This is a genomic window from Streptomyces sp. Y2F8-2 (assembly GCF_014905555.1).
In the GTDB taxonomy this organism is placed as follows: domain Bacteria; phylum Actinomycetota; class Actinomycetes; order Streptomycetales; family Streptomycetaceae; genus Streptomyces; species Streptomyces cynarae.
Genome location: NZ_BNGS01000018.1, coordinates 1 through 53952, shown reverse-complemented (window position 1 = coordinate 53952; position 53952 = coordinate 1). Strand labels below are relative to the sequence as shown.

Below are 53952 nucleotides of genomic sequence, written 5' to 3'. Positions count from 1 at the left end.
AAGACACCTCGTACACCCTCTGTGTGATGACCGGCACCCGGTCGGTGAACGACGCCCTCGCTGCCGCCGACGCCCTCCTCGAACAGCTCCGGGCGGGCGGCTGTGAGACCGCCGAGGTGAGCCAGACCCTGGCTGCCTGAGCTGCCGTCCGGGCGGGGTGACGGCTTACGGGGTCGGTCTCCGCTGTCAGGGCCTCGAGCGCCGCCTGGACGTCGCCTCCATCGACGGGAAGGCGTCGTCGCGCGGCCGGATCGTGGTCGGGGCCGCCGGCGTATCCGTCCCCGTCGCCTCAACTCCACGTGCGTCCGGGGGATGGCCGAGCACGCCGAGGCGCCACTCGGCTCGGCGTAGGACTGCTTCCTCCCGCGAGGGCAGGCAGCAGCCGGCCGGGGAAGCGGGCGTCGACGCCGTTCGACCGCGAGCCGGAGGCGACTGCGCTCCCCCAGCCGACCCCGTCCGGCCCCACCCGGCCGAGCCGGCGAAGGTCGGCGAACGGGCTCGCGTCCGCGGCTGCCTGCCGAAGCGGCTGTACGTGCTCCTTCGGGTGACCGTACTGACCCGAGCATCCCCCCTGTGCCATGCTCGGCGCATGACGTCACGGCAGCAGCCGCGTCCCCAGGGAGCGGCGTCAGACGATTCGGCCTTGGCGAAGGTGGTCGCACGCCAGCGGGCCGAGATCGTCGACCTGCAACGGGTCGCGGCGTTGCTGCCTGTGCTGGAGCGTGCCAAGGGCGCGGTCATGGTCCAGGAAGGATGCTCGGCGCAGGACGCGTACGAGATTCTCCTCGAACGCTGTGCTGCCGCCGACCGCACGCTGGTGGAGGAGTGCTGGCTGACGCTCGGGGCCATCCGCCCGCTGACAGGCCGGAGCGGGCGCGGAGGTCGCGGTCCGGATCCGGGGTCTGCCGATGGCTCGGTGTTCGCGTCCGCCCAATATCTGGCTCCCGCCAAGGCGGCGAGCCACGCCTCCGTTCCCGGTTCGGGCGGCGACGGCGCCGTGCTGCTGGGCAGGCTGGCCCTGAGTCTTGCAACGGTGCGGGACCTGCATGACCTCGCCCGTTGTCTGCTGGAGGAGCTGAGGACCGGCACGGAGGCCGATGCGGTGCTGATCTACGGCACCTCCGGAGCCGGACTTCGGCTGGTCGGGCACGCGGGCATCGACGATCTGGACGCCTCACGGTGGCGGACCCTGCCCGTCGCCGGTACGGAAGCGGTGCGGGATCCGGTGAGCAGTCATGAGCCGGTCTGGTCGGAGGGACCCGAGGGCAGCGAGCCCTATGTCGTGCCCGACGCCACTCCGCGTCGGTGGCCTTCGCGGGCCTGGCTGCCCGTGAACGCGGGCAGCCAGGCCGAGGAGGTCGTGGCCGTACTGCGCAGCACCGATCGGGCGTTCACCCCCGACGAGCGGGGGGTGCTGGTGGGCGCGGTGCAGTTGTGTGCCGGACGGATGACGGCACTGGGCTCTCCGGCACCTCGCAAGCGGCCGCGCGTGGACACCGTGCAGCAGATCTTCGACGCGTTGCCGGGATCGATGGTCCTCCTCGCGCCGCTGCGCGGGCCGGACGGAACCGTGGAGGACTTCCGCATCGAGGCCGCGGCTCCCGGGTCGGTGGACATCGCCAACCGCAGGGGACGCGAGCTCATCGGCCAACGCGTCCTGGAGTGCTATCCGACGGTCGCCGGCACGGAGGTGTGGAAGGGGTACCAGGAAGTCCTCGCCACGGGCAGGCCCTTTGCGAGCGAGCCGTTCCTCTACGAGGAAGTCGTGGCCGGCATCCCCCGGCACTCCAGCTTCTCCCTGCACGTCAGCAGACTCGGCAAGCACCTCGTCGTCTCCTGGACCCAGCATGACGTCGCCGCCCGCCAGGAACAGCGCCTGACCGCCCTGCAACGGCTGGGGAATCTTGGCTGGGCCGACTGGAACCTGGTCACCGACACCATCACCTGGTCCCCGTACGCCTTCGCCATCTTCGACCGCGACCAAAGTCTCGGCCCCATGCGGCTCGAGGAGCTTCCCGAGCACGTCCTGCCCGAGGACCTGCCGGAGCTGACCCGGGCAGCTCAGAGACTGCTGAGCGACGGCGAGGCCATCGACCAGCCGTTCCGGATCACCACCCGGGCCGGGGTGCGCCACCTGCGCATCGTCGCCGAGGCGGTCACCGACGCCGATGGCACCCCGTTGGAGGTGCACGGCTTCTTCCAGGACCTCTCGCGCCAGCGGGATGCGGAACTCGCGCTGCTCAGCAGCGAGCGCGCCGTCTCGGCCCAGCGCGGGCTCCTCCAGGCCGAACGCAAGATGGCCGCCCGCCTGCAGCAGGCCCTGCTCCCCCTGCCCGACGGCCCGGTCATGCTGGCCGGTCTGTGGGCGAACGCGCTCTACCACCCGGCGGAACGGGGCATCAGCGTCGGCGGTGACTGGTACAGCGCCATAGAGCTGCCCGACGGCGACGCCTTGTTCGTCATCGGCGACGTGATGGGCCACGGCATCAACGCGGTCGCGTCCATGGCTCAGCTGCGCTTCACCGCAAAAGGCATGATCATCACGGGTTCCAGCCTCACGGACGCCCTCACCCGGCTCAATGCCCTTCTGATGCATCTGAAGGCGCCGAGCGGCGGACACACCACGGCCACCATGATCGTGGCACGCTACCGCCCCGCCGACCGCACTCTGACCTGGGCCCAGGCCGGCCACCTGCCACCTGTTCTCGTGCGCGCCGGCCAGGCCGTGATGGTCGACCGCCCCGCCGGGATGCTTCTCGGTGCCACACCCGCGCCGCAGTTCGAGGAGGCGAGCCTTCAACTGCAGGAGGGTGACCAACTCCTTCTCTACACCGACGGGCTGATCGAGCGGCCGGGGCAAGACCTGCAAACGGGACTGGAAGCCCTCGCCACCGCCGCCTCAACCGTGCTGCTCACCGGACGACCGCAGAGCCTGGCTGCACTGCACGCATCCCTTGCCCATGCCGAACGTCCGGACGACGTCTGCGCCCTCCACATCAGCCTTCCGTCAGGCGAGTCGGCAGAAGAAGCCGCCGACGTGTGAGCGGTCGGGCCGGCGCCGCAATCCGGCTCGGCGGGCGACGTCGAAAATCCGCTTTCGCTCCGTCGCAGCGATACGCAGCCGCGGGTCCTTGTCGAGCGTGGCGCCGACCAGCGCCGGGGAACCGAGGTCGACGGCTCGCAGGAGCGGTGTCGTGCCGTCCCGCTGCGCATAGCCGGCCGGACGCTCCTTCGGCGACCGCGACCACATCACCCACGCCACCGAAGTGGCCACAGCCCAGCTCAACGCCCGCGCCCGACCCTGGATCTGGGGCAGAGCCGCACCCCCCACCAGGCGTTTACGCCGCCGCTATGTGTACTTCCTTTGAGGAACGCAGCACTAGTAGGGCTTGGTCAGGTGCATTCGCTGGTGGCGTGTCCGTTTGATCGGGTGTGTCGTTGATCGGGTGTGCTGGGTGGGGAGTTGGCCGCGGTCCGGTGTGATCTGGAGGACTTCGCGGCGGAGATGTTCGAGCCGTTCGCGCGGGCGGATCAGCGCCGGTGGGGCGAGGTCTATCTGCGGGGGCTGTTGCTGGACGGGCGGCGCAAGTCGGTGGAGCCGATGGCCGCCCGGCTGGGTGAGGACGGCAACCGGCAGGCGCTGGCCCACTTCATCACCGCCAGCCCGTGGGAGGCGGCGCATGTGCGGGCCCGCCTGGCCTGGCGGATGCAGCAGGTGGTGAAGCCGACCGCTGTGATCATCGATGACACCGGCTTCCTCAAGGACGGGGACGCCTCCGCGTGCGTGACCCGGCAATCGCAACCGCCTCCCAGGTCACCTCCGGCGACTGTGACGGCTGGCACAACGCCTGGCTGCCCACCGCCGAGCGTCTGGAGGTCGAAGCCCATGCAAGCCGCCCCGTCAGCGCGAGGGACGGGCTGCTGCGAGCCTCCACCTACTACCGCGCGGCCGAGTTCTTCCTGCACGGCAACCCCCACGACCCGCGCATCGACCACGCCTGCCAGCGTGGTGTCGCCTGCTTCCGCGATGCCATCGCCCACCTCCGGGGCATCACTCGCGCCCGCTACCTCGCCCGCCGCCCGATAGAAGTAGCCGTGCAATACAGCGTCCTCATACGGGATCTCCACGGGCGATGCACGTGCCGTCGCCTTTCAGGGCCACGGTGGCCTGGCCGATCATCCGGTCTGAGCCGGGTCACCTTCATGGACCCAAGCGGCATCAACTCATCTTCATCGCCGCCCACACCGTCACCGAGGCCGACGGCTGGCTACGCCTGGTAGCACCGACGAGGCCGTGATGGGCATCCGGCGGATCGTCGGCGTCGACGCAATCATCGCCTGCCGCGCAATCCCTGCGCCAAGCGGTCACCACCTGACCGATCACCAGTGTCGGCCATGCGCTGCCCGGCCAGCTCAGTGCTGATGGTGATCGTGCTTGGACAGGTAGAGCGGACTGAGCTGGCGCCAGTAGCGGTGCACGAGGTCTTCGGCCTCCTGCACCACCCGCTGAGCGCATGGCGCGTCCGTCGGCGCGCGTTGCCCGGCTTGGGCCGCGGTGGAGCCCGTGCGCCGGCCCTCCCTCAGCACCGTCCAGCGCCATGAACGGTGGGACACGCGAGCAGCGCGCCTCCTGCCGCTTCGGCCCGCCAGGCACCATCGCGCGAGCAGAATCGCGGCCACCACCGACAACGCGCTGGCGGCATACACCTCATGACCGGCCACTGGCTCCTCCTGCCGGACACCCGTACGGACCCTCCCGGGTTCGTGTGCCCCGATATCGCGTCATCAGCGTCACCGATGGGCTAAAAAACCGGTGCGTGCATCTCTGGCCCTCACCGTCCGGCGTGGAAAGATCATCCACGGAAGGCAGACACCGCCCCGGTCGCCCGTTCGGTGCCCGCACGTGGGGCGATGAGGGGGAGCGCAGTGCCGCCCGGTGCCGCCGCCGGGTTTCACCGGGCAGCACTGCACGTCGACATCGGTGGTGATCCTTCGAGGTGCCACCCGGATGGCCTTCGCACACTCGTTGCGCTTAGGCTTTCCGCTGGTCCGCGTCGCGCCCGGTGGCTGCGGGAGGTCAGGGAAGGTGGAAAGCCGATGCCCGAGCAGGCTTCGGCATCCGAGGACGGCGTTCCTGGCAAGCGCCTGCATCTGGTGCCCGACGAGGTCGTCGAGGCCGGCCGGATGGAGGCGGTGCGCCGTTACGACATCCTCGACACCCCGCCCGACGGGGCGTTCGACCGGGTGGCTGCGCTGGCAGCCCGGCTGTTCGACGTCCCCGTGGCGACAGTGACGATCGTGGACGAGGACCGGATCTGGTTCAAGGCCGCGCACGGCCTGAACGCGGTCAGCGAGATCGGTCGCGACCCGGGCCTGTGCGGCTCGGCGGTGCTGCGCGACGATGCCCTGGTGATCCCCGACACCCTGCTCGACGACGTCGCCTGCGGCAACCCGCTGGTCACCGGTCCGCTGGGGGTTCGGTTCTACGCCGCCGCGCCGATCACCACCGCGGACGGGCACAAGCTGGGTACCGTCAACGTCCTGGACACCAAGCCCCGCTCCATCACCTCCGAACAGACTGCCACCCTGACCGATCTGGCGGCGATCGTGATGGACGAGATGGAGCTGCGTCTGTCCGCGCTGCGCACGGTGCGCCAGGAGCAGCGGGCTGCCGAGGCTGAGCGGGCGGCCCGGGAGCAGGCGGAGAGGGACAGGGCGGCGATCGCCTCCTTCGCCTCCACCTTGCAGCGCACTCTGTTGCCGCCGGCGCTGCCGACGGTGCCCGGCCTGGAGCTGGCCTGTCATTACCACACCGCGTCCGTGCACGATGTGGGCGGCGACTTCTACGACGTCTTCCCCCTGCCCTCCGGGAAGTGGGGATTGTTCCTGGGGGACGTGTGCGGCAAGGGCGCCGAGGCGGCCACTATCACCTCCCTGGCCCGCTACACCCTGCGGGCCTCCGCCCAACACACGGACGATCCCGTCGCGGTACTTGAGGCACTGAACAGCGCCTTGCTGGCCGATGTGTGGGCGGGCAGCCGGTTCTGCACAGCTTTCTTCGCCACCCTCACCCCTGATGCGGCCGGGGGCTTCACCGTGGAGCTGGCCACCGGTGGGCACCCCCCGGCCTACCACCTCAGCCCCGCCCCGCCCGAAGCCGGGCCCGCCACGTGCACGCGGGTGGAAGCGGTCCGCCCCAAGGGCGGCATGCTCATCGGGGCCTTCCCCGGCGCCCGCTTCGCTTCCACCACCCTTCACCTCGCCCCCGGCCAGGCCCTGCTCCTCTACACCGACGGCCTGACCGAGGCACACACCAGCACCGACACCATGCTCGGAGACGAGGGCCTGACGGCCTTCCTCACCGCTCGTCCCGCCTCGTGTGGGGCGGCGCAGTTGATCCAGGACACCGTCGGTTTGCTGGACGCCCTGCCCGAGGGCGCGAGTGACGACGTCGCCCTGCTGGCTCTGTCGGTTCCCGCTCCCGACCAGGCCGCCGCCGCGACGGGGGCCAGATCCACCGCCCACACCACCGCCGCGCCCGCCGGCGAGGAGCACTGACGGCCATGACCGACGACATCGAGCTGACCCTGACCGCCACCCCCGGTCCCGCAGCGGTCGCCACCGTCACCGGCGAGATCGACCTGCATACCGCACCCGGCTTGCGTACCCGCGCGCTGGAGCTGATCAACCAGGGCCACCACCACTTGATCCTGGACCTGTCGGGTGTGGGCTTCTGTGACTCCGCCGGCCTCAGCGCCCTGATCGGCATCTGGCACGGCGCCCAGGAAGCGGGCGGCTCCCTGGCCCTGGCCGCCGTCCCCGACCGGCTGATGCGCATGCTCACCCTCACCGGAGTGGACAGCCTCCTGCCCCATTACCCGAGCACCGCGGACGCGCTCAGCGCCCACCAGGGCGCCCCCGACGCCGCCTGAACCGCTTCTTCGCCAGCCTCTCGCGTCGCTCCCCGGGCGGCAAAGCCCCGGCCTGCGCGGTGGTACAACGAACGGCCAGGCGCCTCGGGTGCGGTTCAGTCTCCGGCGTGCTCGTCGGCGTCCGGGTCGCGCAGCGGGCGCAGGCCGCAGTCGGCCGGAACCGAAGCGCGGATGCTGTAGCGGCCCAGCACGTTCAGGTTGGCGTGCTTGAGCGGGGAGAGCCGGGCGACGTCCTCGTCCCGAACGTCGTGCTCACGCTCCTCTGGCGGCAGGGCCCGCAGCCGCCCGACGGCGGCGTCCAGGTAGCGGGTCGTCCACGGCGTATCTGGGGCAAATGGGTGAGCTGGTGCCGTATATGCATGTAGAACGGTTGCGGTCGCGTCCGTGAAAGATCGAGGGCGGGAGCGGGCGCGAGCTCCTGCCATGCCTTGAAGCCGATGTGGGTATCCGTGTCTGCCTGGCGAGCCGTGCAGGCGAGCGTCAGCTCCTCGGATTGGTGAAGCTGGAGCTGCTCGGCCTCCGACAGGTCGACGCCCCGAGCACGATCGCGACCGCCACGTGCACCAGCACCCCTGCCCGGTCCCGCCAGCCGGCCACCGCGCTGGACGGCAGCACCTTCGCCAGCGCCTCCGTCAGCCCCGTCCGGTCCGCACAACGGCGCAGCAGTACCGCCCCGGCATGACCGATCAGCCTCTTCCCGCCAGCCACCACGGACAGCCGACGCCCCCACCCTGTACTCTCAACCACCAGAAAGGTGCCTTGCTCTCAGCAACAGATACGACTTCGACACTCATATCCTTGCAGGTCAACGGGACCATTCTGCTACCGGGGCGTCAGACCACCCAATTCCGCTGAATACGCAGGGCTAAGGACTGGCTTCGGCCGGCCACCTGGAGTTGCGAGCTTGCCGACAACCGGAGTAGTTGCCCCTCAGCACGTGGCAGGGACGGCTTGGGCAAGAGGTCCCAGGTCTCCGTAGAGGGCGGCGTGAAGTGCGGCCGCGAGTTCGCGGGCTCGGTCTTCGCTCCGCACGCCGTGCATCATGAAGTAGATCGGTCCCCTGTAGGCGTCCAGATCGACCTCACGGTTTTGAACCAGGCGGGTGATCGCGGCCCGGGCTGCCTCGTTCACGGCGTCGTCGACGGTGTAGCCGGAACCGGCGGTGAGCGTGTCCGCCTTGACGGTCCACTTCCGGCGTTCTTCGAATTCGATGGCGACGAACACGGCGTGCGACGCCATGGCCTGACGATATGCGGCATGGAAAGCGTCAGTGCCGGTGGCATTCGGGATCAGGTGGGCGGGGCAGGGGAGCGGGAGAGGCTGCACGAGGGGGAATTGTGCCAAATATCCTTGATGGGGCATTGCATGCCTGACTCGCTCGGGAGTCGACGCTGAGTGTGGTGGGTGAGTGTCTGGCGTGTGTGTGGAGTGTGTCGACGTTTCGGGGGTAGGCGACCGGGAATCAGCGCCGCTAGCGCGCTTCGGATATGGGGCGGACTGTATGGACCTGGCGGCGCAGGACGAGGGTCCGCAGTCGTTGACAGAGCGCCCGAAGTCGGTGTCCGCCGCGTTCGAGGGCAGCGAGGACATCGCTGCTGCTCGTGACCTGGCCCGGGACTTCCTGGAGAGTCTGCAGGCTGTGCACGGGCTGCCGGTGTCGAAGCGGGCGATGGGCATGGTTCAGCTCGTGGTGAGCGAGCTGGTGACCAACGCCCGCAAGTATGCTCCGGGGCCCTGTCTGCTGACGCTGGAGGTCAGTGAGGGGGCCGTCGAGGTGACCGTGTGGGACAGCAGTACGACGCTGCCCCTGGTCCTGGCGCCGGACCCGACCCGTGTCGGGCAGCACGGACTGGAGATCGTGATGGCGGTCTGCCGCAGCTTCGAGGTGCACCGAGAGCCGGTCGGCAAGCGCATCAAGACGGCCATCGTCCTGGCTGACGACCCGGGCGGTGATCCGGCCGGCCGCCAGATGATGTGATCAGACAGTCAGCTCCAGGGCGGGAAGTCGGCAGGCAGGGTCTACCGTTTTGCAGCCGGTGCAGCGGGCCTTGACGGGCAGGCCCTTCATCCGGTCTGCGGCGAAACGTCGATGCGGCGTGTCACGCGCTTGCCGGTCTCCGGGCCGGGGCGGAACGCGGCCAGGGTGAGCACGGTCCGGCTGATCAGTTTCGCGGCGTCGACGAAGGCGTAGCGTTCCGGCATGACGTCAGTGCCGCCCCGGTTCCCGCCGCATCCGATCCGCAGCGTACGGGTACTGCATCAGAAGCAGAACTGCGCGCCGCATTTCGCGGAGATAGAAGTGGATTTCGAGCCCGCAGATGAGGGCTTCGCCTTCCAGGTTGCTCAAGAGCTGACGGTGGACTACGAACCCGCCGAGGCCCTTTCACGCTTCTTCGCGGCTGCCGCCGTGGGGATCGAGGAGCAGCTCAGCTTGCCCGAGCACGGAGTCGTGATCGCCACTCGGGTGGTGCTGCGGCGCGCCAGCGCCGATACGTTCGGCTCTCATGAACTGGCGTTCAAGATCGCGGGCTATCTCGCCGCCCGCAAGGCGTTGGAACGCACGGGGTACCTGCGCCTCTGAGTGCTGCCCCTCGCGACGAGGTAGCGGAACTTCACACTCAGCCGGACTCCGAGAGACACCAAGCGTGCTGCCCAGGAACGCGGCGGGCCCAGGTGTGGAGATCCGCTTGTAGTCCCGGACGTAGGCCAGGGCGCCGTGGTGGATGGACTGGCAGCAGATGCAGCGCAGGATGGTCGACTTGCCGCCGCCTGTGCCTGCGGAGATCAGGACGTGCGGGGAGTCGTGGTCCAGCAAGAGCACCAACTAGCCTGAAAGGCAAGCCACCCATGGCGCTCCTCGCCGAATACAACTGCAAGGCCACCCCCGGCCGCCGCGTCGTGGAGGTCTACGACGCAGATGCCTACCTCGGCGACGACGACGCCATGAAAGCCACCCACACACAGGTGGTAGCCGGCAACGGCTACCACCTGTACCTGCGCAGCCTCCAACCCGACATCGACGTCGACGTCACCATCCGCATCTGGGACGCGCCACCCGCCCCACCCGCCGACGCCGAAGGCCACATCGACATCGGCATCGAATCCGAGACCGACATCCTCGTCATCAACCAGCTCAGCCTCGGCCCCGCAGGCGAAATGCCCCTGCCCCGCCCCGGCGTCTACCAAGGCCACGCCTGGTGGATTAACCGCCAAGCCGCCGCCGACTACTACAACACCACCCTCACCCAACTCACCGACGACTCCCCCGACGGCTGGCTCACCCAAGCCTGGAACAACTGCCCCGTCACCGAACGCTACGTCCTCGACCTCGCCTACATCCGCGAACCCGAACCCATCGACGACGAGGACCTCTGACCCGCCGGGACTGTAAATCGTTCGGTGTAACTCCCGATCATGGAAGATGCATCGATGACCAGTGAGAACATGGCCGAGCAGGAGACTGTCGAGTCGGCAGCGGCTGTGTCGGCGAAGGCCGTGGACGACCAGTTGATTGACGAGCTGGTGAGCCGAGCCCAGGCCGAGGGCCTGCAGTCGACCGGCGAGGGCGGACTCCAGCAGCTGACCAAACGGCTGCTGGAGTCCGCCCTGGAGGGCGAGATCACCGACCACCTCGGCTATGACAAGCACGATCCGGCGGGCAAGGACGGTGGCAACTCCCGTAACGGCAAGCGCTCCAAGACCGTCGTGACCGATGTCGGGCCGATGGAGATAGCTGTGCCCCGCGCCTGGAGGCGCAGGAAGTCGGGGTGGCTGCGCTGGCCGAGACGTTCGCCGCGTTCGGCATGTACGGGCTGACGGTCGAGGACTGGGCACAGATGCTGGGTGCGGCCGAGCGCGGCGAGGGGCCGCCGGTGGACTGGGGGATGTTTGCACGGCACGCGGACGCGGTGGCTCTCCGCAGACGGTCCGCTACCGGATGCGGCAGCGGACGAGCTGTTCGGCGAGCTACTGCACGCCCCGGCGGCCCGCTTCGAGATCCAGCTGGCCTTCGGGCACGGGAGCTGCGCCGGGGGGTGGCGGGACCCGGTAGTTGCTTGGACAGGTGTCCAGCTATTCTGGACACCTGTCCAAGAAGGGGGAGGGCTCGTTGCTCATGGAAATCGTGGCGAACGTGCTGGTCGGCCTGGTTGCCGTGTTGCACATGTACATCCTGGTGCTGGAGATGTTCCTGTGGCAGCGGAAGCCGGGGCGGGGGCTGCACGGGTTCGACCCGGAGACGGCCCGGGCGACCGCTCCGCTGGCCGCCAACCAGGGCCTCTACAACGGCTTCCTCGCGGCCGGACTGGTGTGGGGGCTTCTCGCCGCCGACCCGACCGGCTTCCGGGTCCAGGCGTTCTTCCTGTCCTGTGTGGTGGTGGCGGGCGTGTTCGGCGCCACCACGGCCAACCGCCGCATCCTGTTCGCCCAGGCGCTGCCCGGCGCGCTCGCGCTGGCCGCCGTCCTCGCCGCACGATGAGCCGGGCGCCGCACGAGGACCCGAGGGCGGCGCGCACCCGCGCCAGGCTGCGCGCCGCCCTGCTCGCCGAGTGCGCCGAGCGACCGCCGGCGGAGGTCGCCGTGGCCGCGCTGGTGCGCCGGGCCGGGGTGGGCCGGGCCACGTTCTATGTGCACTACGACGGCATCGAGGCGCTGGCGGTCGACGCGTGCGCGGACGTCGTACGGCAGGCGGTGGACGCGCTGCACGCCTGGCGGGGGCGGCCCGATCCGGTCCACGCCCCGCCCGCGCTGCGGGAGTTCTTCACCGGTCTGGCCCAGCACGCGGCCCTGTACCGCTCGCTGCTCGCGCCGGGCGGCGGCGGGCCGCTCGGTCGGGTGCTGCACCGGGACCTGCGGGCCCGCAGCCTCGAGGAGCGCGAACTGGCCGGCGCGGCTGACGCCCCGCTGGTCGCGTCGGCGGTGGCGGCTACCTTCGCGGGTGTCCTCGCGGACTGGCTGCACGGGCTGCTGCGGGCCACGCCGGAGGAAGTCGCGGACCAGGTCTGGCAGTTGCTGGTCGCACTGCACCGGAGCCGGTGACCGGTCACTTGCAGGCGACCCCCCGCGCCGCCCGGGGCCAGGCCTCCACTCCGGAGGACGTGCGGACGTAGGCGGTGTCCCGGTCCTCCGTCAGCCACAGGTGCCGGTCACGGTAGTGGTACCCGGTGTCGCGGGCGCCCGCGGGCATGCGGACCTGCTCCGCCGGCCGACGGACACGCCGCATTCTCTGGGTGCTGCCCTTGAACGGCTCTTCGACGAGTAACCGATCGTCCCGACCGACCCGAGGCGGCCGTCCGTCATCTGAACCTCGCAGGCACGGTCCCGGCACCGGCGACAGGCGGGATGCCGCTGCGCGGTCGACGGCACGGAGTGGCCGTCACCGCGCACTGCGCTCCGCCGTTCACCCACGGAGCGCCGCCGCGGCGTCGCCCGCCGGCTCCTCCGAGAGGCGGAGCAAGAAGAGGACGGGATGGGGATGACCTCGTACGGGGTAGGCGAGCGAGACGACGCGGGGCGGTCCGGCGCGCTGCTTGAGGGAGGGTCAACGTATGCAATTCGACGACGATGCTGCTCTGGACACGTCCGAGGTCGAGGACGGTCGGGGAGGTGCGCTGGGCGGGATCCCGGGCGGCGGGAAGACCATCGGCGGGGGACTGGTCGGGCTCGTGGTGCTGGTCGCGTCCGTGCTCTTGGGTGTCGACCCCGGCATGTTCGGCTCGGGCAGCAGCGACACGTCCTCGTCCGGCAAGTCAGCCGCGGACCTCGCGGCGGACTGCCGGACCGGTGCCGACGCCAACCGCAAGGAGGAGTGCCGGATCGTCGCCGTGGTCGACAGCGTGCAGGCATTCTGGAAGCAGACGGAGACAACCGCCGGCAAGCCCTACCAGCAGGCCCCGACGTTCCTGTTCACCGGCAGTGTGAACACCGGTTGCGGGAACGCGACTTCCGACGTCGGCCCCTTCTACTGCTCAGCCGATGACAAGGTCTATCTCGACCTCGGCTTCTTCAACGACCTGAGCAGCAAGTTCGGCGCCAAGGGCGGCCCGTTCGCCGAGGCCTACGTCATCGCGCACGAATACGGCCACCACTTCCAGGACCTCAGCGGAACGATCTCCCGCGGCAGCGGAAAGGGCCAGAACAGCGGCTCGGTGAAACTCGAGTTGCAGGCGGACTGCTATGCCGGAGTGTGGGCCCACCACGCCACCACCACCCCCGACCCCAAGAGCGGTAAGCCACTGATCACCGACTTGACGAAGGACGACATCAACCGCGGGCTGGACGCGGCCGCCGCCGTCGGAGACGACCGCATCCAGCAGCGCTACCAGGGCAAGGTCACACCCGACACCTGGACCCACGGCTCCGCCAGCCAGCGCCGGCAATGGTTCTCCACCGGCTACCGCTCCGGCCGCGTCGCCAGCTGCAACACGTTCAGCTGACCACACTGTCCGATGAGCGTGCCCAACCCACCGGTGAAGGTGCTGTTCCAGTGCCTGGCGTGGGCGAACTTCGCAAGCGGTGTCGTGCCGGCGCAGGTTGCATCAGCCCTGGGCATCGACATGGTCGCCGTGCGGGATGTCATCGGCCGGCACGCTCCCCGTTCCCAGCCGCTGGACGGCCAGGCCGAGCGTGAACTGGGCAGGGGACTTGCCGCGGTGCGAAATCTCGCGGCCGGCTTCGGCGTGCCGTGGTCATTGATCACACCGCACTTCGGAGTCCTGCGCCCTTCCCGGTTGCCCCCTCACGCCCTCGACGGTGAGGCCCTCGAGCCCACCGCCCGTCCCGGCGACGCCGTCGAAGACAGCTTCGGCTCCCTGGTCAGTCAGACCATGATGACGCCGGTTCAGATCCGCCAGATGAGGGAGGCCCGCGGCCTGTCGCGCAGCGCAGCCGCCGAGCGGGCAACCGAACTCGCCCCTTCGCAGCCGATCTCCGAACGAGCGGTGGAGACCCTGGAGACCGCCGGCCGCATCCCTGCTGCCGCCAACGCTCTGGCCCGGCTCGATATGGTCTACGGAACCGACGGCCGCCTCGGTATCGAGCGCGTCTTCGACTCAGGCGTCCACCCTGCCCGGGCCGGCGAAAAGCACCTTCTCCACTTCCCAGACTTCTGGTCCGGGCACGTCTGGCTCCAGCCGCGGGGACCGCAGGCCAACGCGGTCGGCGTGATCGAGCTGGTGTGGGGACCGTGGCAGCGGCGGCAGCGCGTCCGCTCAGGCAATGTGATCACCACCCGCAAGGCAAGCACAGGCACCTCACCGCTACATGTGCGCCTCCCGCCCGGCTGGCATCTGACCGCGGGCACAGGAGCGGTGCCCACCGCCCTGGACGTCAACCAAGGCTGGCGTCCCGTCAACGCCATCGCCGCTCTGTCGCTGCTGCGCGACAACATCAGCGCCGTCCGCAAAGCGACACACGGCGATGCACACCACCGTGCGTGAAGCCTTTTCGTGATCAGGGCATCGCCAACTCCTTCCTCCGGACGGACTTTTCGCCCCGAGAGGGCGGTATGTGACTTGATGTCCGTCTCGCGCTTTCGGGAGGAGCGTGCGGACCGGCCGTGACGTCGCCTGGCGGTTACGCGAGCGTCCTGTCCTGGTCGATGTGGGGCCCACCGGCGAGTGCAGGCCCACCGCTTGCCACAGGGCATGGGCCGCCGCGAACTTCACATCCCCCGGGCCGGTGTCCACGGAGCGCTCGACAATCTCGGTGATGACCACCCGCACGCACGGCAGTTGGTCGGCCAGCCGGTGCAGGGCATACGTACTGCCCTCGACCGCCTCGTTGCGAAGAGCGTCGTCGTAGGGGCACTGCCATGCCTGCGGACCATACAAGGTGCGGCGCCAGCCGAACGGCTCAGCGCCGACCTCCACAAGCGTCTCCGGCGTCGGCGTCACGTGAACGGTCTCGCGGGCGAAGCGAGCACACCTGCTCGTCTGTAGCCGAAGCCCGAACGTCCCCTGCACAACACAACACAAGTATCGTGCGGGACTTCACCTCGCTCGATAGCTGGTCCACCAAAGGTGGCGACCTGTTAGCGCCCCGATGCTCGCGGACTGGCACCGCAAAGACATGAAATCTTCCGCAGCTGTGTTTGCGCTGCGGAGGACTTCCTTGTTTCATCCGGGTCGCTTTGGGATGGACTCCGCGGAGACCCGCCTACAACTGCCAGGGACAGGTGCGTCTGCGCTGCCTGGCCGGGCTACTGACTCCCCGGCCAGGCAGCTCTCGCAGCCAGCCCTACTTGCGGGCTGCGGCCTCGTACCGGTCCACCTGTTCACGCAAGAGCTTGGTGGCCGTGTCGGCTTCCGCGTCCGCGATGCCGCCGGTGCCAACGTTGATCAGGGTGGGTCCGTCGAGGGTGAACTGCTGGAGTGCCGTGGCGCCGTCGCTGTCGATGCGTACACCCAGGGATCGGTCGCCAAGCTTGTCCACGCTCATCGGCGAGTACTTCAGCACCGACCCCTGGTAGGTCTCCTGGTGACAGGACTCCAGTGCCTTCTCCATCGCAGTGAACGACTCGGCGGCATCTATCGCGCTCGCGTACTGCCGAATGCCCACAGACGCTACCGTGGCGGTCAGCCCTCCGCCCTTTTGGAAGGTGCGAGAGACCTGAACCTGCGCCTTGTGCGGCTGGCGGTAGTTGCAGAACGTCTTGTCGCCTGTGCTGGAGTTGCTATCAGTTGACCAGCCCGCAGGCATCTGCGACAGCGACAGCAGAGCTGATGTGAGCTGCGCCTTTGTGAGGAGCGCGGCCTGCGGAGTCGGAGAGGAGGATGCCGGGCTGGACGCGGCGACGCTGGGCGACGCGGCAGGCTTTGCAGCTGTGGGCGCGGCGGTGTTGCTGCAGGCAGCGAGCGCCACGGACATGGCCGCCGCGCCAAGCGCGCCGAAGTATTGCCGGTGAAACACGGAGATCGTTCTCCTGAGAGGTGTGAAGAAGCAGCGGAGAGCTCGGATGCTATGTGAAGCTTATGCGCTCATGAAAGCCGCATTACTTCCCGGTGGGCCCTGGCAGGCAGGGTGACCGGGCCTTGGCAAGATGCACACACTGCCGTGTCGGTTACGGGAGTAGTGGGCGGAGACCTCAGCGCACCGTCTGCCCGTATGTCTCCGCGCCCGCTTCCTGAGGGAGGAGGTACAGCCCCAAGTGTTGGTGGAGAAAGCCCTCCAACCGTGGAAGCTCGACCGCGTCGGCCGGAAGGTCACCGCGACGGGGACGGTAGAGCTCGACCAGCCGGGCCATGAACTTTTCGCTGAGCAACGGCACCTGATAACGATCAATCGTCCCCAAGTAGAACAACCGGCTGAACAGCCGGTTGGCCGGGCAGCGCCTTGACCCGCGTGCAGGTTCTCCGGCTCGTGCTCGTCGCCCCCTCCCCCCAGGAACCGACGTACAGGTAGGAGGCGCGACGCAAGCCCTCATCCAGAGTCGACGTCGGATCGTCCTTACAGTTCCAATGGATCCGAGCCTCGTCTCCGAGTTTTTTGCGGATTATGCGAGTTCGGCTACCAACTTGCGAGGTTGTGCGGGATGCCGGAAGTTGCTGCCGCCGTCTGGCACTGGCTCAAGAGGTAGAAGAGATCCAGTCGTCATTGTTTCGATGGCGGTCTAGTCCCACGGCCTCGAACTCATCCTTGCCAAGGCCGCTTCTCGCGCCGGGTTGGCGCAGGGCCTGCGAGATCGGGCTGACTGCTCGCGAGAGCCACTTCTTCGCCGGCACATCCAGGGGTCCCACTGCCAGCACCCCGTCAGCCCAGACGGCGGCCCGTTGTTCGCCGACGCCACCGAAGTACTCGGCCTCGACATAGGCGACGGGCCCTGCAGCGGACCACTGGGCGAGCACCTTCTCAAAGCCTCCTGGCAGCCGCCAAAACCCCATAGCCTCTGAGCTTGTTCTTTAACCCTTCAACCGCTGCAGGGCGATAAGCGTCTTCTCGCGGCGGACGGTTTTGCCGACGTCGTAGCGGGGTGCCCGGCGCCTGTTCCTGGTGCCGGGTGGTCGTCCAGGTCCCGGCTGGTGGGGTTTCGGTGCCTTGGCAGGACAGGGCATGTGCTGGCGGAGGTTCCGAAACGTCCGCCGGACCCAGGCAGGGGTGAGTCGGCTCTGTGCGACCGGCTTCTCCCACGGGTGCCGCAGGTCCCGGGCCAGCGGGCGAGCCGGAGCTGGGTGTATGCAGCGATGATCAGCCAGGTCCATCGGTCGGCCGCTTCCGGCTCCCGCAGCCGCGGGCGGGCCCACCCCAGGGTCTGCTTGAACAGCCGGAATGTGTGCTCCAGGTCGAAGCGTCGCAGGAACGCCTGCCAGGCCCGGTCCACGTCCGTGTCGCTGGAGCCCGTCCTCGAGGACCACAGCCTTCGCGGTGGCCGTGCGGGTGGTAACCGCCGGGTCGGGCCAGGTCTCCGGTTTGGCGAAGCGGAACTCCGGACCGTGCTTGGGCGGTCGGCCGCCCTTGGGGTCGTAGACCCGCGGCGGCTTCGGTAACCGCATCACGTGGTCGCCGCGGATCCGCCCGATCAGCTCGACGGGCAGATCCCGCAGCATCCAGGCCAGCCGGGTCACGTCGTATCCGGCGTCCGTGACGATGACGATGTCCGGCTCGCCGGGCTGCCACTGCCCCGCGGCGATGAGCCGTTCGACGACGTCGCGGAGCTGAGCGGCGGTGACTGCCGTGGCGTCGTCGGCCGGGCCGAGCCGGACGGCGTCCAGGATCTGCGTCCAGGACATGGCACCCATCTCCAGCACCGCGACGAACGAGTACGGCCAGCCCGGGATGAACTGCGAGGCCGTCTGACCTTTGCTCGCACGGGCCCGAACCCGGCCTGGGCGCCACTCTCCCACCGCCGTCCGTGGCCTGTCAGCGGAACACCACCGCGGAGTGGGCCCTTCCTGCGCACCTTCGACCTGGACGACGCCCCATTCCTGGCGCTGCCGATCTTCCCCTCATGGCGCCGGCGGATGTGGGGGCGACGCATCCGCATGTGCAGCGGATTTGCCGAACAAGCTCAGACACCTGGGTCATGCACGCCCGTCGGCACGCGCGCGACTCCCGCGAAGCCCAACGGGACTGATCATTCTCAAGGTCATGGTGCTAACGGCAACGGTTCGGGCTCCCACAGCGGCGAGGCCATCGGAATGATCGGTATGACGTGCCGATGCAGGAACCTCCGGCTCAGAAGTGGCCGCCGAAATGGCCGCCGGCGTCGAAGCTGCTCAGCCAAGTGCTGACGTGCACGGTCGACGTCCGGTCACCCGACGGCGACGGCTCCTCGGGCGGCCAGGGATCTGGGCGGCCAGCCCGCTCCGCGACGGTTCGGAAATGCTCGTGCTCGTACAGGTAACGATTCTCGGCGAGGACGGCGCGTAGCCTTGTGCCATTCGGGTCTTCGCGGTCGTACCGCTCGAACTGCTCGGTGAGGAAGAGCAGCGGGAGCAGCTCCCGGTCCCCGTCTTCGGGCAGGTAGCCCGCGTCGACCACGGCCGCGACCGCCTCCGGCTGGAGCTTGATCGCGCGGGCCAGGAGGGCCCTCCGCATATCCGAGCGTTCGAGGTCCTCGACCGGGGAGTCGCTCAAGGGACCGAGGTCGCGCAGGGACCTCCGTACGGCTGCGGCCACGTCGTCGGGCAGGTCCGTGTCCAGGAGCGCCAGGATCCGGTCGATGATGACGCGTTCGCTGATCCTCACCCCGTCTCTCGACCCGTCGATGGAACACGTCAGCTGCAGGACCCGCCCATTCGGATCGGCCTCGCGATAGGCCGAGAACTGCCGGGTGAGCAGTAGGAAGATGGGTGTCCAGTCTGGGCTGGCCGGCCGGTACCCGGCATCGCGGGCTGCGGCAATCGCCTCGGCGTCACCAAGCATGGCCTGTTGGCACACCGCCGTGACGCCTTTTTGGGCCGACAGGTCACGCAACGCGCGGCGGCACCGGTCGTGGACCGGTTCCGGCAGCCAGGTGTCGAGATACTCCTGCAGCCGCACGGCCAGGGCGCCCTGCTCAAATGCCGGCAGCAGATCGGTCCGGTCCTTCAGAAGCGCGAGCAAAGACAGATCGATGTCGCCGGGCTGGGCGGGCGGACGAGGCAGGTTTGGGTTGGCGCAGACGATCTTCAAGAACGAATCCGGCTCACCTCCACGCCACAGACAGCACCCGGTCTCATGGCCGGGCGGTGCCGCGCCGATGAAGGTCGTGCGCAGCTGCACACGCGTCCGGAATTCGGTTTCCAAAGCATCCAGCAGGCCGGGCTGGTCGGTGACGGACAACAGGTCGGCCAACCGTTGGCGTAATGCGAGATCAGGGAACCACAGCGCGGCTTTGACGAGCCGCTGTACATGTGGATCGCCCATGTACAGGCCGTTCGGCGGGTCGGCGGCGGTCAGCGGGAGACAGGCGGTTAGCCGGACCTGCGGCCGGTACGGGGACGTGGGGTCGGCCTCGAGCAGGAACTCCAGCACAGGAACGACCCGCTCCGGCCGCTCATGGTTGCCGAACCTAAAGCTCGCCTCTGTCAGCAGGAACCACGCGCCGCGCCAGACCTCGTCGCGGTGGGCTCCGCCAGCCGCCCACCACCGGTCGATGCGCTTACGAGCCCGGCTGTCGCGCTCGTAGAGGGCAGCCGCCAACACGTCCTGGCCGCGTTCCCGGGCGCGCCACCGACGGAACTTCATCGCTCCATGATGCATCGCCTGCACGCCGATGGCCATGCCGATGACTCGTGCCCGCAGCTCCATAAATGGGGTGCAAGGCCGTGTCGGGCTGGCCCCGGCCCGGTTCCGGCCGGGCCTGCAACGCGAGGTGCAACACATCGGCTGTGTGGGGGTGTCGCCGCAGGTCACCTGCAACGCGGCCTCCGTTGCATCTGAGCGTTGCAGTGCCGTGTTGCAGGGCGCGCCGTCGGCCGTGAGCTCCGGGGCGGTCCGCGGCGCGATGATGAGTGCAAGGGTGCATGGCCGCTGCGGCGCGCCGGCTGGTCGGGCTAGGAGGTGTCCGACGGATCGCGTGACGGATTCTTCAACGGATCGTTCGGTTCGCTGTGGGACGGGGCGACATATCTGACAGCGAGTGGGCTCGATTGGAGCCGCACCTGCCAAAGAGCCTGGGACGCGGGGGCCGGTGGAAGGATCACCGCACTGTCATCAACGGCACCTTCTTCCGGCTGCGGACCGGCGTTCCGTGGCGGGACCTGCCCACGCGGTTCGGGAAGTGGAAGACGGTCCATGACCGTCACCGCCGGTGGTCTGCGGACGGCACGTGGGAGCGAATCCTGCGGGCTGTCCAAGCCGACGCGGACACGGAAGGTCGGATCGACTGGAGCGTGGTGAGCGTGGATTCCACGGTGTGCCGCGTGCACCAGCATGCCGCCGGAGCCCGTCACCGGCCGGCTCGGATTCCGGGACAACGCCGTCGCCCGGCACGACATGTCCCCGATGAGGCGATCGGTCGCTCGCGCGGCGGGCTCACGACAAAGATCCATCTTGCCAGTGAGGGCGGGTGCCGTCCGCTGGCTGTCCTGGTCACGCCTGGGCAGTGGGGTGATGCACCGCAGTTGATTCCGATCCTGGACCGAATCCGTGTCCCTCGCCCGTTTGGGGGACACCCGCGGACACGACCGGACCACGTGTGCGGCGATAAGGCGTACAGCTCGCGTCGAAACCGCCGCTACCTGCGCCGACGGCAGATCCGGCACACCATCCCCGAGCGCCGGGATCAGCGTGCCAACCGTCAGCGGCGTGGCAGCCGGGGCGGTCGCCCCACCAGCTTCGACCGGGACCGGTACGCCCGCAGGAACGAAGTCGAGCGCACCGTAAACGCACTCAAGGGGTTCCGCGCCGTGGCGACCCGGTAGGACAAAAGAGCGTACGTATTCCACGGCACGGTCACCCTCACCGCTATCCGGCTATGGCTGCGCCGGTAACCCCCCGGACAGTGCCTAGTGCGCATCCACCCGCACCGATGGTGCGGTCACCGGTGCAGAGCCACCACGGTGTCCACCACCGCGCGGGACTCCACCTGCTCATCGCGCAGCGCCTGCAGAGCCGGCACGACGTCCTTCGGCGCGTCGACGAGGACCTGGCCGACGAAGTGCGCTCCCGCTGGAGATCCGACAGCGACACGAGCAAGAACACGCCCTCGCAGCGAAGATCACCTTGGTACTAGCTGCCCGCGTGCGTCGAGCGCAACGGCTCGCGTCGTTTCGGTCATGCTCTCCTCCTGGTTGGCTCGTCGCCGTGAGACATGTGGCCGGCGGAAGTTCTCATGACGGGGATCAGCCGGGCAGAAGATCGCGTGCCGGTTGTTTCAGCGCGGTTCGGACGAACTGGCCCGCGCGGTCGAGTGCCAATGCGCCCTCGTCCAGGATCGGCGCGAAGCCCTGGAAGACGTGTGGCACTTCCGCGGTGATGTCGAGGATGACCGAGACGTCGGCGGCTGCCAGGCGGGAGGCGAGCCGGATGGAGTCGTCGAGCAGTGTTTCGTGCGTTCCGACCTGCACGAGAGTGGGCGGCAACCCGTGCAGGCTGTCGAACAGCGGGCTGTGCTCCCGCGCCGCGGTAGCACCTTCGCCGGCGTAGTCGAGCACGCGCCGGGCGAGCGCTTCCCGATTCACCGCGACGTCTACGGACGCCCGCGTTGTCATCGAGTCGCCGGCCAATGTCAAGTCGATCCAGGGCGACAGCAACACCGCGCCCGCCGGTACGGGCCGGTTTCCCGCCACCAGTGACGTGAGCAGTCTCAGTGCCACCCCGCCTCCGGCGGACTCCCCGATCACGATCAGTTCGTCGGCGCCGATACCCGAGTCCAGCAGCGCTTCATAACACGTCGCGGCATCGGTCGCCGCGGCCGGTGCCGGGTGCTCCGGCGCAAGCCGGTAATCCACGGTGACGACCCGCAGACCCGATCGCCGGGCGATCTGGGTCACCAAGCCCAAGGAGCTGTTCGCCGAACCCAGTGCGAACGCGCCGCCGTGGAAGTAGAGCGCGGTGCCGACCGGTTGCGGCGCACCGCTGATCGTGACCGACAGCGCGGCGACACCCGCCAGGTCGAGCTTCTCGACGATGGCGTCGGTGGGCACCGGCTGCGAGCTGAGGATCTGTTCGAACAGCGGCCGTTGGACGTCGAGATCGCCACCCAGGTCGAGCGGCGAGTTCCGCCGGAGTTCGCGGACCTGCTCGCGTTGCTCACGAGTCATGCTGCCACCTGCCTGGTTTCGAGGCCGGTGCGGTGTGGACGTTCGACCGGGCTGAGGACGACGGTGCGCTTGTTCGTCATGATCGCGCCTCCGCCGACTTGACGTGCTGCGCTACCAGTGCCGAAAACTCTTCGGGCTCGTCGATCGGAACGATGTGGCCGGCGTTGGGCAGCAGGCTAGCGGTCAACTTCTCGCTAAACGGGGCGAGTTGACGCGCGGTGCCCTCGCCGACTGCGCCTCCGCCGATCGTGAGCACCGGAAGTGTGAACACGTTGTGCGTCACCCACGAGGAGATCCAGCCCGCGTTCGCGGGCATCGCGCGGTAATGCTCGAAAGCGGCCCGCAAGGACTCCCGCCCACAGTACGCCTCGACGATCCGGGCGGTCAGCGCCTCCGAGAGCCCGCGGCGGCTTCCGCCGTCGAGGAAGAACCGGATGTAGTGGTCTTCCCGTCCCTCCAGCAGGTCCTCGGCGAACCCGCCCGGAGCCGAATGGAGCCCGAACCACCAGGGGGCGCCGCTCGCCGTGAAGGATTCAGCTCCGGGCAGTGTGCCGATCACCGCCTCACTCAGCGTCAGGCTGGACACGCGGTGCGCGTGGGTCGCCGCCAGCGCGAACGCCGGTGCGGCGCCGAGGTCGATGCCGACGACGTGCGCCCGGTCGATGTCAAGCGCGTCGAGGAGCCCGACCAGATCCCCGGCGAGCTCGGTCGCCAGGTAACCGCTGGCCGCCCGGTCGCTGTCGCCCAGACCGCGTAGATCCGGCGCGACGACACGAAGCCCGGCCGCCGTCAGCAGCGGCGCGACTTCGGACCAGATCGCCCGCGTGTGCGGAAAACCGTGCAGCAGCAGGACCGCGGGGCCCTCACCCGCCACCTCGACCGCGAGGCGGACGTCGTTCACCGAGATGTACCGCGCTTGGGCGTCCGCCAGGTAGGCAGTCAACATCGTTCATCTCATCCAGTCGGTTACTATCGGATACCAGGCGAACATAGGAGACCGACCGTGGACGTTCAAGGAGGCACTTCCCGGAACCCTGGTCACCTCGGGGTAACCCCTCACCGCGGCGACCTCTTCGATGCAGCCTGCCCCACCAGGCAGCTGCTCGACCGGGTCGGCACGAAATGGACGACAATGCTCGTCCTGACCCTCGACCAGACCGATGGCGAACTTCGTTTCACCGAACTCAAGCGAGCCCTGACCGGGATCTCCCAGAAGATGCTGACGCAGACCCTGAGGTCGCTCGAGCGGGATGGCCTCGTCACCCGCCGGGTCGAGCCTTCCGTTCCGCCACGGGTGTTCTACGGGCTGACCGCGCGTGGAAAGTCGTTGGCACAACCCCTGTCACAGTTGCGAGAGTGGGCGGAGATGCACATGCCACAGATTCAGCTCGATCAGGACGCATTCGACCGTTCACTCTGAGCGCAGGGCTGGTCCACGGCCGACCAGGTCGGCGATGAGCAAGGTCGTTGGGAGTGTCTGATGGGTCCCGTGACGGGTCTGGCGGTGGATCCGTAAGTGAGAGCGAGGTGGGAGAACAAGCTCAGAGTGTGAGCACGCACCCAGCCGCGACGCCGAGCCAGAGCATGGCTCCGAAGAACAGGCCGACGATCGGATATAGGCGGTACTTCCGGGTGGATACCCTTGCGCTTTTCGGCCTTTCGGGCAGGTAGGCGACCGGTACATGGGTTCCAAGGGCCAGCCCCGTCCCCGTCGTGGCGGGCCGGAACCGGACGGGTCGGCCCTGCCGGTCGGTCAACTCGATGACGGGCTTCGAAGAGTCGTCCCCCGGCTCATGCTCCTGGTTCACCACCGCCCCCTCGGCGCGCAGCCCGTAGCGGCTCAGCCGCATCTGCAGCCGTGCCTCCCGTTACCGGCCCACAGACTCGCCAGGCCCGCCAATACGGCTAGCCCGATACCGATCGTTTCACCCGTCATCCGTCCCCTGCTCTCCCTCGCACAGCGCCCGCCCGGCACGGGGCGCGCATCAGGAGGACGCGGCGCGTAGCCCGCTGGTTCACGAAGGTGCATGGGCACACCGGCTCCTCGGGCTTACGCGGTCGTGGCGAGGGGCCACGCAGGGCCGGTTGCCGCCTTCGCCGTCGGGCACGCGACTGCCGCCCCTGATGAGCCTTCGTGGAGTCGAGCCAGTCAACTGAGTCACTGCAGTCAACTGACCAGACACAGCAGGCTTGCTGACCCATCGGACACCCCCTAGACCTCGATGTAGGCGACGACCACGACGGTGCGCAGCGCGGTGACGAAGTACAGGACGCGCACGGACTCGATCTCGTCGGTGTACTGACGCAGTTGGGGGCCGGAGGTGTCGCCGGGGATCGGCTCGCCGACGTCGGGGTCGACGGAGATGACGACCAAGGCGCGGTCCAGGGCGTGGATCTCCGCCTCGCTGGTGATGTTCTCTGGCTGCTTGGCGGCGGAGTCGGAGAAGGCGACCGGGCGCGGCGCGGGCCCTGTTGCGGGGCCATCAGGCGACGGCCGGGCGCTGGCCAGCGAGTCGGGCGAGGTGGGCCTCGCGCAGCTCCTCCCACGGGGTGCAGTCCTCCACCGAGGGCAGGCCGTTGGCCGCGATGTCCTCCAGGACGGCGGCGAACTGGTCGGCGCTGGCGCGGGTCTTGGCCGCGTACGCACGCAGCCCGTCGGCGGCCGCAGGCTCCAGCTGCTGCCGGGCGTGGTCGGCAGGTGCCGGCTGTTCGCTCATCGATGGCTCCAGAGGGGCAGAACTGGCGTCTCTTTCAACGGTATCGGCCGCCCCGGTCGCTGGGGACCACTCCGGACGAACCCGGCCGTACGAGGGTGCGAGACCCAGGGACCCAGGTGGACCCAGCTCCCGGCGCGCTCCGTGCCCACCAGGGAAAACACCGGTCTCGGGACCCAGGGCCCCAGGTTCTGGGGCGGCTGCTGGGTCCACCTGGGTCGCCGGCCGGCGATGACACAGATCAGCTGATCAGTGACACAGACAGGCGTGTCGACCTGGGAAACAGGGGGTTGATGACACAGGTCGTCCGGACTCTTCATGTCCGGTGACAGCGAACACTGCTCGATGGGGCGGTGGCGTCGGCTGCTGGGCTAACGGGTGAGCGCGGCGAGGTAGGCGTCCAGGGGCTGCACATACCCTGGGAGGCGTTCGAGGAGGTCCCACCAGCGGATGGCCGAGATTTCCTCGGTGGGCTCGAAGGCGCGGGTCTCGGCGCAGGATCCTGTGTACAGGGCCAGATATTCGGCTCGCTGGTCAGGCGCCAGGACGCATCGCGCGTAGCCGATGAACCGCAACTGTTCGTCAGGCTCCTGCCCGCTCTCCTCCAGTAGCTCCCGTGCTGCTGCCTGACGGGGGGTTTCGCCCTCTTCGATGCTCCCTCCTGGAAGCTCCCAGGACTGGCGGTACCGATCGAAGACCATGAGGACCCGACCGGCTCGCCACAAGGCCACCAGGGCCGCCGGCAGCGGGGCGTCCTGCGGCGGCGCTGCCTCGCCGCCCCGCGCGAACGAGATCAAGGAGTTGCCACGGCCATCGGCTGCAAGCGGTTCGTCTGCGGGGTAGGCCACGGTCGGATGCTTCCCCGAGCGACTCCACGAGAAGCCCTCCGCCCTCGCGCTCCGGCCGGTCAAACTTCAGTGGCAAACGGCCAAGGTTCAGTGGCACCGGACAGTTCAGGAGCGGACGGTAACCGGACTCAAACCGTGTCACGCTGATCAGGCAAGAGGCCCGGATCGGGGTCCGGGCCCGTGTTTCCGGGCCGAACCGGCCCCGTGACACCCCGCCGTGACAGTCGGACGGGATGCGTGACACCCCCTTGGCGGGACAGCGTGACAGTCACCTTCCGTGATCGTCACGGCCTCCACCTCCCAGTTCTGTCACAGGCTCACAGTCGGGCCGCTCGTAGGGCCGCCGTGCTGCGCAGCAGCGCCTTGGTGGGGATGCAGGCCCAATAGGAGCATTCACCCCCAACGAGGTCCTGCTCGATCATGGCCCCGCTGAGCCCGGCGTGGGCCACTCGGTCGGCGACGTTCTTCCCGACCAATGACGATGACTGCCAACACGCTGTCGACACTGGTGGTGTGGTCGGTCATGTCAGTTGCTCCCACCGGTGCTCCGGCTGGCGTTGTGTCCGAGGCGCAGTGCAGAGACGAGGAAGAAGATGCCGCCAAGCAGGGCGTAGCCGGCCAGATTGCTCAGCGAGGAGTGAGGGGCAGCGGCCTGCCGGAGGAACGAGATCCCGGCGAGCGCGGAGATGCTGCCGCTGGCGATCATCGCCCACTGGCCCCCGAGGTCGCGTCGCCGCAGAGCGACGATGAGCTGGACGAGGCCCGCTACGACGGCCCAGACCCCCCACACGCGCAGGACCCCCGGAATGCCGGAGGTGACCGCGAAGACCAGTCCGACGGCGGCGAACACACTGATCGCGATGTTGACGTAGAGACCAAGAGCGGACCGGCTCGCTCGGGAGGAGCGGGCATCGACGACGGCGGCGCCCACGTCGAATAGCGGGTAGATCACGAGCAGGGTCGCGCTCACCGGCCCGATGCTCGACGCGGTCAAGAAGAGCACGACGGCCCAGATCAGAGCGAACCCGAAACGAACGAGGTAGAGCCGACGAAGCGCTGACGCGACGGTGGCAGGGGCAGGGGCAGGGGCAGTAGTCGTGGTCATGACTGTTCCTTTCAAAAGAAAGCCGTTGGATCCGGTGTCTTCTGACGTGGAGCGGGCAACGGCATGGCCCCCGGACTCCTAGCAGAAAGACCGTTCTCTCTTGCAGTGTGGAGCCTGACACGACTCCTCGGCGATTGCAAGACCGATCGTTCTTTCTGCTACGGTTGGGGTCATGGCCACCTGGACACGTCACGCGCCCGACAACCCGAACGGCAGCTCATCGGGAGAGCCGGTCCGCTCCGAGGCGCGAGAGCGGCTGCTGTCCACGGCCAGCGGGCTGTTCTACCGCGAAGGCATCAGGGCGGTCGGGGTCGAGCGGATCCTCGCCGAGGCCCCGGCCACGCGGGCGACGTTCTACCGGCACTTCCCCTCGAAAGAAGACCTCGTGGTCGCCTACCTGCGCGGCGTCGACACCGACACGCGGGCCGGCGTGCAGGCCGCCATCGAGGCCGCACCGTCCCCGGCCGACGCACTGCGCGCGATCGGGACCGCCGTCGCCGACAGCCTGGCCTCGCCGGAGTTCCGCGGCTGCGCGTTCCTCAAGGCCGCCGCCGAGTACCCCGACCCCGAAGACCGGGTGCGCCAGGTGATCCTCGATCACCGAGCCTGGTACACGACCACGCTCACCGAACTCTTCGCGCAGGTCTTCGGGAACTCACCGCGTCGCGGCAAACCAGAACACGCCGCCCGGCACTTCGTCATGATGCGCGACGGCGCCATGAGCGGCGCCCACCTCGACGGCGTCGACAGCGTCGGCGCCGCGTTCCGCCGCGGCGTCGAGGGCCTGCTCACCGTCCTTCACTGAGCACCCACACAGCATCGGGCCACGAAGCAACACACAGCGACTTCGCCGCCGGGGTTGGTAGTCGCCCCATCCCGGGGGGCATCGGCATCGTGATGTCGCGCAATGAAACGCGCGGTCGAACACATCAACAGCCGGATGAGCACCAACGTGGCCAACTACCGCGCTCAACTGGCCAACTGAAGTGCTCAGTCACAATATGGTTTATTAGCAGGCCTGTTTTGGCCGGGTCAGAATTGGAACTCGATCGACCGAACGTGTGTGAAATCGGCGCGCAGCCCGTCAGCCCGGGTGCCCCAATCCGTGAAATACGACTCGGTGATGGCCTCAGCGACGATCGGATGTAGCTCCTCCTCCGTCGCACCGGCCTCCAGGAGCTGGAGGATCTGGGAGGCGTAGGTGGGTGATATCGGCGTGGTGATGGTGCGCTCGCGGCCGTCGTCCGAGCTGCCCGTGCAGGTGAACCCGAAGTAGGCCGTCACCTCTACCATCATCCCGCTGGAGGTGGCCGCTCGTTCCCTCGCCTGTGCTCTGACCTGCGGTTGCCACTGGGATTCGGTCTCCTCCACGAGAACGGCATGGAGGCGCTTCTGGGGCTTCTTCAGCTGTTCGGCGCGGTAGCGCTGCACGGTGCGGGTCGAGACGCCCAGGCGTTCGGCGAGGGCCTTCGTGGACCGCTTGGCCCGCGTGTAGAGGAATTCCATCCGAGCCTTTGCTGATTTCGGCGCGGGCCGGGTGAACACCTTTCGCTCCGCCCGTACGAGGGCGTCCAGGACCTTGCCCCGGCGCGGGGTCGGCTGCTGGGAGTCGTGCTGATCGTCCATTGGGGGAAGCGTCCCTGAGGTCGCCTGTGGACAGATGACGCCCCCGCAGCCCGGACACGGCACCGTGTTCGCCGGGCGAAGCCCAAGTCCACCTTCCCGCCCAAGAATTTGGCGAAGCGAAACATGACGTTGCCCCCGGAGAATGTTCACGAGGTGAAGTTGACCGTACTGCTGCCTTAGAACGTTGCCAACGTGAAGTCAGCGACGCCGTGGGAGAACGCTGCGTCAATGAGGTCCAGCTCGCTACCGAAGAACATCGCATCTGTGAAGAGAACTCGACGCGCTGTGCCTCGTGGAGCAGGGAACCGTCGCCGCTGTTGTCGGCCACAGGCGGAAGGCGCGGGCCTTGCGTTCGACCTGATCATCGGCCGCGGACAGAGGTCCGCGATCGGTACCCTCGTCGAGCGCACGGCCCGCTACCGAACGGCCTGCTGCGGCAGTACTTCCCCAAGGGAACTGACCTGTCCGTCCACACAGCGCGCGATCTTCGCGAAGTCGCCCGCCAGCTCAACCGTCGCCCCCGCGTCGTCCTTGGTGACAAGACCCCCGCCGAACCCATGCGAGAGTGCCTCACAAGCCCATTGACCAGGTGATTCGCAATCACCGATAGAAACCGCCAGCCTCCCGAGGCGCTCGCCACAGTGTTCGGAAACGGCATGTTCGCCTGCTCTTCGGATCTGCACGCCGATGGGAAATCCGCGTTCAGCGAACCAACCAGGTCAGCACCGCTGTCACCAAGTACACGACGACCGCCGCAAGCGAAACCGCAAGGCGTGTCGGCCGCGAAGACGTGGCCGGCTCCCACTCCCCTCCTCCCCGTGACAGCAGCGCGTCCGCGAACGCCTGAGCGGTCTGCGGTCGGTCCTCGGGATCGACGGACAGCGCGGCACGAAGAAGTGTGTCGACGCCGTTCGGAACCCCCAGCTCCCTGGGAATCCTTGGCGGCGAAGACGTCGATGCCTGCTCTGGTGTGAGGGTGAGACGACCGCCCAAACCGAACGGCTTCCTGCCGGTCAACAGCTCGAACGTCACGATACCGAGGGCGTACACGTCGGCTCGACCATCGAACCCGCCGGTCTGGAAAGCCTGCTCGGGCGCCATGTACGCCGGAGTGCCGGTGGTCACGGTCAACCCCGACGCGTCAGCGAGTCGCTTCGCGCTGCCGAGGTCTGCGACAAGTACGGCAGTGGGCGTGCGGCCGGTGTCGAGCAGGAGGTTCGACGGCTTGATGTCGCGGTGGACGACGCCTGTGTCATGAAGCACCTGAACCGCGTATCCGGCCTCGGCTGCCAGATGGAGTGCCTCCGCGGGCAGGCAGTGCCCGATCTTCTCGGCCAGCGTGCCGCCCCGGACGTAGTCCATGACGAAGTAGGGCCGGTCGTCCTGGACACCGACGTCGTGAACGCGTACGACACGTGGGCTGGATATCTTGCGGAGCAGCCTCGCCTCCGCCAGGAATCGTTCCCGTACATCGGCGTTCGAAGCCCAGTTGTCGGCCAGCACCTTGACCGCGACGTCGGTGTCGAGCTCCGGATCGTATGCCTTCCAGACGGTGGCGAACGAACCGGCGCCCAGCCTGTTCTCGAGGAGATAACGGCCCAGCTTCTGCATGTGGCAATATTCTGCCGGAGGCGCCGGGGCCGGGAACCGCGGTGTGGCCAGGCGGACTTCAGGTCGGACGAGAACCGGGGGACAGCAAGGTGATCGACGAGGACGAAATGGCACAGCTCGTGGCCTCCGCCCGGGCAGGTGACCGGGCGTCCTTGGACCGCCTCCTTGTCAAGCTTCGCCCCACGGTCATGCGCCGCTGCTCCAGGTTTCTGCCGCACCACGCCGACGCCGAAGAGGCCGCGCAGGACGCTCTGCTGTCCATCAGCACACATCTGCAGGAGTACAGCGGACGGGGCTCGTTCCTCGGGTGGGTGACAGTGATCGCCTCGAACGCCGCCAGGGCCACGTACCGCTCGATGCGCCGGCGCGCGGAGGACAGTCACGCGGTCCTTCCCGAGGGCATCGACCCTCGAACGACAAGCGTCATCGCGGGCACCCGCCTGGATCTCATGGAGTCGCTGGCCGCGCTCGAGGAGCGGCATCCGGCCCTGGTGGAATCCTTCGTGCTGCGCGATCTCGGAGACCTGACCTATCTTCAGGTCGCTGAGATCACCGGCGCTCCCCTGGGCACGGTCAAGGACCGCATCCACCAGGCTCGCCGCTTCATGCGGGACCGCCTCGGCGGCGGCTTCTGAGACATTCCAACGCTCCGGTGTCAACCGGCATTTCAGCTTGAGTAGGAGCCGGGAGGTGCTGCCGTGCGAGCTCGGACGATCGTCGTCATTCTTTCGGTGGCCGTCGGGCTCGGCCTGCTGACCGGCCGGTTCGTCCTGCCCGCTCGCTCTGCTCCGACCACTCGGGCAGTGACGCCGGGCGCTGTGCCGTCCTCGCCGGGTAACGGCTCCGACGCGCCGAAGCCCGCCGGCGGACCCATGACGGACCGGCACTTGTTGGCAGCGGCCGAGTTCAGGAAGGTCGGGTTCTCCAAGCACATCTACGTACGGGATCGTGTGGGAGACGGTCACTACGCCAACGCGGCCTGCGCCGGGGAGAAGACCCTCGACCAGACCTTGGGAGAGTCGGACGCACACTTCCGCGGGTTGATGACGACCACGCACGCGGACGACAGCGACCCCACTCTGGCGGTGAACATCGACGAACAGGTCGCGCGCGAAGTCGCCGCCGACGCCGGAAGCCCGGCACTGGCCCAGAACTTCTTCCAGCGCCTCCTGCTGGAGGAAGTGCCGTGCCAGAACGAACCGGCCACCCACTGGGTCTACGGGCCGACGCACACGATCGATGTGGCTCGGGGTATCGCCGCGAGCTGGATGGGTTATTACGACGGTGACCTGAACACCGCAGGGACCGCACCACGGGGCAAGGAGCCGTGCGGAGGCATCGCCGTACTCCGGAACGGTTCCCACTACGGGGTCCTGGAGGTCGACGCCTGCCTGGACACGGCCGCGATGACGCGGATCGTCCGTGCGGCCGTCACACAGCTCTGAGACCACCCCGATCTCGCTGACAGAGGTGAGGCGGATCACACCGATCGCAGCAGACCGCTGTCCAACATCTCCAGTACCCCGTGCATCTCCCTGGGTGTACGAGAACCCAAGCCGCATTGTGACCACACAGGGGGATGAGATGTTCGACAACCAAGCTGCCAGCAAGAAGTTCTCGCGCCGCGGTCGTACCGCAGGAGTAGCAGCCTCCATCGGTGCGGCCCTGCTCGCGGTCGGTATCGGCGCACATCCCGCTGCCGCCGGCGCGGACACGGGCTTGCCGAACCGGCCGGCAACCGCGCCCACAGCCACTCCTGCTGAGCCCCGCCTCGGCGCCGACAACCTGATCCAGCGCGACGACTTCTTCCAGCAGGGCCTCTCCCCGGTCGGCGCGACGGTGGACATGACCGGGAGGCAGGCTCTCTCGGCGTGTTCCGGCGAGGAGACGATGCGAATGCTGACCAAGGGGAAGGCCAGCGCCTATGCCGACGTGACCTGGACCTTCGACACCAAGGACACCTTGCTGACCGAATCCGTCGCAGACGGTTCCACCGATACGTCGGCGGCCTCGTACGAGAAGCAGCTCAACGAGTTGGTGCGCAGCTGCCAGGTCGAGCCGGCTGGTCACTGGTACTACGGCAAGGGGCACACGATCACCGTCAAGGCCGGCGAGGGCAGGTGGTACCCGGCCTTCAGCGGTGACGGCGGGGCCGCCGGCGGTGTCGCGGTCATCCGCAGCGGTCACAGGTTCGGCATCGTCGAACTCTCCGGTCAGCCCAGCGACGACCCCGGCTACATGGAAGGCATCGCTGCCGCCACCATCAACCGGCTGGCCGACTGATCCCGCTCCGCCACGGCGCACCCTGCGGCGTCCCACCATTCCTCACGGCGTGCACCAGGGAGGAATGGCGGGCGCTGCGCCGTCCGGGGGCACCGCGGAGTGGCCGTAATCCGTGGAGGCGAGACCGGTCGTAGGTGACGAACAGTGGCGACGTGCATCCCTGTCCACGCTCGGACGCTCTCGTGCACCCCGTCGCGGGCGAGAAGGGTGCAACCTTCCGGCGCATCTCCTCCGGGCGGAACGGGCGTCGTGCTCGCGAGGTCGCCGGTCTCCGGACGGCCTCGCCTCCGCGGCCTTCGTCAGGCCGGACACACGCTCCCGGCCCGCTCGGGTGCCACCCTCCGCGACACGAAGGTGGGTGCCGACGGTTGTGGCTGTGAGCTCACGCCGACGTGTCGGATTGCCGGTGCACACGCCGCCGCGCAGCGTCGTCCGGTCATTGATGGCGCCCTGCTGCTGATCGGCACTGAGCTGCGTATCGGAAATGCTCATACGGCGAGGCACGTCGTCGTCGGGACTGCGGGGCACGGCTTCTCTCCTTGCCTCTGGTGCACCTGACGCTGCGGCCCGCGAACACCTGGCCTGTTCGCAGGCCGCAGCCGTGTGTGCTGGTCGGACGTTGGCGCGCGGGGCGGCGGCGCGTCCCCTCTGCTGTTACCGGTGGAGGTGGTGCTGGCGGGTGGTGACGAGGGCGCCATAGGGTGCGGGTTGCCTGTTCGCCATCCAGCCAGTGCGGCGCGGTGTGGCTGGCGGGGAGGGGGCGGTCGGCCATGAAGGAGCCGATGTCGATGTAGTAGGCGTAGTCCCCGTTCTGGGTCTGCTCGCGCAGCCGGGAGAGGTGGCGGCAAGTGCGTCGTGGTCCTCGAGGACGGCTTGGCGGAACGCCGTGGCGAGTTCGAGGGTGCATGCCATGGAGGTGAGGCCGGCGACGTCGAGCTCGGTGCGCAGGGTGTGAATGCGGTCGTCGAGCGCGGGATCGCCGGCATCGCGGATCAGGGCGGCGATGGCCGGGTTGATCGTGGCGATCACCCCCGTCATCGCCCGTCGCGGCACCGACCACGGCTCAGGTCTGGGCGTCCACCGGTGGGTGGTCGAGCAGAGCTTCGCGCTGCTGCACTGATTCCGTCGGTTACGCATCCGCTGGGAAATCCGCGACGACATCCACGAAGCGTTCCTCAGTCTGGCCTGCGGCATCATCTGCTGGCGCCGACTGGTCAACCTCTCACTTTGTTAGGAGTTCTAAGAGCTTCTGACCAGCAGGGGCGCGGTGGGATCACTTCGACTTGCCTACCGAGAAAGTCGGCGCTAACTTTCCCAGTAGGCAAGTAAACGCGGGGCGGTCCGGCCTGATCCGGTCCGGCGTGCCCGGCGGTCCAGCAACGTCTTCGGGGAGGCGATGGCATGACCACACCGGTGGATGCCGAGCGGGCCTGGCAGGATCTCCAGCGGATCCGGGTGCCGCAGGAGCGGGTGTACGACGAGATCGAGCGATGCGCGCACGGTGATCCCAAGGCGACCTACATGACGGCCGCGGTCATGTGGGTCTTCATTGCCAGCATGGGGCTCAAGCTCCCCTCGTGGGGCCTGTGGCTGACGCTCGCTGCCTATGTCGGCGTCCTGGGTTCCCTGGCGGTCGTCTACAGCCGCCGCGCCCGGATGCGGCTGCACCGCTCCCGGTACAGCTGGCGCAGCCTCGCCACGTTCATCGCGGGCGGGTGCCTCACCGGCGGCACGATCCTGCTCACCGACCACCTGGCGGACTCACTCGCCCTGCCCTGCCCCAGCTTGATCACGGCCACCGTCGCGGCTGCCGTGTTCGTCCTCTTCACCGGACCGGCGAACCGCTGGGCGGTCAGCACACTCCGCGAACGCGCGCTGCGCGGCCACGCCACACGAGCCATTGACGAGGAGGCGGACCTATGAGCACCCCAACGGGCTTCGATGAACTGATCCATCCTTCCACCCGGTTGTCGATTGTGGCCCTGCTGTCCGCCACGGAATGGGCCGACTTCTCGTTCATCCGCGACGGTCTCTCGCTCAGCGACTCCGCGCTCTCCAAGCAGCTGCACACCCTGGAGGAGGCCGACTACCTGGAGATCCGCAAGGAGGGCGGCGGGCGCAAACGCCGCACCAAGGTACGGCTGACGGCCCGCGGGCGCACCGCCTTCGAAGGCCATGTCGCCGCGCTCCGCGCCATTGTCGAGGGCGCGGGCCCCGCGGCGCAGCAGACGGCACCCGAACAGCAGCGCGCGGAGACGAGCCGATGACCAGCACCCCCACCACAGCCGCCGACTCTCGCCAACCAGTCGTCTTCGCACGGGAGCTGCGGATGTCGTACGGCAGCACCGAGGTGCTTAAAGGCGTCGATTTGGACATCCACCGCGGAGAGATCTTCGCTTTGCTCGGCCCCAACGGCGCGGGGAAGACCACCGTCGTCGAAATCCTGGAGGGCTTCCGGCAGCGCTCCGCCGGCGAGGTCCGGGTCCTTGGCAAGGACCCGGCGCACGCCGACGACGCCTGGCGCGGCCGGATCGGCCTGGTGCTCCAATCGTGGCGCGACCACCGCAGCTGGCAGATCGCCGAGCTGCTGCGGCACTTCGCGATGTACTACCCCGATCCGCGCGCCCCGGAAGAGCTGCTGGAACTGGTCGGTCTCACTCACCGAGCCCGGCACCGAGTCGACCAGCTGTCCGGCGGCCAGCGGAGACGCGTCGATGTTGCGCTCGGCGTCGTCGGCCGCCCGGAGCTCCTCTTCCTGGACGAGCCCACCACTGGCTTCGACCCCGAGGCACGGCGCGAGTTCCATGACCTGGTCGAGCGGCTCGCCCGCGACGAGGGCGTCACCATCCTGCTGACCACCCATGACCTGGCCGAGGCCGAGCGTCTCGCCGACCGGATAGCGATGCTGGTCAACGGGCGCATCCGGATATGCGGCACACCCGCCGAGCTCGCCCGGCGGGCCGCCGCCCAGGCGGAGGTCCGCTGGAAGGCACCGGACGGCGCGCCGCGCCGCGAGCGCACCGCGGACCCTTCCCTGCTGGTCTGGGAACTGCACCGCGAGGCCGACGGACCGATCGCCGACCTGGAGGTCCGCCGCCCGACGCTGGAGGACACCTATCTGCACATGGTGCACGAGCACCCCGGCGGCACCATGAGCGCCGCGCATGCCGGAACCGCTGACAACACAGCCCTGGTGGGCGCCGGGACGGGGGAGGAACGATCCGCATGAGAGAGACCGACATGACAGCGGTGCGGCACAGGACCGCGCGGGGCGGGACCAACGCGACAGACCGCGCCCGCGGCCGGCGGCTGCGCTCATGGCAGGCCGGGCTGCAGCGTGGCGGTATCGAGGTGCGACATCTCCTGCGCAACCGCAAGGAGTTCGTTAGCTATCTCAGCAATGTGGTGATCGCCCTAATGGTCGCCTCCTTTGTCCATGACGACCTGCCTGGCACCCATATTCCCGCCGCGCACCTGACGATCGCCGGGTTCGCCGCGTATCTGCTGTTCCAGGTGGGGATGATCAACCTCCCGCAGATCCTGGTGACCGAGCGCGACGAGGGGACCTTGCTGCGGCTGCGGGCCACGCCCGGCGGTATCCCGGCCTATCTAGTCGCCAAGTCCGTGCTGATCGTCATCATGGCGATGGGCATCATCACCGTCCTGTTGGGCGCCGCCGCGTTGTTCGTGGACGGGCCGCTGCCGCACAGCCCCGGCGGCTGGCTGACGCTGATATGGGTCATCGGCCTCGGTCTGTTCGCCGTCGTACCGCTGGGCGCGGCCATCGGCGCCGTGCTGCCCAACGCCCGCGAGGCGCTGGCGACGATCATGTTGCCCGCGATGGCGCTGCTGGTGACCTCGGGGGCGATGTTTCCGATCGGCCGGCTGCCGGTGGTGGTTCAGGACGTGGCGTCCGTCTTCCCGCTCCGGTGGATGGCGCAGGGCGTGCGCTCGGCCCTGCTGCCGGACGCTGCGCAGGCCGCGGAGCCGTCCGGCTCCTGGCAGCTGCCGACGGTCGCGCTGGTGTTGGCTGGCTGGACCGTCGTCGGCTTCCTGCTAGCCGTCCCGCTACTGCGCCGCGCCGCCCGCCGCAAGTCCGGCTCCCGGCTGACCGAACGCGAGCGCAAGGCGCGCATGAGCGGCGCGCTCACGATATAAGGCGCCCCTTCGGCTCCGCGGGCCGGGGAGCCGGGCCAGCGCCTGGACGCGGAAGTCCGTGAGCTTCTTGGCCGCGAGGACGCAGCCGGGACGGTAGGCCAGCTCCAGCGCAAGGGTGTGGTGAGGCCGGGCGTGGATACGCCGAGCCCCGACGAACTCAGGCCCAGCGGAGTACTGATACGGCTGCACCACCCGTCGGTTCCGCTCCGAGCCCCCTTCGGAAAACTCGAACCCACGGCCTCTCAGCAGTGGAGGCAGCACATCCTCGTACGCCTCCTCATCCCCAAAAGCTGTGAGCGCCGCCGTGGCACACAGATCCTGGAGCACGGTGTCCTCGTCCCGGGCAGCCGCGCGGGCCAGCTCACCGGGACGGAGCAGCCGGCCCTCGACGGCTAGTACTCCAGCCGTAGATCGTGATCAACCGTCAGGCGTTGAAGCGGTGGCGGGCGGCCTCGATGTGACCGAAGTACCGGTGGGTCCAGTCGCACATTCCGTCGACGGTTGCGCGTAGGCCCTGGCCAGGCTCGGTGAGGTGTATTCGACACGAGGCGGGACGGTGGGGTGCGCGCTGCGCTCGACCACGCCGTTGCGCTCCAGCATGCGCAGGTTCTGGGTGAGCATCTTGTGGCTGATGCCCTCGATCTCGTTGCGCAGTTCGCTGAATCGCAGGGTGCGTTCACCGAGAGTCTCGATGATCAGGAACGCCCACTTGTGAGAGACCACGGGGGTCTGGAGTGACGAGCCCGGGCCCATGATGCCCGGACAAGGAGGCGGACGGCATGGCCGTCACCCTGGTGAACCCCAGCGGATTGCCCGAGATCGATGTCTACCGGCAGGTGTCGATCGCAACTGGGTCGAGGCTGGTCTTCATCGCCGGTCAGGTCTCCTGGGACGCCGAGGGGATCACGGTCGGCGAAGGTGATCTCGCCGCGCAGGTCGAGCAGTGCTACCTCAACATCGGCACCGCCCTGGCCGAGGCCGGCGGCTCCTTCGACGACGTGGCGAAACTGACCTTCTACGTTGTCGACCGGACTCCCGACAAGATGCCCCCGCTCCTGGAGGGGATCTCCCGGGCGGCCGCAAAGCTGGGAATCACCCCGGTCCCGCCGGCCACGCTGCTGGGCGTTGCGGCCCTAGACGTACCCGACCATCTGGTCGCGATCGAAGTCACCGCGATCCCCGGGTGAACAGTTGCCTTTCGCCCGCTGAGCACCGAAGTGGCCAGTTACGGCGCTCAGCGGCCAACCAGCGTGCTCAGCACATCATGTCTGATTCGCGGCCTGCCGGCGGTAGTGGCCGCCTCGGGACCGGGTCTGATGACGTCGCCGCCAGTCGGACCAGCTGAGCCGGTGGGCCGCTGAGTTGCCCAGGTCAGGTGAGCTTTGGAGTGCGCCGTCCCATCGAACGGCGGAAACCGCATGTCACTCCCCCACCTCGGTAGCACGGCCAGGACCGACGGCGGACGTTCGTCGACACTTTGTGACGGTCGGCGGCGAGCGGTGTCAGGACGCAGACAGCATGCGCCGCCTTCAACCCCGCGCGTCACGCACGCCGTGGCCTGCGCCCTTCCGCCACCCCCTCCTTAGGCCCCGGGGACGCCTGACGCCGCTCGGCCGCGGCGCAGGACCTCCAATAAGGAGGTCATCCGGCTGCCGACGTCAGTGCGGTCACCCGGCCGGGGCCTTCGGGGCGGTCGTGGTGGATCGGGGTCGGTGCGCCGGTCAGCGGTATGCCCGACCCGCCCCGGCGCGCCGCGACGATCTCGGCCGCGATGGACAGGGCGGTCTCCTCCGGCGTACGGGCACCCAGGTCGAGGCCGATCGGGGAGTGCAGACGGGCCAGCTCCTCCTCGGTGACACCCGCCTCGCGCAGCCGCCGGTTGCGGTCCTCGTGGGTGCGGCGCGAGCCCATGGCGCCGACGAACGCGACCGGCAGCCGCAGCGCCTCCTCCAGCAGCGGGACGTCGAACTTGGCGTCATGGGTGAGCACGCACAGGACCGTGCGGGCGTCGGTCCCGGTGCTGCGCAGATAGCGGTCCGGCCAGTCGACCACGATCTCGTCGGCCTCGGGGAAGCGGGCCCGGGTTGCGAAGACGGAGCGGGCGTCGCAGACGGTCACGTGGTAGCCGAGGAACTTGCCCGTCCGCACGAGCGCCGCCGCGAAGTCGATCGCCCCGAAGACGATCATGCGGGGCGGTTCCACACTGGACTCGACGAACAGCGTCACACCGCCCGGGCAGTGCGAGCCGTCCTCCGAGACGTCGACCGTGCCGGTGCGACCGGCGTCCAGCAGCGCGCGGGCCTCGGCGGCCGCCGTCCGGTCCAGCCGCGGATCACCGCCGAGACCGCCCTCGTACGCCCCGTCGGCGCGGACCAGCAGTGCGCGGCCGAGCAGTTCGTCCGGGCCCCGGACCAGGCGGGCGACCGCGGCCGTCTCCCCACCGGCGGCGGCCGAGAGCGCCGCCTCGAACACCCACCGGTACGGCGCGTCCCCACGGACCGGGGTGACCAGGACGTCGATCACCCCGCCGCAGGTCAGGCCCACCGCGAAGGCGTCCTCGTCGCTGTAGCCGAACTGTTCCCGTACCGCGCGGCCGTCCTGGAGCGCCTGGACGCACAGGTCGTACACCGCGCCCTCCACACAGCCGCCGGAGACCGAGCCGACGGCCGTGCCGTCGGCGTCGACGGCGAGCGCCGCGCCCGGCGGGCGGGGAGCGCTGCCGCCGACGGCCACCACCGTGGCCACGGCGAAGTCACGGCCCTCGGCCGCCCACCGGTGCAGTTCGATTGCGATGTCAAGCATCTCGGCCGGCCATCAGGACGCGGTCGGGCCGGATGGGCAGGTGCCGGTGGCGTACGCCGGTCGCGTGCCAGACCGCGTTGGCGATCGCCGCCGCGGCTCCCACGATCCCGATCTCGCCGATGCCCTTGATGCCGACCGGGTCGTCCGGGTCGGGGTCGTCCACCCAGTCCGCCTCGATGACGGGGACGTCCGCGTTCGCGGCGAAGTGGTAGCTCGCGAAGTCCGCGCCGACGTGTCCACCCGTGGCCCGGTCCCGGACCGCCTCCTCGTGGAGCGCCATGGACAGGCCCCAGACCATGCCGCCGACGAACTGGCTGCGCGCGGTCAGCGGGTTGACGATCCGGCCCGCCGCGAACATCCCGAGCATCCGCCGTACCCGGACCTCGCCGGTGGTGACGTCGACGGCGACCTCGGCGAACTGCGCGCCGAAGGAGTACCGCTCCTTGCTCGTCAGCCTGCCGATGGCCTCGGCGGTGTTCGAGCGCGCCGTGATGCCCTCCGGCGGAATGCCGTCCGCGAGTGCCAGCCGCTCCCGTAGGTCGGCTGCCGCGGCCACGATCGCCCAGGACCAGGAACGGGTGCCCATCGAGCCGCCGGCCAGGATCGCCTGGCCGAAGTCGCTGTCCGCGATCCGCACCCGGATGCGCTCGGGCGCCACCTCCAGCGCGTCCGCGGCGACCAGGGTCAGCGCGGTGCGCGCCCCGGTCCCGACGTCCGCCGCGGTGATCCGTACGGTGAAGGTGCCGTCCGCCTCTGCCGTCACGGCCGCCGTCGACGGGGCGACCAGTACGGGGAACGTGGCCGCGGCCGTGCCGGTGCCCAGCAGCCAGCGGCCCTCGCGGCGCACACCGGGGCGCGGGTCGCGGTCCGCCCAGCCGAACCTGCGGGCGCCCTCCTCGAAGCAGGCGAGGACGTTGCGGCTGCTGAACGGCAGGCCGGAGAGGGGGCCGGCCTCCGGTTCGTTGCGGGCGCGCAGCACGATCGGGTCGAGGCCGCACTTCTCGGCGAGTTCGTCCAGCGCGGACTCCATCGCGAACGAGCCCGGCGCCTCGCCCGGCGCACGCATATAGGTGGGGGTCGGCACGTCGAGCCGTACGACACGGTTGACGGTGTGGTGCGCGTCGGCGTCGTACATCGAACGCCCGTAGTCGGCGCTGCGCTCGACGAACTCGTGGTTGGTGGAGGTGAGGCACTCGCCCTGGTGGTCGAGGGCGCGCAGCCGTCCGTCGGCGTCGGCGCCGAGCCGGACGCGCTGTGCCGTGGGGCTGCGGTAGCCGGTCAGGGAGAACATCTGGCGACGGGTGGTGACGACCCGGACCGGCCGGTGCAGAACGGTCGCCGCCATCGCGGCGAGGACCAGGTGCGGGCGGGTGCCCTTGGCTCCGAAGGCGCCGCCGACGTGTTCGGACAGTACACGTACCGAGCCGGGGTCGAGGGAGAAGATCTGGGCGAGCTCGTCCGCCACGAACCTGCTGCCCTGGTTGGAGTCGACCACCTCGAGCCGGCCGTCCTCCCAGCGCGCGGTCGCCGCGTGCGGCTCCATCGGGCTGTGGTGCTCCTCCGGCGTGCTGTACTCGGCGTCCACGACGACGGCGGACGCGGCGAGTTCGGCCTCCAGGTCTCCCTTCGACATCTCCGTCGTGGGGCCCTCCGGCAGGTACGCGTCGGGGTGCCCGGCGTGGAACTCGACGTCGTGCGGCTCCACGTCGTACTCGACGACCAGGGCCTCGGCCGCCTCCCTGGCCTGCTCGGAGGTCTCGGCCACGACCAGCGCCACCGGCCAGCCGACATACGGCACCCGGTCGTGCTGGAGGGGCTGGAGGATCGGGTCGGGCGGCCCGAACGGGCCCGCGTAGTTCCCGTCGACCCTGGGGGCGTTGCCGTGGTGCAGGACGGCGACGACGCCGGGCATCTCCAGGACCCGGGCGTCCTGCACCGAACGGATCCGGCCGCGGGCGACGGTGGACAACACCATCCAGCCGTGGGCGAGTTCGGGGTACGGGACCTCTCCCGCGTAGCGGGCCGCGCCGGTGACCTTGGCGACGCCCTCCACGCGGGTGTGCGCGGTGCCGACGGCCTTCGTGACCGCGGCGGCCGGGGTGGTCGTGGTCATCGGGCGGACTCCTCGGCGAGTTCGGTCAGCACGGCCACGACGAGATTGCGCGTCAGCGGCACCTTGTATCCGTTCTTCGGCAGCGTTTCGGCGGCTTCCAGTTCGGCGTCCGCGGCCGCGGCGAACGCCTCGGCCGTCGCCGGGCCTCCGGTCAGCAGCCGCTCGGCCTTGCGGGCCCGCCACGGCCGGGACGCCACCGCTCCGAGGGCGAGACGCACGTCTCGTACGACGCCGGCCTGGACGTCCAGCGCGGCGGCGAGGGAGCCGATCGCGAAGGCGTACGAGGCGCGCTCGCGCACCTTGCGGTAGCGGGAGTTGGCCGCGACCGGGTTCGGCGGGAGCGTGACGGCGGTGATCAGCGCGCCCGGCGGCAGGGCGGTCTCCAGATGCGGGGTGTCGCCCACGGGCAGATAGAATTCCGCGAGCGCCGATTCCCCCGGCCCGTCCGCCGTTTCGTACGAGACGACTGCGTCGAACGCGGTGAGCGCCACCGCCATGTCCGAGGGATGCGTGGCCACGCAGTGCTCGGAGGCGCCGAGGATCGCGTGGTTGTGGTGTTCGCCCTCGACGGCGGGACAACCGCTGCCGGGGACACGCTTGTTGCACGGTTTCGTCAGGTCGGTGAAGTAACCGCAGCGGGTGCGCTGGAGCAGGTTTCCGCCCACGGTCGCCATGTTGCGCAGCTGGCCCGAGGCGCCGGCCAGGACGGCCTGCGTCAGCGCCGGGTAGCGTCGCCGCACTTCGGGGTGGGCGGCGAGATCGCTGTTGGTGACGGTCGCACCGATGCGCAGTCCGCCGTCCGGCGTCGACTCGATCCCGTCCAGGGGCAGTTCACGCACGTCGACGAGGCGGGCCGGCCGCTCCACGCCTGCCTTCATCAGGTCGACGAGATTGGTGCCGCCGCCGAGGAAGCGTGCGTCCGGGTCGGCGCCGAGCAGGGCGACCGCCCCGTGGACGTCGAAGACCCGCTGATAGCCGAACTCCCTCACGCCGCAGCCTCCTCGGTCTCGGTGGTCTCAGTGGTTCCAGCAGCATCGGCCTGCGCCGCCCGCGCGACCGCCTGGACGATGGACACGTAGGCGCCGCAGCGGCACAGGTTGCCGCTCATCCGCTCACGGATCTCCTCGGGGGTGAGCGGGGACGTTCCCGCCTCGGGGCGCACGTCGGCGGTCGCCGCGCTCGGCCAGCCGGCGGCGTGTTCCTCGATCACCGCGATGGCCGAGCAGATCTGCCCCGGAGTGCAGTAGCCGCACTGGAAACCGTCGAGGTCGAGGAACGCCTGCTGCACCGGGTGCAGGCCGTCACCGTCGGCCACACCTTCGATGGTGGTGACCTCACGGCCCTCGGTGGCCACCGCCAACTGCAGGCAGGACAGGGCCCGTCGGCCGTCCACCAGCACTGTGCAGGCGCCGCACTGACCTTGGTCGCAGCCCTTCTTCGTACCGGTCAGATCAAGACGCTCGCGCAGGGCGTCGAGCAGGGTGGTGCGGTGGTCGACGGGCAGCGTGTACTTCTCACCGTTGACGTTGAGCGTGATGGCGCTGGACGTCAATGGGGCCATGGTCAGCCTTCTTTCACGTTCGTGGTGCGCGTCGAAGTCGTACGGACGATCCTCGGACGTGGGGCGGGCGGGGGAATCCCGGTCGCCTCATGGTTCCGGCCATCCACAAAGGCCGCGACTGCCGCTATCGTGAGTCCAAGCGGACAGCTGTCCGTTACGAATGAACCTAGTGGACAGTTGTCCGCTTAGCAAGAGTGGTCCGGCCGCGACTGCCACGGCGGAGCCCGGCCGCGATTCCGGAAGGAGGATGGGTGCAACAGAAGAAGGACGGCCCCCTGCGCTCGGACGCGCAACGGAATCGCGAGCGCATCCTGGCCGTGGCGCTGGAGGAACTGACCCGTTCGGCGGACGCCCCGCTCAGCGCGATCGCGAAGAAGGCGTGTGTCGGGCAGGGGACCTTCTACCGCAACTTCCCCAGCCGCGAGGCGCTCGTGCTGGAGGTCTACCGCTACGAGGTGCAGCAGGTGGCCGACGCCGCGGCCCACCTGCTGCAGACCCGAGCTCCGGACCAGGCCCTGCGCGAGTGGATGGACCGGCTCCCCCGGTACGCCTTGGCCAAGGCGGGCCTCGCCGAGGCGCTGAGCAAGGCCACCACCGCGGGTGGCACCCTGATGAACCTGAGCCGCGGCCCCATGACCTCGGCCGTCGCGCTCCTGCTGAAGGCGAACGAGGAGGCCGGCACGATACGCCCGGGGGTGACCCCCGAGGACTTCCTGCTCGCGATCGCCGGCCTGTGGCAGCTCGCCGCGTACGACGACTGGCAGCCACGCGCCACACGGCTGCTCGACCTGGTGATGGACGGGTTGCGCGTGGGGGCGCCGGGGGCAGCGCCGCAGAAGCCTCAGCCGTAGCGCCGCCGCCTACGACGTACGGCGGGGCTTGCCCGCCCGACAGCCCCATCCACCATCAATTCCCCAGGACACGACAGCGGGCTTCTCACCGTCACCAACCCCCGCAACCCGCGAGATCCCGCCGCTTACCGACACCCGCACAGGCCAGACAAACATCGCGATCCTTGTTCCACAGCCGGTACTCCCATACCACCGACTGGCCATCGGCAACCACAGGCCGTGGCAGGGGAGGTGGTAGGCGTGCAGGAAACCGGCAGCCGGCCCACCTGGCCGGTCATCCTCATCGACGACGACCAGTGGCTCACCGTCTGCGAGTCCGACCGTGATATCCAACTGGCAGTCGAACCCGACTTCGTCGACGACATCGTGACCGCCTACGACGGACTCGCACGCTCGCTCGAACTGCTGGACGTGGGGAACCAGGTGACCCTCCAAGTCTCCGGCCCACCACAGCCCGAGCAACTCCACCGACAGGTCCAGGAGTACTTCGACTTCTGGACAAGAGAAGCCGCCCCTGCCTTCCAGGAGGACGTCCGGCAATACATCGCGTCGGTTGCCGCGCTCGCGCGATCAGCCGCCGCCAGAAGCAAGAAAGGTAGGCCGACCCGCTGACCCCGGCCTCGGCTCAGGACCTGGCTGAAAGCAAGATTTCCATACAGCCATCCCCCCGAACCGAAGCCCCTGGCTCAGGAACCAGGCCCGGTCACCGCATGAGACGCGGTGACCGGGCCTTTGTCCTCCCCTTTTTCTGAAGTAGAGATACTGCGCGCGCAGCCAGGTACTCACCGTCAGATACGGGGCCCACGCCCAGGTCATCTATCCCGCCTGCCGCGCCGCCGGACAGGACACAGGCGCACCGCCTGCCCGACCTCACCTGGCGGCCGATAGCGCGCCTTCGCCGAACGTGAACAGCAGGCGTACACCGGACCTGGTGGGCGAGCATCGTGGAGCGCTCCGGCTCGCCGCTGCCGGAGCGGTGCGTCCTCGCGGCCCTGGCGTCTACTTCCAGGGGCATCCCGGCGTTCACCGCGGCCAGGGCGGTCCGCTTCCAGGCGTTCTCGATCAGGCCGGCGCTTCTCCTTGCCCAGCACCCGCAGCTGTCCGGCCATGGTCGCAGGCTGCTGTTCGGAATGACCCAGCGTCCTCACCACGGCCAGGCGTCGCCTTGGACACGCGCATGCAGATGCTCGTGATCGGGCCGGAGCAGAGCCGGAGCGGGTTTTCGCGCTGGCGCACTCGGTGGCAGCGGGACGGGCGGGTGCGGCTCGTCCCCGGGCTTGCCCGCGGGAGTCGACGAGGTTGGCGGGAGCGAGGATTTGCAGTTGGCCCGTCCGAGGATCGATAGATGGCCCAAGCCGGACCTGTCCTTCTGGTGCGGGGTGCTCAGGCCTGGCGGATTCTGTTGAAGCCGCGTCTCGGGGCGCGCAAGACCGGTGTGCGGCATGATGATCCGGTGGATTTCGAGCCGTACCGGTGTGAGTTGGTGGCGTACTGCTACCGGATGCTGGGCTCGTTCCATGAGGCCGAGGATCTGGTGCAGGAGACGCTGCTGCGGGCCTGGAAGGCTCGCGACCGGTACGACCCGGCGCGTGCGTCGGTGCGGACCTGGCTGTACCGGATCGCCACAAACGTGTGTCTGACCGCGCTGGAGGGGCGCGGGCGGCGTCCTCTGCCGTCCGGGCTCGGGGCACCGAGCGACGATCCCGGGGCGCCGCTGGTACCCGCGCTCGATGTGCCCTGGCTTCAGCCGTTCCCCGACGCGCGGTTCGATGTGGAGGTCAGGGCGGATCTGCGGCTCGCGTGGGTAGCGGCGGTGCAGGTCCTGCCGGCGCGGCAGCGGGCGGTGCTGGTGCTGCGCGAGGTTCTGGCGTTCACCGCCGCTGAGGTCGCCGAGCAGTTGGGGACCACGGTCGCGGCGGTCAACAGCGCGTTGCAGCGGGCCCGTGCCGCTCTGGCCGGCGTGGGTGACGCCGGTGCGGTCACCGAGCCGGACGATCCCGAGGTGCGGGCGGTCGTCCAGCGGTACATCCAGGCGTTCGAAGCGGCGGATGTCCCCGCGTTGGTGCGGCTGCTGGCCGACGACGCGGTGCTCGAAATGCCGCCGGTCCCGCTGTGGTACCGGGGCAGCCGGGATTATGGACGGTTCATGGAGCGGGTGTTCGGGATGCGTGGCACGGGCTGGGGCATGCGGGAGCTGACCGCCAACGGGCAGCCCGCACTCGCCGCGTACGCGCCGGAGCCCGGCGGTGTGCACCGGCTGCACACCCTGCAGGTCTTCACCGTCACCGACGGACGCATCGCGTACAACGTCGTGTTCGCCGATCCGCGCGTCTTCGACGCCTTCAAGCTGCCGCGTGAGATTCCCGCAGGCGAGTTCCACCGGGAGCGATGAGTCGGGGCGGTGCGGCCGGTACGTACCGGTGAACACCGAACCGAAGGGAATCTCATCGTGAGCGTCATCGTCATCGAGTTCATCACCCTGGACGGGATCGTGTCCGACCCGGACGGGTCCGCCGGCACGCCGCTGGGCGGCTGGGCATTCCGGCACGGCCCGGAGGCGGTCGCCGGGGACAAGTTCCGGCTCGGCCGCACGCTGGACGAGGGTGCACTGCTGCTCGGGCGTGCCACCTGGCAGCTGTTCTCACGGCTCTGGCCGGGCCGCGACGACCCGTTCGCCGCGCGGATGAACGCCGTCCCGAAGCTGGTCGCCTCCCGCACCCTGACCCACGCCGACACGTCGGTGTGGGCGAACTCCCACCTGCTCGACGGCGACCTGGTCGACGCCGTCAAGCGCGAGCGGCGGGACGTGATCGTCACCGGGAGCCTGAGCGTCGTGGACCATCTGAGGGCCGCGGACCTGGTCGACGAGTACCGGCTGCTGACCTTCCCCACCATCCTCGGCACCGGCCGACGGCTCTTCCCGGACAACGGCCCCCACGCCGAGCTGGAGTGCCTGGCCGCCCAGCAGGTCGGCGCCGCCGTCCTCACCCGCTACCGCAGGGCCGCCCGATGACCGCTCGCTTCATCGCCCTGTGCGAGACACCCGCCGACCCCGCGGCATTCGACCGGCACTACCACTCCGTCCACATCCCGCTGGTTCGCCGTCTCCCGGGGCTGCGCCGCTACACGATCGGCCGCGACCTGGTCGCCGTCCGCGGCGGCGCGCCGTACTACCTGGTCGCCGAGCTGGAATGGGACACGATGGACGAACTGCAGGCCGCATTCGCCTCACCCGAGGGACCGGCAGCGAGTTTCTCCGCCGAGCATCGCCCTGGCGCGGCCCAGGCCGCACCGCCAGCGGGCGGCCTACACCACGGGACATGCTGTGGTGGACCGAGGACGTACCGGTACCCACTTCGATGTTCATGCTGAAGAGGGTCGTATATGAGATGAGGAGTGCCTGTCGGATGCGTAGGCTCCGGGCCGTGACTGATCAGATACAGGAGATCGTGACGGGGCTGCCGGACCTGACCGAGGTCACCGGCGTGTGGGCGGTGGTCGATGGCCGGGTCGCACGGGGAGACGCTGCCTTTGCCGCGGACCTCGGCATCGCTCTCGCCAGGACGTACGGCACCGAGGGGCAGATATGGCAGTGCAGAAGCGTCTTCGACCATCTGCTGCGGCTGTTGGCCACCACCGCTGGTCCCGAGAATGTCACGCAGGCGCTGCGGCTGGTCTCCTCCGCTGAGGTCACCAGCAGGAAGCTGGATCGCTACACGGCCTCGTTGCTGGCATCCAGCCATGAGGCGACGGACCTGGCTGCAGCGTTCACCGGCCGCGCCTCGGAGGAGCTTAGGGCCTGTCTGGTCCACGAGTTGGTTCTCAGGGGTGTGGTCGTTGAGGAGATGCCGGGAATCGCGGGTTGGGCGACGTCACCGCATTGGAGTCATCACCCGCTGAGCTGGCTGCCCCTGACGCTGTCCGACGTGGAAGAACATGCGGATCTGCCGAGGTACAGCATCCGTGGCAGCAGTCACTCGATGCCGTACGGACCATCGGGGAGCCGTGAACTGGCAGTATTCGCCAACGCGCGCGTGCCGTCGGCGAAGGAGACGACAACACAAGCCGCAGCCACGGCTATGGCCAGGGCCGTGGCGAACTGGGCCGAAGAGTCCAACGGGCGCATAGAAGCGCGGGTCTTCGACCTCGCCGAACCCCTGGACGCCGAGTCGGTCCCGAACGCGCTCTTGACTCTGGGGCTGGAGTGCCTGCACGGAGTGGGGAAGAAGACCGCTCTGTCGGTGGCTGTCCGTCCGCCGGCCCAGGCATGGCGAGTCCTCTTCGCCGCGGCGTCGACGGGAGGGGCATACAACTCCGGTTCCTATGGCGCCTACGGCCGTCTGGCGACCTGGCAGTCCCTGGCCGCGCTGGCTGGCAGCCCAGAAGGCGCCACCGCCGCTGAGGTCGAAGCTCGAGTGCGGAACTGCGTCTGGCACGGCTTCGACGCCGATACGAAGTGGTTCGAGCAAGTGGCCTGGGACATCGGTCTGGCCACTCTTTCCCCAGACCGTCGGCGCCTGGCCGTACTTGCCGCGACGGACACCGACTGACGGCAGAGCTGGTCCGGCTGATGATCAAGGGCTGGCGGTAGCGGCCATGCGAACTCTGGGGCGCGACGGCTGGCGGTGGTCGACCTGACAGCCGGAGGGGCAGCCGCGCCTACACGCCCGGGCCGTGCCGCAGGCCATGCCGGCGCGACGGGCGAACTCCGCAATCCGACCCCATCGGAAGCACGTGATCGGCCATCGGGCTTCCGCTGCGAAGGACTCGGTGAGGTCCACTGACCGTCACTGATCACCGGGCCCGCCGACTCACGGTCGGTGGGCCCACACCGTTACGGGCGCGCTGCTGGATGCCTGCTGGGGTGATCTGTGCGACGCCTCCTGACCACTGTTCCCCGGCCCCAGCAGCAGATGGCGCCCAGCCCGGTATGCCCGCAAGGAGTTTCCAGGTGAAGACCCGTACAGCACTGGCACGTTGTGCCCGCGGCGCCGCCACCGCTGCCGCGCTGATGCTGCTCACCGCAGCCACCACCGCCGCCCGTCCCGCACCGCCCACCGCACAAGCGCACGAGCCGGGCGCGTTCATCGACGCCTCCTCGGTCGCCGCCAGCCAACTGCGCGGACTTGACCATCCCGTCCCGCTCGCCGACTACGCGCGCAAGCAAGGCTCGCACCTCGCCGCCCCGCGCTCAGCCACTGCACCAGACGACCAGCAGGACCTCCGCCAGCAATGCGCCGCACACGCCACGCAGGCCAACACCGCGACCGGATGGATCAAGTCCCGTTGCGGCGAAAGCTGCCAGAAACGGCCCTACGACCTGGTCCTGCGCGACAAGAACGGCACCACCGGCCGGCTCTGGTTCGACATGTGGATCCTCGGCTTCGCCTACGACGGCAGCCGCCGTGTCGACTACGTCGCCAGTATCGAGAACATCCGCGTGCAGGCCGTCCCCACCGAGGACGCCACCAAATGGAGCGTCGGCCAGCACTTCCGTCACAGCATCGAACGCCTCCAACAGCGACCCCGATCCCCAGGTGACCGCGCCGCAGACCACCGCGACGAGTACCCCTTCGCCTCCACCAAGGAAGGATCCACCAAGGGCGACAACCGCTTCTCCGTCCGGCTGATAGATGGCAAGGACAACCGCAAAGGCGGGGAGCGCCTCAACCATGTGTACACCCTGAACCGCATCCTGGACGGCGACCCCTTCTACGTGAAGATCACCGACTAGCAGGAAAGGCCCTGGCCCCCATGGCTCTTCTCGCCGAGCACAACGTCACTGCCACTCCCGGACGCCGCATACTCGAGGTCTACGACGCGGACGCCTACCTCGGCGACGAAGCCGCCCTGGACGCCGCAGAGGCACAGGTGGTCGCCGGCAACGGCTACCACCTGTACCTACTCAGCCTCCAACCCGACATCCCCGTCCAGATCACCATCCGCATCTGGGACACCCCACCCGCCCCGCCCGCCCCGCCCGCCGACGCCGAAGGCCACACGACCATCGGTCTCGAATCCGAGACCGGCATCCTCGTCATCGGCCAACTCGACCGCGGCCCCGCCGACGAGATCACCCTGCCCCGCCCCGGCGTCTACGAAGGCCACGCCTGGTGGACCAACCGCCAAGCCGCCGCCGACTACTACAACACCACCCTCGCCCAACTCCCCGACGACTCCCCCGACGGCTGGCTCACCCAAGCCTGGAACAACTGCCCCGTTACCGAACACTACGTCCTCGACCTGGCCTACATCCGCGAACCCGAACCCATCGAGGGACTGTAAATCGTTCGGTGTAACTCCCGATCATGGAAGATGCATCGATGACCAGTGAGAACATGGCCGAGCAGGAGACTGTCGAGTCGGCAGCGGCTGTGTCGGCGAAGGCCGTGGACGACCAGTTGATTGACGAGCTGGTGAGCCGAGCCCAGGCCGAGGGCCTGCAGCTGACCGGCGAGGGCGGTCGTGGAATGCGTGTCCGTGTCCCGCTCCGGTAGCGTCTGCCCCCATCCCGGCCAAGGATGGGGGCGGCTCTAGTCAGCCCCAGCGGGCATCATGAGCCTTACGTGATCCGTTGTCAGTCCTGGCCTGTTGAGGCGATGAGGTCGAGAAGGCCGGGGAATCGTTGGTTGAGGTCGTCGACCCGAAGGCGGCTGCGCCGCTCCAGTCCGTACTGCCTCTGGTGAATTACGCCAGCTTCGCGCAGGACTTTGAAGTGGTGAGTGAGGCTGGACTTCGGGCGGTTGAAGCCGAACCAGCCGCAGGGATGGTCGAACTCATCGGAGTCCAGCAGGAGCTTACGCGCCACGGTCATGCGTAGCGGGTCGGCGAGCGCACCCATCACGACCTCGAGTCGTAGCGCATCAACGGGCGGCTCTGGCAGGAGCGGCGGCCTCTCGTTCCCGGTTATGGCGTCAGGCATGCGGCCATCCTAGCGAGTTGTACGAGGATTCTCGTACTGCTACGGTCCTGTACGAGTTTTTTCGTACAAGGAGGTCGGTAGTGGCAGTTGTGCATGAGGTCCGGGTGCGGGCTGGAGCGGGATGGCAGCTCGTCAGGGCGGCATGGGCGGTGACGGCCGTGTTCGCCCTGTCCAACTCACCGACTCCGCTGTATGTGTACTGGCAGCGTGAAATGAAATACTCCTCAGGGACCCTGACAGTCGTCTTCGCCGCCTACATCGCGGGTCTGGTGGTGACGCTGCTCGTCGCGGGACGCGCGGCCGACCGGTACGGCCGCAAGCGGGTGGTTGTCCCGGGGATCCTGATTGCGTTGGTCTCGGCGTTGCTGTTCATGACTGCCGGGAGCGTCGCGGCCCTGGTCGTAGCGAGGCTGCTCGTCGGCGTCGCGGTCGGGATTGTTGTGTCCGCTGGCATGGCCGCGGTCGTCGACCTCGGTGGGGAGGACCGCCGTCATATGACGTCGATGCTGGCCTCGATCGCTATGGTCTTCGGCGCCGGTCTCGGGCCACTCCTGGGCGGGATCGTCTACCAGGCCACACCCCGACCGGTCGGATGGGTCTTCACTGTGAACATCGTGCTGCTGGTCGTCGCCTTGCTCGGGTACATCGGATTGCCGCTGGAACGTCCGTCGGGCCAAGCGTCAGGGTTCTTGTGGCCGCGTCTTCCCCGTGTGCCCGCGCGGAATCGCATGCAAGTCGCCAGCGGTGCGGCGGTCTTCGCCCCCGGCCTGACCGCCACGTCGTTCGTGCTGTCCCTCGGCCCCTCCCTGCTGATGCTCGCTGTCGGGAACACCTCGCCGCTCCTGGCCGGCGGCGCAGCATGCGTGATGTTCCTCGCCGCCACCGGATCGCAGATCGCCCTCACCAGGCTTGCCGTGCATCGCCTGTTCGCCTTGGGGACTACCAGCACCGTCCTCGCGATGAGCGCCGTCGTGGTCACTCTCTTCACCAAAAACCCAGCACTCTTCGTCGCCTCGGCCATCCTCGCAGGCAGCGGGCAAGGACTCGGCCAGCTCAGCGGCCTCCGGCTCATTGCCCACCACGTCGAGGGCAATCGGCGCGCCGAGGCTAACGCTGCACTGAACATCAGCGCCTACCTCCCCGCCGCGATCCTCACCGTCGCCACCGGATACGCCGTCAGTGGATGGGGCATTCGCCCCGCGGCCACGGCCCTCGCAGCCACTCTGGCGGTCCTCGGCCTGCTCCTCGGCGTGGCCGCCTACCGCGCCAACGCGCACGAATGAGGAGTTCACGACCCATGGTGCATCGCAATGCTCCTCTGACGATCGAGGGCCGGCGCCGTCTCGTTGAGCGGTGCGAGAGCCGACCGATCGCTCATGTCGCCGCGGAGATGGGGATCTCAAGGGCGTGCGCGTCGAAGTGGGTCAACCGCGACCGCCGTCACGGTGAGCTCGGCCTGCTCGATCGTTCCTCAACACCGCGTCATCAGCCGACTGCGACGGATGCCGAGGTCGTGGCCCTGATCGAGGATCTGCGCCGCACCCAGAAGTGGTCGGCCGCCCGGATCGCGTCCGAACTCCACGCAGACGGGGTCTCGATCAGCCGCCGCACCGTGTCACGACACCTGCACGTACTCGGGCTGAATCACCGCCGGTTCATCGATCCGAACGGCGAATCGAACCGAAAGCCGCGGAGGATCACTGCCCGTTGGCCTGGGCACATGGTCCACCTCGACGTGAAGAAGGTAGGCCGGATACCTGACGGCGGTGGCTGGAGAGCACACGGACGGGGAAGCGAACAGGCCAAGAATGTCGAGCGCCGCAAGAAGAAGAGCGAGCGCGGCGGCTACGTCTACCTCCATTCCGCCGTCGACGGTTTCTCCCGGCTCGCCTACGCCGAAGCACTGCCCGACGAGAAGGCGGCAACTGCAATCGGGTTCCTCCATCGAGCCCGCGCATGGTTCACCGCCCACGGCATCACCCGCATCGAGCGCATCGTCACCGACAACGGAGCCTGCTACCGCGCCGACGCGTTCGCCCGAGCACTCCTGGGATAACTCCACCAGCGGATCACGCCTTACACACCGCGGCACAACGGCAAGGTAGAGAGTACAACCGGATCATCGCCGAGGAGTTCCTCTACGCCCGCATCTGGCTGTCCGAAGATCGACGCCGCGAAGCCCTCGTCGTCTGGAACATCCACTACAACTACCACCGACCCCACGGCGCAGCTGGAGGCCAGCCACCGGCCGTTCGGCTACAGGAAGGCGTCACCAATGTCCTAGCCTCACACAACTAGTACTCCAGTGTGGTTTCGTGATCTACCCGCTGGCTGAGTGGGCGAGCCGTCGTCGGGGGTGGCTGCGCGGGTCGGGCATGGTGGCGCGCGGGGCTGCGGCGCATCCGAAGATGACGGCGGCCGGCGGTTCCGATGCGCGCCCAGGACGAGTGGCAGTGAATGCCGCATTCCGATTGTTCGGCGCGCCGGGGAAATGTAGCGTCGCGATCATGTCACTGATCGGAAACGCCACTGACCAGGCGCCGGCGAACCCGGCCGCCACCGATGACATGCTGGCCACTCAGCCGGTCGGCTACTGGAGCGGCCTGGCCCATGCGACCGTCACCCGGCATCTGCGTGATGCGATGGCCAAGATCGACGTCACGCAGCCGCAGTACTGGGTGCTCAACCGCGTGAACGGCGGCCCCGCGGCGCCGAGCCGCGAGGAGGTCGTCGCTTCTCTGACGCACCTTGCCGACGGGCCGCATGAGATCGCCAGGGTCGTGGACCAGTTGCTCCACCGTGAGTGGCTCAGGATCGATGACGGGCAGCGCCTGCACCTCACGAATGCCGGGGAGGCCGCCAGAGCGCGGCTCCGTGAGCTGGCGACCGAGGTACGCGCCGTAGTCCACCAGGGCATCAGCGACGAGGAGTACGTGGCCGCGCTCAAGGTACTGCGCAAAATGGTGGCCAATGTCGAGGGCGACGGGACTCCTGGCAATCCGTCCTGATGACGCGATTCTGTGACGGCCCCGGCTGGGAACGAGCGCGGCCACGGCATGATCATCGGTTGGTGTGTGGACAAACGACGATCGTGCGGTGGCCGCCGGCCATAGCCTAAGACGTCGTTTCAGTTGGTGAGTCGGCGGTAGCTGATGAGGGCTGCGGCGATGCCGACGAAGGCCAGGAAGTGTTCGGCCTTGCGCTCGTAGCGACGGTGCAGGCGTCGGCATCCGGCGAGCCAGGA

The 53952-nt window shown here is 68.8% G+C and carries 58 protein-coding genes and 11 pseudogenes (1 of these 69 only partly in view); 41 read left to right on the top strand and 28 right to left on the bottom strand.

All coding sequences use genetic code 11. The features are described from left to right. Both SY2F82_RS38005 and SY2F82_RS38000 read left to right on the top strand, forming a co-directional pair. Window positions 1-140: the 3' portion of a DUF5133 domain-containing protein gene (locus SY2F82_RS38005; protein WP_200423651.1), read on the top strand. Its footprint begins 106 nt before the window's first position; only the last 140 of its 246 coding nucleotides appear in the window; the start codon falls outside the window, past its left edge; the stop codon is at window positions 138-140. Window positions 141-652: 512 nt separating this feature from the next. Next, window positions 653-3043 (top strand): SpoIIE family protein phosphatase, encoded by a 2391-nt coding sequence (locus SY2F82_RS38000; protein ID WP_236042055.1) that lies wholly within the window; start codon window positions 653-655, stop codon window positions 3041-3043. Here SY2F82_RS38000 and SY2F82_RS37995 read toward each other — a convergent pair. Beyond that, the gene (locus tag SY2F82_RS37995; protein ID WP_200423649.1) at window positions 3008-3274 is read right to left on the bottom strand and encodes a hypothetical protein; all 267 of its coding nucleotides are present in this window, start codon (window positions 3272-3274) and stop codon (window positions 3008-3010) included. The two genes, SY2F82_RS38000 and SY2F82_RS37995, sit on opposite strands and share 36 nt — an antisense overlap. A gap of 174 nt (window positions 3275-3448) precedes the next feature. Here SY2F82_RS37995 and SY2F82_RS37990 point away from each other — a divergent pair. Both SY2F82_RS37990 and SY2F82_RS37985 read left to right on the top strand, forming a co-directional pair. Further along, a pseudogene (locus tag SY2F82_RS37990) lies at window positions 3449-3856 on the top strand (transposase); the annotation flags it as partial. Beyond that, window positions 3781-4281, top strand: coding sequence for a hypothetical protein (locus tag SY2F82_RS37985; protein WP_200423668.1), 501 nt, complete (start codon window positions 3781-3783; stop codon window positions 4279-4281). The pseudogene SY2F82_RS37990 and the gene SY2F82_RS37985, both read left to right, overlap by 76 nt. Window positions 4282-4413: 132 nt before the next feature. Here the strand turns inward: SY2F82_RS37985 and SY2F82_RS37980 are convergent, their stop codons facing one another. Beyond that, window positions 4414-4614 carry a hypothetical protein gene (locus SY2F82_RS37980; RefSeq protein WP_200423648.1) on the bottom strand — a complete coding sequence of 67 codons (201 nt, stop codon included), beginning with the start codon at window positions 4612-4614 and terminating at the stop codon, window positions 4414-4416. A gap of 483 nt (window positions 4615-5097) precedes the next feature. On the opposite strand from SY2F82_RS37980, the gene SY2F82_RS37975 reads away from it, so the two are divergent. Continuing rightward, window positions 5098-6558 carry a PP2C family protein-serine/threonine phosphatase gene (locus tag SY2F82_RS37975; RefSeq protein WP_236042052.1) on the top strand — a complete coding sequence of 487 codons (1461 nt, stop codon included), beginning with the start codon at window positions 5098-5100 and terminating at the stop codon, window positions 6556-6558. Between the two features lie 5 nt (window positions 6559-6563). Beyond that, window positions 6564-6932: an STAS domain-containing protein gene (locus SY2F82_RS37970; RefSeq protein WP_200423647.1), complete on the top strand. Its 369-nt coding sequence runs from the start codon at window positions 6564-6566 to the stop codon at window positions 6930-6932. Window positions 6933-7027: 95 nt separating this feature from the next. On the opposite strand, the pseudogene SY2F82_RS37965 reads toward SY2F82_RS37970, so the two are convergent. From SY2F82_RS37965 to SY2F82_RS37955, 3 genes and pseudogenes are all read right to left on the bottom strand, one after another. Then, a pseudogene (locus SY2F82_RS37965) lies at window positions 7028-7249 on the bottom strand (hypothetical protein); the annotation flags it as partial. A gap of 163 nt (window positions 7250-7412) precedes the next feature. Then, window positions 7413-7640, bottom strand: a complete 228-nt coding sequence (locus SY2F82_RS37960; RefSeq protein ID WP_236042051.1) for a hypothetical protein — start codon at window positions 7638-7640, stop codon at window positions 7413-7415. A 222-nt stretch (window positions 7641-7862) separates the two neighbouring features. After that, complete coding sequence (locus tag SY2F82_RS37955; RefSeq protein ID WP_236042050.1) at window positions 7863-8171, bottom strand: hypothetical protein; 309 nt, start codon at window positions 8169-8171, stop codon at window positions 7863-7865. Between the two features lie 262 nt (window positions 8172-8433). Between SY2F82_RS37955 and SY2F82_RS37950 the strand changes: the two genes are divergently transcribed. Continuing rightward, window positions 8434-8910 carry an ATP-binding protein gene (locus tag SY2F82_RS37950; RefSeq protein WP_200423645.1) on the top strand — a complete coding sequence of 159 codons (477 nt, stop codon included), beginning with the start codon at window positions 8434-8436 and terminating at the stop codon, window positions 8908-8910. 86 nt (window positions 8911-8996) lie between these two features. Here the strand turns inward: SY2F82_RS37950 and SY2F82_RS37945 are convergent, their stop codons facing one another. Beyond that, window positions 8997-9134, bottom strand: a complete 138-nt coding sequence (locus SY2F82_RS37945; protein WP_200423666.1) for a hypothetical protein — start codon at window positions 9132-9134, stop codon at window positions 8997-8999. On the opposite strand from SY2F82_RS37945, the gene SY2F82_RS37940 reads away from it, so the two are divergent. The 5 genes and pseudogenes from SY2F82_RS37940 to SY2F82_RS37920 all read left to right on the top strand — a co-directional run bounded on the left by SY2F82_RS37940 (window position 9133) and on the right by SY2F82_RS37920 (window position 11969). After that, window positions 9133-9513 carry a hypothetical protein gene (locus SY2F82_RS37940; RefSeq protein WP_200423644.1) on the top strand — a complete coding sequence of 127 codons (381 nt, stop codon included), beginning with the start codon at window positions 9133-9135 and terminating at the stop codon, window positions 9511-9513. The two genes, SY2F82_RS37945 and SY2F82_RS37940, sit on opposite strands and share 2 nt — an antisense overlap. Window positions 9514-9779: 266 nt before the next feature. Then, window positions 9780-10307: a hypothetical protein gene (locus SY2F82_RS37935; protein ID WP_200423643.1), complete on the top strand. Its 528-nt coding sequence runs from the start codon at window positions 9780-9782 to the stop codon at window positions 10305-10307. A 54-nt stretch (window positions 10308-10361) separates the two neighbouring features. After that, window positions 10362-10676, top strand: a pseudogene (locus SY2F82_RS37930) (transposase); the annotation flags it as partial. 370 nt (window positions 10677-11046) lie between these two features. Next, window positions 11047-11409 carry a DUF1304 domain-containing protein gene (locus SY2F82_RS37925; protein WP_200423663.1) on the top strand — a complete coding sequence of 121 codons (363 nt, stop codon included), beginning with the start codon at window positions 11047-11049 and terminating at the stop codon, window positions 11407-11409. Continuing rightward, window positions 11406-11969 (top strand): TetR/AcrR family transcriptional regulator, encoded by a 564-nt coding sequence (locus tag SY2F82_RS37920; RefSeq protein ID WP_200423642.1) that lies wholly within the window; start codon window positions 11406-11408, stop codon window positions 11967-11969. The genes SY2F82_RS37925 and SY2F82_RS37920 overlap by 4 nt, the downstream gene beginning before the upstream one ends. Before the next feature lie 4 nt (window positions 11970-11973). Here the strand turns inward: SY2F82_RS37920 and SY2F82_RS37915 are convergent, their stop codons facing one another. Beyond that, window positions 11974-12117 carry a hypothetical protein gene (locus SY2F82_RS37915; RefSeq protein WP_200423665.1) on the bottom strand — a complete coding sequence of 48 codons (144 nt, stop codon included), beginning with the start codon at window positions 12115-12117 and terminating at the stop codon, window positions 11974-11976. Window positions 12118-12478: 361 nt separating this feature from the next. Between SY2F82_RS37915 and SY2F82_RS37910 the strand changes: the two genes are divergently transcribed. Both SY2F82_RS37910 and SY2F82_RS37905 read left to right on the top strand, forming a co-directional pair. After that, on the top strand, window positions 12479-13366 hold the full coding sequence (locus SY2F82_RS37910) for a neutral zinc metallopeptidase (protein ID WP_200423641.1): 888 nt from the start codon (window positions 12479-12481) through the stop codon (window positions 13364-13366). Window positions 13367-13378: 12 nt separating this feature from the next. After that, entirely contained in the window at window positions 13379-14368 is a 990-nt protein-coding gene (locus tag SY2F82_RS37905) for a helix-turn-helix transcriptional regulator (RefSeq protein ID WP_200423640.1), read from the top strand. Window positions 14369-15167: 799 nt separating this feature from the next. On the opposite strand, the gene SY2F82_RS37900 is transcribed toward SY2F82_RS37905, so the two are convergent. From SY2F82_RS37900 to SY2F82_RS37885, 4 genes are all read right to left on the bottom strand, one after another. Then, window positions 15168-15839 carry a hypothetical protein gene (locus tag SY2F82_RS37900; protein WP_200423639.1) on the bottom strand — a complete coding sequence of 224 codons (672 nt, stop codon included), beginning with the start codon at window positions 15837-15839 and terminating at the stop codon, window positions 15168-15170. 656 nt (window positions 15840-16495) lie between these two features. Continuing rightward, the gene (locus SY2F82_RS37895) at window positions 16496-16774 is read right to left on the bottom strand and encodes a hypothetical protein (RefSeq protein ID WP_200423638.1); all 279 of its coding nucleotides are present in this window, start codon (window positions 16772-16774) and stop codon (window positions 16496-16498) included. Window positions 16775-16828: 54 nt separating this feature from the next. Continuing rightward, on the bottom strand, window positions 16829-17770 hold the full coding sequence (locus tag SY2F82_RS37890; protein WP_308437813.1) for a transposase: 942 nt from the start codon (window positions 17768-17770) through the stop codon (window positions 16829-16831). Between the two features lie 331 nt (window positions 17771-18101). Then, window positions 18102-19631: a hypothetical protein gene (locus SY2F82_RS37885; protein WP_200423637.1), complete on the bottom strand. Its 1530-nt coding sequence runs from the start codon at window positions 19629-19631 to the stop codon at window positions 18102-18104. Window positions 19632-19960: 329 nt separating this feature from the next. Between SY2F82_RS37885 and SY2F82_RS37880 the strand changes: the two are divergent. Beyond that, window positions 19961-20842: pseudogene (locus tag SY2F82_RS37880) on the top strand (IS5 family transposase). A 53-nt stretch (window positions 20843-20895) separates the two neighbouring features. Then, complete coding sequence (locus tag SY2F82_RS37875; RefSeq protein ID WP_200423636.1) at window positions 20896-21084, top strand: hypothetical protein; 189 nt, start codon at window positions 20896-20898, stop codon at window positions 21082-21084. Window positions 21085-21193: 109 nt separating this feature from the next. Here SY2F82_RS37875 and SY2F82_RS37870 read toward each other — a convergent pair whose 3' ends face one another. Further along, entirely contained in the window at window positions 21194-22114 is a 921-nt protein-coding gene (locus SY2F82_RS37870; RefSeq protein WP_200423635.1) for an alpha/beta hydrolase, read from the bottom strand. A gap of 76 nt (window positions 22115-22190) precedes the next feature. Next, the gene (locus SY2F82_RS37865) at window positions 22191-23015 is read right to left on the bottom strand and encodes an alpha/beta fold hydrolase (protein ID WP_236042049.1); all 825 of its coding nucleotides are present in this window, start codon (window positions 23013-23015) and stop codon (window positions 22191-22193) included. 102 nt (window positions 23016-23117) lie between these two features. Here SY2F82_RS37865 and SY2F82_RS37860 point away from each other — a divergent pair, with 102 nt between their 5' ends. Continuing rightward, window positions 23118-23534, top strand: coding sequence for a helix-turn-helix domain-containing protein (locus SY2F82_RS37860; RefSeq protein WP_028424957.1), 417 nt, complete (start codon window positions 23118-23120; stop codon window positions 23532-23534). A gap of 121 nt (window positions 23535-23655) precedes the next feature. Here the strand turns inward: SY2F82_RS37860 and SY2F82_RS37855 are convergent, their stop codons facing one another. The 6 genes and pseudogenes from SY2F82_RS37855 to SY2F82_RS37835 all read right to left on the bottom strand — a co-directional run bounded on the left by SY2F82_RS37855 (window position 23656) and on the right by SY2F82_RS37835 (window position 26781). After that, entirely contained in the window at window positions 23656-23964 is a 309-nt protein-coding gene (locus tag SY2F82_RS37855) for a DUF3592 domain-containing protein (RefSeq protein WP_200423633.1), read from the bottom strand. A gap of 362 nt (window positions 23965-24326) precedes the next feature. Then, window positions 24327-24598 (bottom strand): annotated as a pseudogene (locus SY2F82_RS39770) (hypothetical protein). Further along, window positions 24598-24831, bottom strand: coding sequence for a hypothetical protein (locus tag SY2F82_RS37845; protein ID WP_200423632.1), 234 nt, complete (start codon window positions 24829-24831; stop codon window positions 24598-24600). Before SY2F82_RS37845 ends, SY2F82_RS39770 begins: the two are co-directional and overlap by 1 nt. Window positions 24832-25199: 368 nt before the next feature. Continuing rightward, entirely contained in the window at window positions 25200-25676 is a 477-nt protein-coding gene (locus SY2F82_RS37840; RefSeq protein WP_236042047.1) for an NUDIX hydrolase, read from the bottom strand. Between the two features lie 323 nt (window positions 25677-25999). Next, window positions 26000-26182, bottom strand: a pseudogene (locus SY2F82_RS40030) (hypothetical protein); the annotation flags it as partial. Window positions 26183-26202: 20 nt separating this feature from the next. After that, on the bottom strand, window positions 26203-26781 hold the full coding sequence (locus tag SY2F82_RS37835; RefSeq protein WP_200423631.1) for a hypothetical protein: 579 nt from the start codon (window positions 26779-26781) through the stop codon (window positions 26203-26205). Window positions 26782-26953: 172 nt separating this feature from the next. Here SY2F82_RS37835 and SY2F82_RS37830 point away from each other — a divergent pair, with 172 nt between their 5' ends. Beyond that, window positions 26954-27586: a TetR/AcrR family transcriptional regulator gene (locus tag SY2F82_RS37830; RefSeq protein ID WP_200423630.1), complete on the top strand. Its 633-nt coding sequence runs from the start codon at window positions 26954-26956 to the stop codon at window positions 27584-27586. A 227-nt stretch (window positions 27587-27813) separates the two neighbouring features. On the opposite strand, the gene SY2F82_RS37825 is transcribed toward SY2F82_RS37830, so the two are convergent. After that, entirely contained in the window at window positions 27814-28407 is a 594-nt protein-coding gene (locus tag SY2F82_RS37825; RefSeq protein WP_200423629.1) for a terminal protein, read from the bottom strand. Between the two features lie 422 nt (window positions 28408-28829). Between SY2F82_RS37825 and SY2F82_RS37820 the strand changes: the two are divergent. Further along, a pseudogene (locus SY2F82_RS37820) lies at window positions 28830-29000 on the top strand (IS30 family transposase); the annotation flags it as partial. A 109-nt stretch (window positions 29001-29109) separates the two neighbouring features. Here the strand turns inward: SY2F82_RS37820 and SY2F82_RS37815 are convergent. Next, a complete protein-coding gene (locus SY2F82_RS37815) occupies window positions 29110-30018 on the bottom strand; it encodes a serine/threonine-protein kinase (RefSeq protein WP_200423628.1) in 909 nt (302 codons plus the stop codon). A 107-nt stretch (window positions 30019-30125) separates the two neighbouring features. On the opposite strand from SY2F82_RS37815, the gene SY2F82_RS37810 reads away from it, so the two are divergent. The 9 genes and pseudogenes from SY2F82_RS37810 to SY2F82_RS37775 all read left to right on the top strand — a co-directional run bounded on the left by SY2F82_RS37810 (window position 30126) and on the right by SY2F82_RS37775 (window position 36855). Then, window positions 30126-30653 carry an RNA polymerase sigma factor gene (locus tag SY2F82_RS37810; RefSeq protein WP_200423627.1) on the top strand — a complete coding sequence of 176 codons (528 nt, stop codon included), beginning with the start codon at window positions 30126-30128 and terminating at the stop codon, window positions 30651-30653. Window positions 30654-30716: 63 nt separating this feature from the next. Next, on the top strand, window positions 30717-31463 hold the full coding sequence (locus tag SY2F82_RS37805; RefSeq protein ID WP_200423626.1) for a hypothetical protein: 747 nt from the start codon (window positions 30717-30719) through the stop codon (window positions 31461-31463). Window positions 31464-31557: 94 nt separating this feature from the next. Next, window positions 31558-32301, top strand: a complete 744-nt coding sequence (locus SY2F82_RS37800) for a hypothetical protein (protein WP_200423625.1) — start codon at window positions 31558-31560, stop codon at window positions 32299-32301. Between the two features lie 1024 nt (window positions 32302-33325). After that, window positions 33326-33535: pseudogene (locus SY2F82_RS39425) on the top strand (transposase); the annotation flags it as partial. 167 nt (window positions 33536-33702) lie between these two features. Continuing rightward, a complete protein-coding gene (locus tag SY2F82_RS37795; RefSeq protein ID WP_200423624.1) occupies window positions 33703-34224 on the top strand; it encodes a hypothetical protein in 522 nt (173 codons plus the stop codon). Beyond that, window positions 34221-34568 carry a transcriptional regulator gene (locus SY2F82_RS37790; RefSeq protein ID WP_200423623.1) on the top strand — a complete coding sequence of 116 codons (348 nt, stop codon included), beginning with the start codon at window positions 34221-34223 and terminating at the stop codon, window positions 34566-34568. The genes SY2F82_RS37795 and SY2F82_RS37790 overlap by 4 nt, the downstream gene beginning before the upstream one ends. Continuing rightward, window positions 34565-35530 (top strand): ABC transporter ATP-binding protein, encoded by a 966-nt coding sequence (locus SY2F82_RS37785; RefSeq protein ID WP_200423622.1) that lies wholly within the window; start codon window positions 34565-34567, stop codon window positions 35528-35530. Before SY2F82_RS37790 ends, SY2F82_RS37785 begins: the two co-directional genes overlap by 4 nt. After that, window positions 35527-36459 carry an ABC transporter permease gene (locus SY2F82_RS37780; protein ID WP_236042046.1) on the top strand — a complete coding sequence of 311 codons (933 nt, stop codon included), beginning with the start codon at window positions 35527-35529 and terminating at the stop codon, window positions 36457-36459. Before SY2F82_RS37785 ends, SY2F82_RS37780 begins: the two co-directional genes overlap by 4 nt. A gap of 132 nt (window positions 36460-36591) precedes the next feature. Beyond that, complete coding sequence (locus tag SY2F82_RS37775; RefSeq protein WP_200423621.1) at window positions 36592-36855, top strand: hypothetical protein; 264 nt, start codon at window positions 36592-36594, stop codon at window positions 36853-36855. A 28-nt stretch (window positions 36856-36883) separates the two neighbouring features. On the opposite strand, the pseudogene SY2F82_RS37770 reads toward SY2F82_RS37775, so the two are convergent. Then, window positions 36884-37179: pseudogene (locus SY2F82_RS37770) on the bottom strand (winged helix-turn-helix transcriptional regulator); the annotation flags it as partial. Window positions 37180-37238: 59 nt separating this feature from the next. On the opposite strand from SY2F82_RS37770, the gene SY2F82_RS37765 reads away from it, so the two are divergent. Then, entirely contained in the window at window positions 37239-37646 is a 408-nt protein-coding gene (locus tag SY2F82_RS37765) for a RidA family protein (protein WP_200423620.1), read from the top strand. A 454-nt stretch (window positions 37647-38100) separates the two neighbouring features. Here SY2F82_RS37765 and SY2F82_RS37760 read toward each other — a convergent pair whose 3' ends face one another. From SY2F82_RS37760 to SY2F82_RS37745, 4 genes are read right to left on the bottom strand one after another with little or no spacing between them, the layout of a single operon-like run. Next, window positions 38101-39261 (bottom strand): XdhC/CoxI family protein, encoded by a 1161-nt coding sequence (locus SY2F82_RS37760; RefSeq protein ID WP_200423619.1) that lies wholly within the window; start codon window positions 39259-39261, stop codon window positions 38101-38103. Continuing rightward, window positions 39254-41374 (bottom strand): xanthine dehydrogenase family protein molybdopterin-binding subunit, encoded by a 2121-nt coding sequence (locus tag SY2F82_RS37755; RefSeq protein WP_200423618.1) that lies wholly within the window; start codon window positions 41372-41374, stop codon window positions 39254-39256. Before SY2F82_RS37755 ends, SY2F82_RS37760 begins: the two co-directional genes overlap by 8 nt. Then, window positions 41371-42363, bottom strand: a complete 993-nt coding sequence (locus tag SY2F82_RS37750) for a xanthine dehydrogenase family protein subunit M (protein WP_200423617.1) — start codon at window positions 42361-42363, stop codon at window positions 41371-41373. The genes SY2F82_RS37755 and SY2F82_RS37750 overlap by 4 nt, the downstream gene beginning before the upstream one ends. Continuing rightward, on the bottom strand, window positions 42360-42935 hold the full coding sequence (locus tag SY2F82_RS37745; RefSeq protein WP_200423616.1) for a (2Fe-2S)-binding protein: 576 nt from the start codon (window positions 42933-42935) through the stop codon (window positions 42360-42362). Before SY2F82_RS37745 ends, SY2F82_RS37750 begins: the two co-directional genes overlap by 4 nt. A gap of 251 nt (window positions 42936-43186) precedes the next feature. On the opposite strand from SY2F82_RS37745, the gene SY2F82_RS37740 reads away from it, so the two are divergent. The 9 genes from SY2F82_RS37740 (at window position 43187) to SY2F82_RS37700 (ending at window position 50283) form a co-directional block, all read left to right on the top strand. Continuing rightward, on the top strand, window positions 43187-43786 hold the full coding sequence (locus SY2F82_RS37740; protein WP_200423615.1) for a TetR/AcrR family transcriptional regulator: 600 nt from the start codon (window positions 43187-43189) through the stop codon (window positions 43784-43786). A gap of 240 nt (window positions 43787-44026) precedes the next feature. Continuing rightward, on the top strand, window positions 44027-44398 hold the full coding sequence (locus SY2F82_RS37735; protein ID WP_200423614.1) for a hypothetical protein: 372 nt from the start codon (window positions 44027-44029) through the stop codon (window positions 44396-44398). Window positions 44399-45221: 823 nt separating this feature from the next. Then, on the top strand, window positions 45222-46178 hold the full coding sequence (locus tag SY2F82_RS37730) for a sigma-70 family RNA polymerase sigma factor (protein ID WP_268980424.1): 957 nt from the start codon (window positions 45222-45224) through the stop codon (window positions 46176-46178). Window positions 46179-46235: 57 nt separating this feature from the next. Next, the gene (locus SY2F82_RS37725; RefSeq protein WP_200423612.1) at window positions 46236-46799 is read left to right on the top strand and encodes a dihydrofolate reductase family protein; all 564 of its coding nucleotides are present in this window, start codon (window positions 46236-46238) and stop codon (window positions 46797-46799) included. Continuing rightward, window positions 46796-47158 (top strand): EthD family reductase, encoded by a 363-nt coding sequence (locus SY2F82_RS37720; protein WP_200423611.1) that lies wholly within the window; start codon window positions 46796-46798, stop codon window positions 47156-47158. Before SY2F82_RS37725 ends, SY2F82_RS37720 begins: the two co-directional genes overlap by 4 nt. A 53-nt stretch (window positions 47159-47211) precedes the next feature. Further along, a complete protein-coding gene (locus SY2F82_RS37715) occupies window positions 47212-48336 on the top strand; it encodes a DUF6183 family protein (RefSeq protein WP_200423610.1) in 1125 nt (374 codons plus the stop codon). A 401-nt stretch (window positions 48337-48737) separates the two neighbouring features. Continuing rightward, on the top strand, window positions 48738-49520 hold the full coding sequence (locus SY2F82_RS37710) for a NucA/NucB deoxyribonuclease domain-containing protein (RefSeq protein ID WP_236042044.1): 783 nt from the start codon (window positions 48738-48740) through the stop codon (window positions 49518-49520). Window positions 49521-49540: 20 nt separating this feature from the next. Next, entirely contained in the window at window positions 49541-50071 is a 531-nt protein-coding gene (locus SY2F82_RS37705; RefSeq protein ID WP_200423609.1) for a hypothetical protein, read from the top strand. Window positions 50072-50109: 38 nt separating this feature from the next. Next, on the top strand, window positions 50110-50283 hold the full coding sequence (locus SY2F82_RS37700) for a hypothetical protein (RefSeq protein WP_200423608.1): 174 nt from the start codon (window positions 50110-50112) through the stop codon (window positions 50281-50283). Window positions 50284-50363: 80 nt separating this feature from the next. On the opposite strand, the gene SY2F82_RS37695 is transcribed toward SY2F82_RS37700, so the two are convergent. Continuing rightward, window positions 50364-50708, bottom strand: coding sequence for a helix-turn-helix transcriptional regulator (locus SY2F82_RS37695; RefSeq protein ID WP_200423607.1), 345 nt, complete (start codon window positions 50706-50708; stop codon window positions 50364-50366). 80 nt (window positions 50709-50788) lie between these two features. Between SY2F82_RS37695 and SY2F82_RS37690 the strand changes: the two genes are divergently transcribed. The 3 genes and pseudogenes from SY2F82_RS37690 to SY2F82_RS37680 all read left to right on the top strand — a co-directional run bounded on the left by SY2F82_RS37690 (window position 50789) and on the right by SY2F82_RS37680 (window position 53716). After that, on the top strand, window positions 50789-51991 hold the full coding sequence (locus SY2F82_RS37690) for an MFS transporter (RefSeq protein WP_200423606.1): 1203 nt from the start codon (window positions 50789-50791) through the stop codon (window positions 51989-51991). A gap of 14 nt (window positions 51992-52005) precedes the next feature. Continuing rightward, a pseudogene (locus SY2F82_RS37685) lies at window positions 52006-53006 on the top strand (IS481 family transposase). 209 nt (window positions 53007-53215) lie between these two features. Continuing rightward, window positions 53216-53716, top strand: coding sequence for a MarR family winged helix-turn-helix transcriptional regulator (locus tag SY2F82_RS37680; protein ID WP_374707246.1), 501 nt, complete (start codon window positions 53216-53218; stop codon window positions 53714-53716). Between the two features lie 119 nt (window positions 53717-53835). Here the strand turns inward: SY2F82_RS37680 and SY2F82_RS37675 are convergent. After that, window positions 53836-53952, bottom strand: a pseudogene (locus SY2F82_RS37675) (IS5/IS1182 family transposase); the annotation flags it as partial.

Excerpts from the sequence above, each read along its gene's own strand:
- SY2F82_RS37975 (WP_236042052.1), top strand. The coding sequence starts at position 5,098 with ATGCCCGAGCAGGCTTCGGCATCCGAGGACGGCGTTCCTGGCAAGCGC.
- SY2F82_RS37970 (WP_200423647.1), top strand. The coding sequence starts at position 6,564 with ATGACCGACGACATCGAGCTGACCCTGACCGCCACCCCCGGTCCCGCA.
- SY2F82_RS37955 (WP_236042050.1), bottom strand. The coding sequence starts at position 8,171 with ATGGCGTCGCACGCCGTGTTCGTCGCCATCGAATTCGAAGAACGCCGG.
- SY2F82_RS37950 (WP_200423645.1), top strand. The coding sequence starts at position 8,434 with ATGGACCTGGCGGCGCAGGACGAGGGTCCGCAGTCGTTGACAGAGCGC.
- SY2F82_RS37940 (WP_200423644.1), top strand. The coding sequence starts at position 9,133 with ATGACGTCAGTGCCGCCCCGGTTCCCGCCGCATCCGATCCGCAGCGTA.
- SY2F82_RS37945 (WP_200423666.1), bottom strand. The coding sequence starts at position 9,134 with ATGCCGGAACGCTACGCCTTCGTCGACGCCGCGAAACTGATCAGCCGG.
- SY2F82_RS37935 (WP_200423643.1), top strand. The coding sequence starts at position 9,780 with ATGGCGCTCCTCGCCGAATACAACTGCAAGGCCACCCCCGGCCGCCGC.
- SY2F82_RS37925 (WP_200423663.1), top strand. The coding sequence starts at position 11,047 with ATGGAAATCGTGGCGAACGTGCTGGTCGGCCTGGTTGCCGTGTTGCAC.
- SY2F82_RS37920 (WP_200423642.1), top strand. The coding sequence starts at position 11,406 with ATGAGCCGGGCGCCGCACGAGGACCCGAGGGCGGCGCGCACCCGCGCC.
- SY2F82_RS37915 (WP_200423665.1), bottom strand. The coding sequence starts at position 12,117 with ATGCCCGCGGGCGCCCGCGACACCGGGTACCACTACCGTGACCGGCAC.
- SY2F82_RS37910 (WP_200423641.1), top strand. The coding sequence starts at position 12,479 with ATGCAATTCGACGACGATGCTGCTCTGGACACGTCCGAGGTCGAGGAC.
- SY2F82_RS37905 (WP_200423640.1), top strand. The coding sequence starts at position 13,379 with ATGAGCGTGCCCAACCCACCGGTGAAGGTGCTGTTCCAGTGCCTGGCG.
- SY2F82_RS37885 (WP_200423637.1), bottom strand. The coding sequence starts at position 19,631 with ATGGCCATCGGCGTGCAGGCGATGCATCATGGAGCGATGAAGTTCCGT.
- SY2F82_RS37870 (WP_200423635.1), bottom strand. The coding sequence starts at position 22,114 with ATGACTCGTGAGCAACGCGAGCAGGTCCGCGAACTCCGGCGGAACTCG.
- SY2F82_RS37855 (WP_200423633.1), bottom strand. The coding sequence starts at position 23,964 with ATGCGGCTGAGCCGCTACGGGCTGCGCGCCGAGGGGGCGGTGGTGAAC.
- SY2F82_RS37845 (WP_200423632.1), bottom strand. The coding sequence starts at position 24,831 with ATGAGCGAACAGCCGGCACCTGCCGACCACGCCCGGCAGCAGCTGGAG.
- SY2F82_RS37835 (WP_200423631.1), bottom strand. The coding sequence starts at position 26,781 with ATGACCACGACTACTGCCCCTGCCCCTGCCCCTGCCACCGTCGCGTCA.
- SY2F82_RS37830 (WP_200423630.1), top strand. The coding sequence starts at position 26,954 with ATGGCCACCTGGACACGTCACGCGCCCGACAACCCGAACGGCAGCTCA.
- SY2F82_RS37825 (WP_200423629.1), bottom strand. The coding sequence starts at position 28,407 with ATGGACGATCAGCACGACTCCCAGCAGCCGACCCCGCGCCGGGGCAAG.
- SY2F82_RS37815 (WP_200423628.1), bottom strand. The coding sequence starts at position 30,018 with ATGCAGAAGCTGGGCCGTTATCTCCTCGAGAACAGGCTGGGCGCCGGT.
- SY2F82_RS37810 (WP_200423627.1), top strand. The coding sequence starts at position 30,126 with ATGGCACAGCTCGTGGCCTCCGCCCGGGCAGGTGACCGGGCGTCCTTG.
- SY2F82_RS37795 (WP_200423624.1), top strand. The coding sequence starts at position 33,703 with ATGACCACACCGGTGGATGCCGAGCGGGCCTGGCAGGATCTCCAGCGG.
- SY2F82_RS37790 (WP_200423623.1), top strand. The coding sequence starts at position 34,221 with ATGAGCACCCCAACGGGCTTCGATGAACTGATCCATCCTTCCACCCGG.
- SY2F82_RS37785 (WP_200423622.1), top strand. The coding sequence starts at position 34,565 with ATGACCAGCACCCCCACCACAGCCGCCGACTCTCGCCAACCAGTCGTC.
- SY2F82_RS37780 (WP_236042046.1), top strand. The coding sequence starts at position 35,527 with ATGAGAGAGACCGACATGACAGCGGTGCGGCACAGGACCGCGCGGGGC.
- SY2F82_RS37765 (WP_200423620.1), top strand. The coding sequence starts at position 37,239 with ATGGCCGTCACCCTGGTGAACCCCAGCGGATTGCCCGAGATCGATGTC.
- SY2F82_RS37760 (WP_200423619.1), bottom strand. The coding sequence starts at position 39,261 with ATGCTTGACATCGCAATCGAACTGCACCGGTGGGCGGCCGAGGGCCGT.
- SY2F82_RS37755 (WP_200423618.1), bottom strand. The coding sequence starts at position 41,374 with ATGACCACGACCACCCCGGCCGCCGCGGTCACGAAGGCCGTCGGCACC.
- SY2F82_RS37745 (WP_200423616.1), bottom strand. The coding sequence starts at position 42,935 with ATGGCCCCATTGACGTCCAGCGCCATCACGCTCAACGTCAACGGTGAG.
- SY2F82_RS37720 (WP_200423611.1), top strand. The coding sequence starts at position 46,796 with ATGACCGCTCGCTTCATCGCCCTGTGCGAGACACCCGCCGACCCCGCG.
- SY2F82_RS37705 (WP_200423609.1), top strand. The coding sequence starts at position 49,541 with ATGGCTCTTCTCGCCGAGCACAACGTCACTGCCACTCCCGGACGCCGC.
- SY2F82_RS37700 (WP_200423608.1), top strand. The coding sequence starts at position 50,110 with ATGACCAGTGAGAACATGGCCGAGCAGGAGACTGTCGAGTCGGCAGCG.
- SY2F82_RS37695 (WP_200423607.1), bottom strand. The coding sequence starts at position 50,708 with ATGCCTGACGCCATAACCGGGAACGAGAGGCCGCCGCTCCTGCCAGAG.
- SY2F82_RS37680 (WP_374707246.1), top strand. The coding sequence starts at position 53,216 with ATGTCACTGATCGGAAACGCCACTGACCAGGCGCCGGCGAACCCGGCC.